The sequence below is a fragment of the Ornithinimicrobium sediminis genome (genome assembly GCF_021272345.1).
In the GTDB taxonomy this organism is placed as follows: Bacteria; Actinomycetota; Actinomycetes; order Actinomycetales; family Dermatophilaceae; genus Ornithinicoccus; species Ornithinicoccus sediminis_B.
The window spans coordinates 572,538-627,536 of record NZ_JAJSDQ010000001.1 but is presented as its reverse complement, the minus strand read 5'-3'; the positions used below and the strand labels follow the sequence as shown (position 1 = coordinate 627,536).

The 54,999-nt window shown below is 72.6% G+C and carries 60 protein-coding genes and 1 riboswitch (2 of these 61 running past the window's edge); of the genes, 42 read left to right on the top strand and 18 right to left on the bottom strand.

Going from position 1 to position 54,999, the window contains the following annotated elements; translation table 11 throughout:
* Together LVO85_RS02885 and LVO85_RS02880 are read left to right on the top strand one after the other, a co-directional pair.
* Positions 1-809, top strand: the end of a protein-coding gene (locus LVO85_RS02885) for an ATP-dependent Clp protease ATP-binding subunit (RefSeq protein ID WP_232745881.1). Its footprint begins 1,702 nt before the window's first position; 809 of the gene's 2,511 nt are visible here — the last part of the coding sequence; its start codon lies off the left edge, out of view; it ends in the stop codon at positions 807-809.
* Between the two features lie 141 nt (positions 810-950).
* Entirely contained in the window at positions 951-2,045 is a 1,095-nt protein-coding gene (locus LVO85_RS02880) for a lipid II:glycine glycyltransferase FemX (RefSeq protein WP_232745880.1), read from the top strand.
* A 4-nt stretch (positions 2,046-2,049) separates the two neighbouring features.
* On the opposite strand, the gene LVO85_RS02875 is transcribed toward LVO85_RS02880, so the two are convergent.
* The 5 genes from LVO85_RS02875 to LVO85_RS02855 form a co-directional block, all read right to left on the bottom strand.
* A complete protein-coding gene (locus tag LVO85_RS02875; RefSeq protein ID WP_332875401.1) occupies positions 2,050-2,934 on the bottom strand; it encodes an HhH-GPD family protein in 885 nt (294 codons plus the stop codon).
* Positions 2,935-2,957: 23 nt separating this feature from the next.
* Positions 2,958-4,034 carry a DNA integrity scanning diadenylate cyclase DisA gene (disA, locus tag LVO85_RS02870; RefSeq protein ID WP_232745879.1) on the bottom strand — a complete coding sequence of 359 codons (1,077 nt, stop codon included), beginning with the start codon at positions 4,032-4,034 and terminating at the stop codon, positions 2,958-2,960.
* 116 nt (positions 4,035-4,150) lie between these two features.
* The gene (gene radA / locus LVO85_RS02865; protein WP_232745878.1) at positions 4,151-5,524 is read right to left on the bottom strand and encodes a DNA repair protein RadA; all 1,374 of its coding nucleotides are present in this window, start codon (positions 5,522-5,524) and stop codon (positions 4,151-4,153) included.
* A 47-nt stretch (positions 5,525-5,571) separates the two neighbouring features.
* Positions 5,572-6,261: a class I SAM-dependent methyltransferase gene (locus LVO85_RS02860; RefSeq protein WP_232745877.1), complete on the bottom strand. Its 690-nt coding sequence runs from the start codon at positions 6,259-6,261 to the stop codon at positions 5,572-5,574.
* Positions 6,258-7,046: a hypothetical protein gene (locus LVO85_RS02855; RefSeq protein WP_232745876.1), complete on the bottom strand. Its 789-nt coding sequence runs from the start codon at positions 7,044-7,046 to the stop codon at positions 6,258-6,260. Before LVO85_RS02855 ends, LVO85_RS02860 begins: the two co-directional genes overlap by 4 nt.
* Before the next feature lie 79 nt (positions 7,047-7,125).
* Between LVO85_RS02855 and LVO85_RS02850 the strand changes: the two genes are divergently transcribed.
* The 7 genes from LVO85_RS02850 to LVO85_RS02820 all read left to right on the top strand — a co-directional run bounded on the left by LVO85_RS02850 (position 7,126) and on the right by LVO85_RS02820 (position 12,491).
* Positions 7,126-7,926 (top strand): sugar phosphate isomerase/epimerase family protein, encoded by an 801-nt coding sequence (locus LVO85_RS02850; RefSeq protein ID WP_232745875.1) that lies wholly within the window; start codon positions 7,126-7,128, stop codon positions 7,924-7,926.
* Positions 7,923-8,576 (top strand): TetR/AcrR family transcriptional regulator, encoded by a 654-nt coding sequence (locus tag LVO85_RS02845; protein ID WP_232745874.1) that lies wholly within the window; start codon positions 7,923-7,925, stop codon positions 8,574-8,576. The genes LVO85_RS02850 and LVO85_RS02845 overlap by 4 nt, the downstream gene beginning before the upstream one ends.
* A gap of 11 nt (positions 8,577-8,587) precedes the next feature.
* Positions 8,588-9,331, top strand: a complete 744-nt coding sequence (locus tag LVO85_RS02840) for an ABC transporter ATP-binding protein (RefSeq protein WP_232746182.1) — start codon at positions 8,588-8,590, stop codon at positions 9,329-9,331.
* On the top strand, positions 9,328-10,062 hold the full coding sequence (locus LVO85_RS02835; RefSeq protein ID WP_232745873.1) for an ABC transporter permease: 735 nt from the start codon (positions 9,328-9,330) through the stop codon (positions 10,060-10,062). Before LVO85_RS02840 ends, LVO85_RS02835 begins: the two co-directional genes overlap by 4 nt.
* Before the next feature lie 49 nt (positions 10,063-10,111).
* Positions 10,112-11,077, top strand: coding sequence for a proline dehydrogenase family protein (locus LVO85_RS02830; RefSeq protein WP_232745872.1), 966 nt, complete (start codon positions 10,112-10,114; stop codon positions 11,075-11,077).
* A 4-nt stretch (positions 11,078-11,081) separates the two neighbouring features.
* Positions 11,082-11,882: a pyrroline-5-carboxylate reductase gene (gene proC, locus LVO85_RS02825; RefSeq protein ID WP_232745871.1), complete on the top strand. Its 801-nt coding sequence runs from the start codon at positions 11,082-11,084 to the stop codon at positions 11,880-11,882.
* 69 nt (positions 11,883-11,951) lie between these two features.
* Positions 11,952-12,491, top strand: coding sequence for a GNAT family N-acetyltransferase (locus LVO85_RS02820; protein WP_232745870.1), 540 nt, complete (start codon positions 11,952-11,954; stop codon positions 12,489-12,491).
* Between the two features lie 3 nt (positions 12,492-12,494).
* Here the strand turns inward: LVO85_RS02820 and LVO85_RS02815 are convergent, their stop codons facing one another.
* Positions 12,495-13,163 (bottom strand): potassium channel family protein, encoded by a 669-nt coding sequence (locus LVO85_RS02815; protein WP_232745869.1) that lies wholly within the window; start codon positions 13,161-13,163, stop codon positions 12,495-12,497.
* Between the two features lie 58 nt (positions 13,164-13,221).
* Here LVO85_RS02815 and LVO85_RS02810 point away from each other — a divergent pair, with 58 nt between their 5' ends.
* From LVO85_RS02810 to LVO85_RS02730, 17 genes are all read left to right on the top strand, one after another.
* Positions 13,222-14,409 (top strand): acetoin utilization protein AcuC, encoded by a 1,188-nt coding sequence (locus LVO85_RS02810; RefSeq protein WP_232745868.1) that lies wholly within the window; start codon positions 13,222-13,224, stop codon positions 14,407-14,409.
* A 190-nt stretch (positions 14,410-14,599) separates the two neighbouring features.
* Entirely contained in the window at positions 14,600-14,800 is a 201-nt protein-coding gene (locus LVO85_RS02805) for a helix-turn-helix domain-containing protein (protein WP_232746181.1), read from the top strand.
* Positions 14,801-14,973: 173 nt separating this feature from the next.
* Complete coding sequence (locus LVO85_RS02800; RefSeq protein WP_003792170.1) at positions 14,974-15,072, top strand: 30S ribosomal protein bS22; 99 nt, start codon at positions 14,974-14,976, stop codon at positions 15,070-15,072.
* Positions 15,073-15,169: 97 nt separating this feature from the next.
* Positions 15,170-15,469 (top strand): glutaredoxin family protein, encoded by a 300-nt coding sequence (locus LVO85_RS02795; protein WP_232745867.1) that lies wholly within the window; start codon positions 15,170-15,172, stop codon positions 15,467-15,469.
* Between the two features lie 120 nt (positions 15,470-15,589).
* Entirely contained in the window at positions 15,590-16,252 is a 663-nt protein-coding gene (locus LVO85_RS02790; protein WP_232745866.1) for a redox-sensing transcriptional repressor Rex, read from the top strand.
* On the top strand, positions 16,249-17,571 hold the full coding sequence (locus LVO85_RS02785) for a glutamyl-tRNA reductase (RefSeq protein ID WP_232745865.1): 1,323 nt from the start codon (positions 16,249-16,251) through the stop codon (positions 17,569-17,571). Before LVO85_RS02790 ends, LVO85_RS02785 begins: the two co-directional genes overlap by 4 nt.
* Positions 17,568-18,575: a hydroxymethylbilane synthase gene (gene hemC / locus LVO85_RS02780; RefSeq protein WP_232745864.1), complete on the top strand. Its 1,008-nt coding sequence runs from the start codon at positions 17,568-17,570 to the stop codon at positions 18,573-18,575. Before LVO85_RS02785 ends, hemC begins: the two co-directional genes overlap by 4 nt.
* Positions 18,572-20,227 (top strand): bifunctional uroporphyrinogen-III C-methyltransferase/uroporphyrinogen-III synthase, encoded by a 1,656-nt coding sequence (locus LVO85_RS02775; protein ID WP_232745863.1) that lies wholly within the window; start codon positions 18,572-18,574, stop codon positions 20,225-20,227. Before hemC ends, LVO85_RS02775 begins: the two co-directional genes overlap by 4 nt.
* A complete protein-coding gene (hemB, locus tag LVO85_RS02770) occupies positions 20,224-21,219 on the top strand; it encodes a porphobilinogen synthase (protein WP_332875400.1) in 996 nt (331 codons plus the stop codon). The genes LVO85_RS02775 and hemB overlap by 4 nt, the downstream gene beginning before the upstream one ends.
* The gene (locus LVO85_RS02765) at positions 21,216-21,743 is read left to right on the top strand and encodes a MarR family winged helix-turn-helix transcriptional regulator (RefSeq protein ID WP_232745862.1); all 528 of its coding nucleotides are present in this window, start codon (positions 21,216-21,218) and stop codon (positions 21,741-21,743) included. The genes hemB and LVO85_RS02765 overlap by 4 nt, the downstream gene beginning before the upstream one ends.
* Positions 21,744-21,762: 19 nt before the next feature.
* Entirely contained in the window at positions 21,763-23,121 is a 1,359-nt protein-coding gene (gene hemL / locus LVO85_RS02760) for a glutamate-1-semialdehyde 2,1-aminomutase (RefSeq protein WP_232745861.1), read from the top strand.
* On the top strand, positions 23,118-23,765 hold the full coding sequence (locus LVO85_RS02755) for a histidine phosphatase family protein (RefSeq protein WP_232745860.1): 648 nt from the start codon (positions 23,118-23,120) through the stop codon (positions 23,763-23,765). Before hemL ends, LVO85_RS02755 begins: the two co-directional genes overlap by 4 nt.
* Positions 23,762-24,343 (top strand): TlpA family protein disulfide reductase, encoded by a 582-nt coding sequence (locus LVO85_RS02750; protein WP_232745859.1) that lies wholly within the window; start codon positions 23,762-23,764, stop codon positions 24,341-24,343. Before LVO85_RS02755 ends, LVO85_RS02750 begins: the two co-directional genes overlap by 4 nt.
* Positions 24,340-25,086 (top strand): cytochrome c biogenesis CcdA family protein, encoded by a 747-nt coding sequence (locus LVO85_RS02745; protein WP_232745858.1) that lies wholly within the window; start codon positions 24,340-24,342, stop codon positions 25,084-25,086. The genes LVO85_RS02750 and LVO85_RS02745 overlap by 4 nt, the downstream gene beginning before the upstream one ends.
* Positions 25,086-26,705: a cytochrome c biogenesis protein ResB gene (gene resB, locus LVO85_RS02740; RefSeq protein WP_232745857.1), complete on the top strand. Its 1,620-nt coding sequence runs from the start codon at positions 25,086-25,088 to the stop codon at positions 26,703-26,705. Before LVO85_RS02745 ends, resB begins: the two co-directional genes overlap by 1 nt.
* Complete coding sequence (gene ccsB, locus LVO85_RS02735) at positions 26,702-27,685, top strand: c-type cytochrome biogenesis protein CcsB (protein ID WP_232745856.1); 984 nt, start codon at positions 26,702-26,704, stop codon at positions 27,683-27,685. Before resB ends, ccsB begins: the two co-directional genes overlap by 4 nt.
* Before the next feature lie 6 nt (positions 27,686-27,691).
* The gene (locus LVO85_RS02730) at positions 27,692-27,961 is read left to right on the top strand and encodes a DUF4229 domain-containing protein (protein WP_232745855.1); all 270 of its coding nucleotides are present in this window, start codon (positions 27,692-27,694) and stop codon (positions 27,959-27,961) included.
* A gap of 18 nt (positions 27,962-27,979) precedes the next feature.
* Here LVO85_RS02730 and LVO85_RS02725 read toward each other — a convergent pair whose 3' ends face one another.
* The 5 genes from LVO85_RS02725 to LVO85_RS02705 form a co-directional block, all read right to left on the bottom strand.
* The gene (locus LVO85_RS02725; protein ID WP_232745854.1) at positions 27,980-28,861 is read right to left on the bottom strand and encodes a 1,4-dihydroxy-2-naphthoate polyprenyltransferase; all 882 of its coding nucleotides are present in this window, start codon (positions 28,859-28,861) and stop codon (positions 27,980-27,982) included.
* 6 nt (positions 28,862-28,867) lie between these two features.
* A complete protein-coding gene (locus LVO85_RS02720; RefSeq protein WP_232745853.1) occupies positions 28,868-29,131 on the bottom strand; it encodes a PLDc N-terminal domain-containing protein in 264 nt (87 codons plus the stop codon).
* Between the two features lie 35 nt (positions 29,132-29,166).
* Entirely contained in the window at positions 29,167-30,336 is a 1,170-nt protein-coding gene (locus tag LVO85_RS02715) for an AMP-binding protein (RefSeq protein WP_232745852.1), read from the bottom strand.
* 20 nt (positions 30,337-30,356) lie between these two features.
* The gene (locus LVO85_RS02710) at positions 30,357-30,956 is read right to left on the bottom strand and encodes a hypothetical protein (RefSeq protein ID WP_232745851.1); all 600 of its coding nucleotides are present in this window, start codon (positions 30,954-30,956) and stop codon (positions 30,357-30,359) included.
* 70 nt (positions 30,957-31,026) lie between these two features.
* On the bottom strand, positions 31,027-31,962 hold the full coding sequence (locus tag LVO85_RS02705) for a 1,4-dihydroxy-2-naphthoyl-CoA synthase (protein WP_408637663.1): 936 nt from the start codon (positions 31,960-31,962) through the stop codon (positions 31,027-31,029).
* A gap of 19 nt (positions 31,963-31,981) precedes the next feature.
* Here LVO85_RS02705 and LVO85_RS02700 point away from each other — a divergent pair, with 19 nt between their 5' ends.
* The 5 genes from LVO85_RS02700 (at position 31,982) to LVO85_RS02680 (ending at position 36,182) form a co-directional block, all read left to right on the top strand.
* Positions 31,982-32,383, top strand: coding sequence for a VOC family protein (locus LVO85_RS02700; protein ID WP_232745849.1), 402 nt, complete (start codon positions 31,982-31,984; stop codon positions 32,381-32,383).
* Positions 32,380-33,384, top strand: coding sequence for an o-succinylbenzoate synthase (locus tag LVO85_RS02695; protein WP_232745848.1), 1,005 nt, complete (start codon positions 32,380-32,382; stop codon positions 33,382-33,384). The genes LVO85_RS02700 and LVO85_RS02695 overlap by 4 nt, the downstream gene beginning before the upstream one ends.
* A 153-nt stretch (positions 33,385-33,537) precedes the next feature.
* A complete protein-coding gene (locus LVO85_RS02690; protein WP_232745847.1) occupies positions 33,538-34,812 on the top strand; it encodes an ammonium transporter in 1,275 nt (424 codons plus the stop codon).
* 222 nt (positions 34,813-35,034) lie between these two features.
* Positions 35,035-35,436, top strand: a complete 402-nt coding sequence (locus LVO85_RS02685) for a cold-shock protein (protein WP_232745846.1) — start codon at positions 35,035-35,037, stop codon at positions 35,434-35,436.
* 2 nt (positions 35,437-35,438) lie between these two features.
* Positions 35,439-36,182: a DUF3027 domain-containing protein gene (locus tag LVO85_RS02680; RefSeq protein ID WP_232745845.1), complete on the top strand. Its 744-nt coding sequence runs from the start codon at positions 35,439-35,441 to the stop codon at positions 36,180-36,182.
* A 7-nt stretch (positions 36,183-36,189) separates the two neighbouring features.
* On the opposite strand, the gene LVO85_RS16930 is transcribed toward LVO85_RS02680, so the two are convergent.
* Complete coding sequence (locus LVO85_RS16930) at positions 36,190-36,447, bottom strand: DUF2530 domain-containing protein (RefSeq protein ID WP_232745844.1); 258 nt, start codon at positions 36,445-36,447, stop codon at positions 36,190-36,192.
* 39 nt (positions 36,448-36,486) lie between these two features.
* On the opposite strand from LVO85_RS16930, the gene LVO85_RS02670 reads away from it, so the two are divergent.
* The 4 genes from LVO85_RS02670 (at position 36,487) to LVO85_RS02655 (ending at position 41,578) form a co-directional block, all read left to right on the top strand.
* Complete coding sequence (locus LVO85_RS02670) at positions 36,487-37,956, top strand: NCS2 family permease (protein ID WP_232745843.1); 1,470 nt, start codon at positions 36,487-36,489, stop codon at positions 37,954-37,956.
* Positions 37,957-37,996: 40 nt separating this feature from the next.
* Positions 37,997-38,449 carry a MarR family winged helix-turn-helix transcriptional regulator gene (locus tag LVO85_RS02665; protein WP_232745842.1) on the top strand — a complete coding sequence of 151 codons (453 nt, stop codon included), beginning with the start codon at positions 37,997-37,999 and terminating at the stop codon, positions 38,447-38,449.
* 5 nt (positions 38,450-38,454) lie between these two features.
* On the top strand, positions 38,455-39,729 hold the full coding sequence (locus tag LVO85_RS02660; protein WP_269812951.1) for an MFS transporter: 1,275 nt from the start codon (positions 38,455-38,457) through the stop codon (positions 39,727-39,729).
* 88 nt (positions 39,730-39,817) lie between these two features.
* Positions 39,818-41,578: a gamma-glutamyltransferase family protein gene (locus LVO85_RS02655; RefSeq protein WP_232745840.1), complete on the top strand. Its 1,761-nt coding sequence runs from the start codon at positions 39,818-39,820 to the stop codon at positions 41,576-41,578.
* Here the strand turns inward: LVO85_RS02655 and LVO85_RS02650 are convergent.
* Positions 41,560-42,144 (bottom strand): hypothetical protein, encoded by a 585-nt coding sequence (locus LVO85_RS02650; protein WP_232745839.1) that lies wholly within the window; start codon positions 42,142-42,144, stop codon positions 41,560-41,562. The two genes, LVO85_RS02655 and LVO85_RS02650, sit on opposite strands and share 19 nt — an antisense overlap.
* A gap of 64 nt (positions 42,145-42,208) precedes the next feature.
* Between LVO85_RS02650 and pdxH the strand changes: the two genes are divergently transcribed.
* Positions 42,209-42,889 carry a pyridoxamine 5'-phosphate oxidase gene (gene pdxH, locus LVO85_RS02645; protein WP_232745838.1) on the top strand — a complete coding sequence of 227 codons (681 nt, stop codon included), beginning with the start codon at positions 42,209-42,211 and terminating at the stop codon, positions 42,887-42,889.
* Between the two features lie 48 nt (positions 42,890-42,937).
* Here pdxH and LVO85_RS02640 read toward each other — a convergent pair whose 3' ends face one another.
* Positions 42,938-43,651, bottom strand: a complete 714-nt coding sequence (locus LVO85_RS02640) for a DUF305 domain-containing protein (RefSeq protein ID WP_232745837.1) — start codon at positions 43,649-43,651, stop codon at positions 42,938-42,940.
* Entirely contained in the window at positions 43,648-44,301 is a 654-nt protein-coding gene (locus LVO85_RS02635; RefSeq protein ID WP_232745836.1) for a DUF3105 domain-containing protein, read from the bottom strand. Before LVO85_RS02635 ends, LVO85_RS02640 begins: the two co-directional genes overlap by 4 nt.
* A gap of 69 nt (positions 44,302-44,370) precedes the next feature.
* On the opposite strand from LVO85_RS02635, the gene LVO85_RS02630 reads away from it, so the two are divergent.
* The 4 genes from LVO85_RS02630 to LVO85_RS02615 all read left to right on the top strand — a co-directional run bounded on the left by LVO85_RS02630 (position 44,371) and on the right by LVO85_RS02615 (position 50,622).
* Positions 44,371-45,057 carry a metal-dependent transcriptional regulator gene (locus LVO85_RS02630; protein WP_232745835.1) on the top strand — a complete coding sequence of 229 codons (687 nt, stop codon included), beginning with the start codon at positions 44,371-44,373 and terminating at the stop codon, positions 45,055-45,057.
* 250 nt (positions 45,058-45,307) lie between these two features.
* A riboswitch (cyclic di-AMP (ydaO/yuaA leader) is annotated at positions 45,308-45,465 on the top strand.
* A 2-nt stretch (positions 45,466-45,467) separates the two neighbouring features.
* Positions 45,468-46,427 (top strand): C40 family peptidase, encoded by a 960-nt coding sequence (locus LVO85_RS16925; RefSeq protein WP_232745834.1) that lies wholly within the window; start codon positions 45,468-45,470, stop codon positions 46,425-46,427.
* A 296-nt stretch (positions 46,428-46,723) separates the two neighbouring features.
* Complete coding sequence (locus LVO85_RS02620) at positions 46,724-47,977, top strand: metallophosphoesterase family protein (RefSeq protein ID WP_232745833.1); 1,254 nt, start codon at positions 46,724-46,726, stop codon at positions 47,975-47,977.
* Complete coding sequence (locus LVO85_RS02615) at positions 47,974-50,622, top strand: AAA family ATPase (RefSeq protein WP_232745832.1); 2,649 nt, start codon at positions 47,974-47,976, stop codon at positions 50,620-50,622. The genes LVO85_RS02620 and LVO85_RS02615 overlap by 4 nt, the downstream gene beginning before the upstream one ends.
* A 6-nt stretch (positions 50,623-50,628) precedes the next feature.
* Here the strand turns inward: LVO85_RS02615 and LVO85_RS02610 are convergent, their stop codons facing one another.
* Positions 50,629-51,135, bottom strand: a complete 507-nt coding sequence (locus LVO85_RS02610; protein ID WP_232745831.1) for a DUF6328 family protein — start codon at positions 51,133-51,135, stop codon at positions 50,629-50,631.
* Between the two features lie 119 nt (positions 51,136-51,254).
* Here LVO85_RS02610 and LVO85_RS02605 point away from each other — a divergent pair, with 119 nt between their 5' ends.
* Complete coding sequence (locus LVO85_RS02605; RefSeq protein WP_232745830.1) at positions 51,255-51,719, top strand: SRPBCC family protein; 465 nt, start codon at positions 51,255-51,257, stop codon at positions 51,717-51,719.
* Between the two features lie 104 nt (positions 51,720-51,823).
* Here LVO85_RS02605 and LVO85_RS02600 read toward each other — a convergent pair whose 3' ends face one another.
* Positions 51,824-52,222 (bottom strand): four-helix bundle copper-binding protein, encoded by a 399-nt coding sequence (locus LVO85_RS02600; RefSeq protein ID WP_232745829.1) that lies wholly within the window; start codon positions 52,220-52,222, stop codon positions 51,824-51,826.
* 676 nt (positions 52,223-52,898) lie between these two features.
* Here LVO85_RS02600 and LVO85_RS02595 point away from each other — a divergent pair.
* A complete protein-coding gene (locus LVO85_RS02595) occupies positions 52,899-53,675 on the top strand; it encodes a hypothetical protein (RefSeq protein ID WP_232745828.1) in 777 nt (258 codons plus the stop codon).
* 89 nt (positions 53,676-53,764) lie between these two features.
* Here the strand turns inward: LVO85_RS02595 and LVO85_RS02590 are convergent, their stop codons facing one another.
* Positions 53,765-54,999: the 3' portion of a glutaredoxin family protein gene (locus LVO85_RS02590; RefSeq protein ID WP_232745827.1), read on the bottom strand. The gene runs 70 nt beyond the window's last position; only the last 1,235 of its 1,305 coding nucleotides appear in the window; its start codon lies off the right edge, out of view — the gene reads right to left on this strand; it ends in the stop codon at positions 53,765-53,767.

Below are 54,999 nucleotides of genomic sequence, written 5' to 3'. Positions count from 1 at the left end.
TCCTCTTCGGCGACGAGGACGCCCTGATCACCCTGGACATGTCGGAGTACTCCGAGAAGCACACGGTGTCGCGGATGTTCGGCTCGCCTCCGGGGTACGTCGGCTACGAGGAAGGTGGACAGCTCACCGAGAAGGTGCGCCGCAAGCCGTTCTCGGTCGTGCTCTTCGACGAGATCGAGAAGGCCCACCCGGACATCTTCAACAGCCTGCTGCAGATCCTGGAGGACGGTCGCCTGACCGACTCCCAGGGCCGTGCCGTGGACTTCAAGAACACCGTCATCATCATGACCACCAACCTCGGCACCCGGGACATCTCCAAGAGCGTCTCGCTCGGCTTCTCGGCCGGCAACGACACCCAGGGCAGCTACGAGCGCATGAAGAACAAGGTGACCGACGAGCTCAAGCAGCACTTCCGTCCCGAGTTCCTCAACCGCGTCGACGACACCATCGTCTTCCCGCAGCTCTCGCAGAGCGAGATCGTCCAGATCGTGGACCTGATGGTCGCCCGGCTCGACGAGCGGCTCAAGGACAAGGACATGGGCATCGAGCTCACGCCCGCGTCGAAGGCGCTCCTGGCCAAGAAGGGCTACGACCCGGTGCTGGGCGCACGACCGCTGCGCCGTGCGATCCAGCGGGAGATCGAGGACGCGCTGTCCGAGAAGATCCTCTTCGGCGAGCTGAAGGCCGGCGAGATCGTGCTGGTCGACACCGCTGGGGAGGGCAAGGAGGAGGCATTCACCTTCCAGGGCAGCCCCAAGGAGTCCCTGCCCGACCTGCTTCCCATCGAGGAGGCGACGACGTCGGAGTGAGACCGACGGTGTGACGTGACGGGGCCGGGTGCGCACAGCGCGCCCGGCCCTTCGCGCACTCGCCCTCCCGCCCCGGGCCGGGACACGCAGTAAGGGGGCGCTCATGTGCACCGGCGCCGTCCCCTCTCGTAGGGTTCCGGTGTGCCCCTCACCCTGGTCGAAGCCCATGACCGCTCGACGTTCAACGCCGCCGTCAGGGACCTTCCGATCAGCAGCCCGCTGCAGAGCTGGGGCTACGGCGAGGCCCGTCGTGTGCTGGGCCAGCAGCCCCTGCGCTTCCTGCTGCGGCGCAACGGCTCCACGGTCGGCGCACTGCAGGTCGTCCGCAAGCCCCTCGTGCCCGGTGTCAGCACCCTCTACGCCCCGCGCGGCCCCGCGCTGGAGAGCCTGGACGACCTGCCCGAGGTGGCTCGCCTGGTGCGCAGGATGGCCAGGACGACGGACATGCACCTCAAGATCGAGCCGTCGGTCCCGCTCGTCGCCGGCACCGAGCCGCACCAGGTCGACCTGGCGGCCGAGCAGTCCGTGATCCCCGAGCGGCTCGGGCCCTTCCGGCGCACCGAGACCGAACAGCCGGAGCACACGATCCTGGCCGACCTCGGCCAGGACAGCGACACCATCTTCGCAGGTCTGCACAAGATGGCCCGCCGCAACGTGCGCACCGCGCAGCGGATGGGGGTCGTGGCAGCCCGGGACGACGACTTCGCGGCGTTCTGGGAGATCTTCGACGCCACCAACCAGCGGGCCAAGCTCGGCTCGTTCCCGCGCGCCTACTACGAGACCTTGCTGCGCGAGGGCAACGGGGACGGCAGCGAGGCCTACCTGTTCCTGTCCCGGCACGAGGGCCGGGCGCTGGCCGGAGGGTTCTTCCTCGGGCTGGGCGACATGACCTGCTACCTCTACGGTGGCTCCATCCGGGACGACCGGCCCCCCTCGGAGGGGGAGACCCGCAAGGACGCCAAGGCACCGGACGCCTTCTACTGGGGGGCCATGCAGGACGCCAAGGAGCACGGCTACACGGCGTTCGACTTCTGGGGCATCCCGCGTCGGCTGGACGAGTCCAAGCACTCCTACGGCGTGTTCAAGATGAAGCTGAAGTTCGGCACCGCGCGCTACTGGTTCCCGGCCTACGACCTGTCCCTGCACCCGTTCAGCCCTGCGCTGCGCAAGGCGCTGCGGGCACGGCGCAGCTACGTCAACTACCGCTCGCGCGGCACCACCGACGACATCCTGTGAGGACCTAGCCGGGCAGACGGTAGGTCCGGCGGGCCAGCGGCTCGACGAGCCCGTCGGCCACCAGCGCGTCCAGGCACCGCTCCCGCTGCAGGTCGTCGGTCCACGCGAGGGCGAGCCGCTCCGCGGCCACCGGCGTCGTGGCCTCACGGAGCACCTGCACGAGCACCCCCCGGCACTGCCGGTCGGTCCCCGCCCAGGCCTGGCCTCGGCGCGGCGGACCGTCGTAGGCGGGGTGCCCGGCGCGGCGCCAGGCGCAGCGACCGGCCACCGGGCAGGCCGCGCAGTCCGGTGAGCGGGCGGTGCACACCAGCGCACCGAGCTCCATCACAGCGACGTTCCAGGTCGCTGCCGCGGCGTCGTCCCCGGGCAGTGCAGCACCGGCCAGCTCCGTCTCTGCCCGGGTGAGGGCCGGTGCCGGCAGCGCACGGCCGGTGAGCGCCCGGACCAGCACCCGCCGGATGTTGGTGTCGACCACCACGGCGCGGCCGCCGTAGGCGAAGGTGCGGACCGCCGCGGCGGTGTACTCGCCGACGCCGGGCAGCTGTCGCAGGCTCTCCAGGTCGTCGGGCACCTGCCCGCCGTGCTCGTCGCGGATGGTGCGTGCGGCGGCGTGCAGCCTCAGCGCCCGGCGCGGGTAGCCCAGCCGCCCCCAGGCGCGCACCGCCTCACCGGCGGGCTCCTCGGCCAGCCGCCCGGGAGTCGGCCAGCGTTCCAGCCAGGCACACCACACCGGCTCCACCCGTGACACCGGGGTCTGCTGCAGCATGACCTCGGAGACGAGCACCCCCCAGGGTGAGCACTCCGGGCGGCGCCAGGGCAGGTCGCGGGCGTGCACCGCATACCAGTCGAGCACCGGCCGGTGCAGGGCGTCGGCGGCGGTACGGGTCACCCCCGGAGCGGAGTCGGGCGCGCTCACACGTAGCGTTCGAGGATGCTCGTCTCGGCCAGACGGGACAGGCCCTCGCGCACCGCACGGGCCCGGGCCTCGCCCACGCCGTCGACGGTCATCAGGTCGTCCACACCGGCCGAGAGCAGGGCCTGCAGCGTGCCGAACTCGTCGATCAGCCGTTCGGTGATGGCACCGGGCAGCCGGGGGACCCGGCTCAGCAGCCGGTGCCCCCGAGGGGAGATGGACGAGTCGAGCGCGTCCCCGACGGTCAGGAAGCCCATGCACCGAGCCACCTGTCCGAGGTCGAGCAGGTCGGTGGCGGTCAGTGCCTCCAGGCAGGTGAGCACCTCCTCGACCGTATGCGGTGTCGAGACCTGGTGGATGTAGTCCCGCACGACGTGGTCACGGTCGTTGCCCAGCCCGCCGGTCAGCTCGCCCAGCTGCAGCGTGATGAGGCGTCCGTCGGTGCCGAGCTCGACGGCGTACTGCGCGATCTCGTCGGAGATCCGACGGACCATCTCCAGACGCTGCAGCACCGCCGCCACGTCCCGGACGGTGACGAGGTCCTCGATCTCCAGGGCCGACAGGGAGCCGGCGACCTCGTCGAGGCGTGAGCGGTAGCGCTCGAGGGTCTGCAGGGCCTGGTTGGCGCGGCCGAGGATCTGGCTGGAGTCCTCCAGCACGTAGCGCACGTCTCCGATGTATAGGGCGACGATGGACATGGACTGGCTGACGGCCACGACCGGGTGACCGGTCTGCTTGGCCACGCGCTCGGCGGTGCGGTGCCGGGTGCCGCTCTCGCGCGTCTCGATGGCGGGGTCGGGCACGAGCTGGGTGGCCGCCCGGACGATGCGGGTCACGTCCCGGTCGAGCACCACGGCACCGTCCATCTTGGCCAGCTCGCGCACCCGGGTGGCGGAGAACTCGATGTCGAGCTCGAACCCGCCCGTGCAGATCCCTTCCACGACTCGGTCGCTGCCCAGGACGATCAGGGCCCCGGTGCGCCCGCGCAGGATGCGCTCGAGCCCGTCGCGCAGCTCGGTCCCGGGGGCGACGACGGCAAGGACAGCACGCAGCACCTCGTCGTCGCTGCGCTCCATGCCGGCCATCTCACCCCGTATGTGTCGTCGTCCACGGTCCCACGGCACGTCGCACGAGCGTCCCTGTCCTTGCGCGGATTGTACCTGCTCACAGGTGTCCCACCCTCAAGGTCAGATCAGGGCGCGCCCAGCGCCGCCGACACGGCCTGGACCACCGAGGTGGCCTCCAGCACCTGCATGCCCGGCGGGGCGCCTCCCTCGCTCAGCGAACCGGCCGGCACGACCGCGCGGCGGAACCCGATCCGAGCCGCCTCGGCCAGCCGCCGGGGTGCGCCGGTGACCGGGCGCAGGTCGCCGGCCAGGCCCACCTCGCCGAAGGCGACGGTGCCCTGGGGGAGGGCGACGTCGAGCCGTGCGCCGGCGACCGCCAGGGCCACCGCGAGGTCGGCCGCCGGCTCCCCGAGGCGCACGCCGCCCACCGTGGACGCGTAGCAGTCGGCACTGTGGACGTCGAGGGAGGCCCGGCGGGTCAGCACGGCGAGCACCATGGCCAGGCGCGAGGAGTCGAGGCCGCTGGTGGTCCGCCGGGGGCTCCCTCCGGTCGAGGGGGTGACCAGGGCCTGCACCTCGGCGACCAGGGGCCGGCGACCCTCGAGGGTCACCGTGACGCAGGTGCCGGGGACCGGCCGGTCGCGGCTGGTGAGGAAGAGTCCGCTGGGGTCGGGCAGCCCGACGATGCCGCTGTCCCCGAGGTCGAAGCAGCCCACCTCGTCGGTGGGACCGAAGCGGTTCTTGACCGCACGCACCAGGCGCAGCCGGGAGTGCCGCTCGCCCTCGAACTGCACGACGACGTCCACCAGGTGCTCCAGCACGCGGGGGCCGGCGATGGCACCGTCCTTGGTCACGTGACCGATGAGCAGGGCGGCGATGTTGCGCGACTTGGCCACCTGGATGAGGGCGGAGGCGACCTCCCGCACCTGGCCCACGTTGCCGGGGGCACCCTCGACGTCGGCGCTGGCCATCGTCTGCACGGAGTCGATGACCAGCAGCGTCGGGCCCACCCGGTCGACCTGCCCGAGCACGGTGGCCAGGTCGGTCTCGGCGGCGAGGTAGAGCGTAGGGGCCACGGCGCCGATCCGCTCCGCCCGCAGGCGCACCTGCGCCGCGGACTCCTCCCCGGAGACGTAGAGCACGGTGCGGTCCTCCCGCGCCGCCCGGGCCGCCACGTCGAGGGCCAGGGTGGACTTGCCGATGCCGGGCTCACCGGCCATCAGGACGACGGCGCCCGGCACCAGCCCACCGCCCAGCACCCGGTCGAACTCGCCGACCCCGGTCGTGCTGGCCCGGGCGGGCTCCGCGTCGACGTCACCGATCGGCACGGCCGGGCGGGCAGGCGTGGCCGCCGCGGTGCGGACCGGGGTGGCCCCGACCTCGGCCACGGTGCCCCACGCCTGGCACTCGCCGCAGCGGCCGACCCACTTGACCGTGCTCCACCCGCACTCGGTGCAGCGGAAGGTCGGGCGGGTGGTGCGGGTCGACTTCGTGGGCATGCCCGAGACTCTAGGCGGGGCCGCCGACAACGGTCCCCGGCGCAGCGTCAGAACGTGCGGTGCCAGAGGTTGACGGCGTAGTCGACCCCCGTGCCGGGGTGCTCGCCCAGGATGCAGTCGGCCATCGTCTCGGTGAACTCGATGCGGACCACGGCCTCGAAGTCGGTCCGCGAGGCGAAGCGCCAGCGCATGTCGACCCGCGACACGGCATACCCCTGCCGTCGCCAGAACCGTTCCACCGCCGCGGGGTCGTAGTGCGGCCAGGCCCTGCGGAACCACGCGCCGAAGGTCGACCTGGTGGCGTCGTTGTCGACGACGAAGGCGGTGCCACCGGGTGCGAGCACGCGCTCGACCTCGGCGAGCCCGGGCTCGCAGCCGGCGCCGAAGAAGTAGGCCCACCGGGCGTGGACGATGTCGACGCTCGCGTCCTCCAGCGGGACGGCCTGGGCCGTCCCCTGCAGGACCCGGGCGCGGGGGAGGTCGGCGACCCGGTCCCGCGCGCGGGCGACCAGGGGCGGGTGCGGCTCGACGCCCACCACCTCGGTCGCCTCCTGCGCGAAGAAGGGCAGGTGGTAGCCGGACCCGCAGCCGAGGTCGAGCACCCGCCTGCCGCTCCACCCGGCGACCTGCCGCATCGCCGCCCAGACCGCGCCGCCGGGGTCGACACCGGAGTTCTCCAGCTCGTAGACGTCGGCGTGCTCCCAGATGTTGGGGCTGGGGACGACCTCACCGCTCATGCCTGCGCCCCGCCGGCGCGGGTCGCCGGGTGCACCCACAGCGGGAGGTGGCGGCGGCCGCGCCGCGCCGCGAGGGCCTCCTCGCAGTGCTCCACGAGCACCTGGTAGGCCGGCTCACCGATGAGCTCGACGAGCTCGTCGCGTAGCGACAGGTAGACCGGCTGCGCCGCGCTGTGGGCCACCGGTGCTGCCGTGCAGTACCAGTCGAGGTCGTGGCCGCCGGGCCCCCAGCCGCGGCGGTCGTACTCGGCGATGGTGACCTCCAGGTAGGACGTCTCGTCGGGGGCCTCGACGGTGCGGTAGGTGCGCCGCACCGGCAGCTGCCAGCAGACGTCGGGCTTGAGCGTGTGGGGTGGCAGGCCCTCGGCGACCGCGTGCTGGTGCAGGGCACAGCCGGCCCCGGCGGGGAAGCCCGGCCGGTTGAGGAAGATGCACGCCCCGTCGACGACCCGGGTCGTGACGTCGTCGCCGTCCCGGTCGCGCCAGGCGCCCTCCTGGCCCAGGTCGTGCAGCTGCCACTCGTCCGGCCCCAGCCGCCCGGCGGCCTCGCTCACCCGCGCCAGGTCGTCGTCGTCGGTGAGGTGGGCGCCGAGCGTGCAGCAGCCGTCGTCCGGGCGGTCGGCGTAGATGCCGGGGCAGCCCTGGCCGAAGATGCAGTGCCAGGACGAGGTCAGCCAGGTGAGGTCGCAGCGAAGCCGCTGTGCGGGCTCGGCGGGGTCGGTGAACTCCACCCACCAGCGCGGTGTGTCGAAGGCCACCTCCCGGTGACCGGGCACTGTCGTCATCGGACCAGGGTAGGCGGGGTTAGCCTGAGACCTATGCGGCTGGGTGTCAACGACCGACAGCGTCCGGAGGGCACGACCCGTGTCTGAGTCCCCGGGCGCGATCCCGGTCCACCTGTCGACCTCCTCGGTCTACCCCGAGAACGCCGCCTACGCCTTCGACCTGGCCGAGCGGCTCGGCTACGACGGCGTCGAGATCATGGTCTGGACCGACCCGGTCACCCAGGAGGCCGGGGCGCTGCGCGCGCTCGCCCAGCTGCACGGCCTGTCGATCGGCGCCATCCACGCCCCGACCCTGCTGCTGTCGCAACGGCTCTGGGGCTGGGACCCGTGGGGCAAGATCGACCGGTCCATCGAGCTGGCCCAGGCGGTGGACGCCGACTGCGTGGTGGTGCACCCGCCCTTCCGCTGGCAGCGGGGGTACGCCGAGGGCTTCGTCGACGGGGTGGCCGAGCGGGAGGTCCGCACCGGCATGCCCATCGCCGTCGAGAACATGTTCCCCTGGCGGGCCGGTGGGTCGGAGCTGCAGGCATACCTGCCCGACCACGACCCGACGGACGAGGCCTACGCGCACGTCACGCTGGACATCTCGCACGCCGCGACCTCCGGGTCGGACCCGGTGGCCATGGCACGCTTCCTGGGCCCCCGCCTCACCCACCTGCACCTGGGCGACAGCTTCGGCAGCTTCAAGGACGAGCACCTGGTGCCGGGCCGGGGCGACCAGCCGTGCGCCGAGGTGCTGCGCCACCTGGCCTCCTCCGGCTTCACCGGCATCGTGAGCGTGGAGGTCAGCACCCGCAAGGTGTCACCGGCCCAGCGGGAGACCGACCTGGCCGAGTCGCTCGCGTTCGCCCGGCAGCACCTGGCGATGCCGGTCGGATGAGCCCGCGGGCCCCGTCCCCCCGCACCCCTGGCCGCGGGCGACGCCCTGCCGGGGCGGACACCCGGGCGGACATCGTGGCCGCGGCCCGCGACGCCTTCGCGGAGCAGGGCTACGACCGTGCGTCGCTGCGCGGCATCGCCCGTGAGGCCCGGGTGGACCCCGCTCTCGTGCACCACTACTTCGAGGGGAAGGCCGCCCTCTTCGCCGAGGTCGTCCAGATCGGCGTCGACCCCAGGGCCGTGGTGGACCGGATCGTCGTCGGTGACCCCGAGCTGGTCGGGGAGCGCGCCGTGCGCGCCTTCCTCGCCGTCTGGGACGACCCCTCGCGCCGACCTCAGTTCGTGGCCCTGGTGCGATCGGCCGTGGCCCATGACGCCGCCGCACGGATGATCCGCGAGTTCCTCGCCGGGGAGGTGTTCGGGCGCATCGTGGTGGCGGTCCGGCGCGCGCAGCACGGGGGCCCCGACCGCCCTTCGCCCGACGAGGCCACGCGGGCCGGGCTGGCGGCGGCGCAGATGCTGGGCGTCGGGGTCATGCGGTATGTCGTGGAGCTGCCGGCCCTCGTGGACGCCTCGCCGGAGGACCTGGTGACCCTGCTGGGGGCGACCCTGCAGTGCTACCTGGTGCCGGAGGGTCCGACCGGCGTATAATTCACTACGTGATGAATACTTCGGAGCCGGCCGTGCGGACCCGCGGGCTGCGGGTGCGGCGCGGTCCCCGCGAGGTCCTGCACGGCGTCGACCTCGACGTCCCGGCAGGGCAGGTGGTCGGTCTGCTGGGCCCGAGCGGGGGCGGCAAGAGCACGCTGATGCGTGCGGTGGTCGGTGTGCAGGTCGTGCAGGCGGGGGAGGTGACCGTGCTCGGGCAGCCGGCCGGCGCACCCGGGCTGCGGAGCCGGGTGGGCTACGTGACCCAGGCGCCCAGCGTCTACGGCGACCTCACCGTGCGGGCCAACCTGCGCTACTTCGCCACCGTCATGGGGGCCGGCCGGCCGGCCGTCGACGAGGTGGTCGAGCAGACCGGCCTGCGGGGCCAGGTCGGACAGCGTGCGAGCACGCTCTCCGGGGGCCAGCTCTCCCGCCTCTCCCTGGCGGCAGCACTGCTCGGCGAGCCCGAGCTGCTGGTGCTGGACGAGCCGACGGTGGGTCTCGACCCGGTGCTGCGCCGCGACCTCTGGGACCTGTTCGGCCGGCTGTCCGGGGCCGGGGTCACCCTGCTCGTCAGCAGCCACGTCATGGACGAGGCCACCCGGTGCGACCGGCTGGTGCTGCTGCGCCACGGCGAGGTGCTGGCCGACGACACGCTGGCAGGCCTGCTGGAGCGCACCGGGGCGCCGGACGTGGAGCACGCCTTCCTCGAGCTGGTCGAGCACGCACCGCCTCCTGTCGGGTGGTCGGGCCCGTGACCCCGCGGCTGACGCTCGCCACGGCGCTGCGCGTGGTGCAGCAGCTGCGGGCAGACCACCGCACGGTGGCCCTGCTGCTCCTCCTGCCGTGCGTGCTCATCGGGCTCCTGGCCTGGGTCTTCGACGGCGGGCCGGTGTTCGACCGCATCGGGCCGGCGCTGCTGGGTGTCTTCCCGTTCACGGTCATGTTCGTGGTCACCAGCATCACGACCTTGCGAGAGCGCACCTCGGGCACCCTGGAGCGCCTGCTCGCTACGCCTCTGGGCAAGGGCGACTTCCTCGGGGGCTACGCCGTGGCGTTCGGCATGGTCGCCGTGGCTCAGGCCGGCATCGCGACGGCGTTCGCGATCGGCGTCTGCGGCCTGCAGGTCGCGGGCTCGCCGTGGGCCCTCGTCGGGGTCGCCGCCGCCAGCGCGCTGGTGGGGAACGCCCTGGGGCTGTTCGCCTCCGCCTTCGCGCGCACGGAGTTCCAGGCCGTGCAGTTCATGCCGGCCTTCGTGCTGCCGCAGTTCCTGCTCTGCGGGCTCATCGTGCCGCGCGACCAGATGCCGGCCGTGCTGGAGGCGGTCTCCCACGTCCTTCCCCTGTCGTATGCCGTGGACGCGATGAACGCCGTCAGCCGGTCGGCCGACGGTGGTGCGGAGGCGCTGGCCGACGTCGCCCTGCTCGCGGCGTTCGCCCTCGGCGCCCTCACGCTCGGGGCCCTCACGCTGCGGCGACGGACCCCCTGAGGGGGAGGCGGGGTGGGCAGTCAGGGGAGCAGGTCGTAGCCTGAGCCCCATGGATCTCGGTGTGGTCGACCCGGCAACGTGGATGCGGCAGGGGCTGCTCGGTGCGAGCCGGAGCACTGCGCTCCGCTCCCTGGTGGAGAAGGCTCCGGTGAGCCGCGACGTCGTGGCCCGGTTCGTCGCCGGCGCCTCGACGCAGGAGGCGGTGGAGGTCTCCGCAGAGCTGCGCGACACCGGCCGGCTGGTGACCATCGACTACCTCGGCGAGGACACCCTCGACCTGCAGATGGCGACGCAGACCCGTGACGCCTACCTCGAGCTGCTGAGCGCCCTCGCCGATCGGGGGCTGACCGGCCGCGGTGAGGTCGAGGTCAGCCTCAAGCTCAGCGCCCTCGGCCAGGCCCTCGGCGCGGACGGTGAGCAGGTCGCCCTCGACAACGCCCGGCAGATCTGCCAGGCGGCCGCCAACGCCGGCACGACGGTGACCCTCGACATGGAGGACCACGCGACGACCGACTCGACGCTGTCGGTGCTGCGCGAGCTGCGCCAGGACTGGCCGTGGGTGGGCGCGGTGCTGCAGAGCTACCTCTACCGCACCGAGCAGGACTGCCGGGACCTCGCCTACGAGGGCAGCCGGGTGCGCCTGTGCAAGGGCGCCTACCGGGAGCCGGAGTCGGTGGCCTACCAGGACAAGACCGAGGTCGACAAGGCCTACGTGCGGTGCCTCAAGATCCTGATGGCCGGCGACGGCTACCCCATGGTGGCCAGCCACGACCCCAGGATCGTCGAGATCGCCGGTGTCCTGGCGGACCGCCACGGCCGCACCCCCGACTCCTACGAGTTCCAGATGCTGCTCGGCATCCGACCCGACGAGCAGCGTCGCCTCGCTGCTGCCGGCGCCCGGATGCGGGTCTACCTGCCCTACGGCGACGAGTGGTACGGCTACCTGGTCCGCCGGATGGCCGAGCGTCCGGCCAACCTCGCCTTCTTCCTGCGCGCCGTCGCGACCACCGGGTGACGCGGTGACGATCGCGATCCTGGGCGCCGGGGTCATGGGCAGCACGCTGCTCGCGGCCTTCGTGCGCGCCGGCCACGACCGGGCCGACATCGTCATCAGCGACAAGATGCCGGCCCGCACCCAGGAGGTCGCCGAGCTGCACGGGGTCCGTGCCGCGACGGCGGTGGAGGCGGTCGTGGGTGCCGACATCGTCGTGCTCGCGGTCAAGCCGCAGGACATGGGCGCCCTGGTCACCGAGTTCCGCGACCACGTCGAGGAGCACGCGCTCGTGCTGTCGATCGCCGCGGGCATCAGCACCGACTTCCTGGAGCGGCACCTGCCCGAGGGCATCTCCGTCGTGCGGGTCATGCCCAACACCCCGGCCCTGGTGGACGAGGCCATGTCGGCGCTGGCGCGGGGGCGGCACTGCAGCGACGAGCACCTCGCCGCGGCGGAGGGCCTGCTCGCGACCGTCGGTCGGGTCATCACCCTCGACGAGGTGCACATGGACGCCGTGACCGCCATCAGCGGCAGCGGCCCTGCCTACATCTTCTACGTCGTGGAGGCGATGATCGAGGCAGGCGTGCTGCTGGGCCTTCCCCGTGCCACCGCCACCGAGCTCGTCGTCCAGACCCTCTACGGCGCAGCCACCATGATCCGTGAGACCGGACAGCACCCGACCGTCCTGCGCGAGCAGGTCTCGAGCCCCGGTGGCACCAGCGTCGCCGCCCTGCGTGCGCTCGAGGACCATAAGGTCAGGGCCGCTTTCCTCACGGCCATGGAGGCCGCCGCCCGCCGCTCCGCAGAGCTCTCCGCCTCCGACTGAGCGGTGAGGCACCGGACGTTCACCGAGCGGAGCGCCGGAGCGCGCTAGGTCTGTGGAAGAGTAGGGCGCATGAGTGAGATCACCGTGCGCCGACTGACGGAAGAGGACTGGGCCGAGTACCGCGAAGTGCGGCTGCGGGCGCTGCGTGAGTCCCCCGAGGCATTCGTGGCCTCGGCCGAGGAGGAGGCCGACTACTCCGAGGACCGCTGGCGCGCTCGGATGCGGCGCTCCCAACGCCTGCTCGCCGGGCGTGACGGCGAGGCGCTGGGGGTGGCCAGCGTCGGCACCGAGGGCACCTCGGGCGACACCGTCGGCGAGCTGTTCGGGCTGTGGGTGACCCCGGAGGCGCGTGGCACCGGCGTCGCCCGCCGCCTGCTCGAGGCCGGCGCCCGCGCGGCCCGTGAGGACGGGCTCAAGCACCTGGTCTACTGGGTGGGCACCGACAACGGCCGTGCCGTGGCCTTCGCCAGCAGCTTCGGCTTCCGGCCCACGGACAACCGCCGCCCGATGGAGATCAAGGGCGTCGACATCGACGACGACGACGCGGAGGAGATGGCGATGGTGCTCCCGCTCGGCTCCTCCTCGGGGGACATCCCGACCAGCCTGTGAGCCTCAGGGCCTGCTGGCCAGCTGCTCGATCAGCTTGCTCGGGCCCGAGACGATCATGATGTGGTGCGGGCCGACCTTGGTCTCGGGGAGCGCGTGCGTGAAGTCCTCCCCGGGGGCCTTCAGACCCACCACGGTCACGCCGTAGCGCTTGCGGATGTCGGTCTCCAGCAGGCTGAAGCCGATCATCTCCTGGGGCGGGCGCATCTTGACGATCGCGTAGCCGTCCTCGAACTCGATGTAGCCCTCCATCTTGTCGTTGACCAGGTGTGCGACCCGGCCGCCGGCCTCGGCTTCGGGGAAGACGACGTGGTGCACCCCGATCCGCTCCAGCAGCCGGGCGTGCTCGGCGCTCACCGCCTTGGCCCAGATTGAGGCGACCCCGGCGTCGACCAGGTTGCCGGCGGTGAGCAGCGACCCCTCGACGGAGCTGCCGATGCCGACGACGGCGACCCGGAAGTCCTGCGGCTTCACCTTGCGCAGCTCGTCCGGGTTCGTGGAGTCGAACGACAGCACACGCAGCAGGCGCCGCGAGAAGCGCTCGGCGACCTCGTTGTTGGTCTCGACCGCATGCACCCGGTAGCCCAGCCGGTCCATCTCCAGCGCCGCTGCCGCCCCGAACCGCCCCAGGCCGATCACCAGCACGTCCTCGTCGAACAACCGGTGCTTGGTCATGCGCTCACTCCCTGTCGTCGGTCCCGCCGCCGACCAGGGGGTCGGCTAGCGTGAGTCCATGATCGGCCTCAATGTCGTCTGGGACCAGCGTTTCACGGCCTACGACTTCGGGGTGGGCCACCCGATGCATCCCATCCGGCTGGACCTGACCCACGCCCTGAGCCAGGAGCTGGGCCTCCTCGGTGGCAGCGAGGTCCGCGTGGTGCCCGGTGAGCACGCCGACGACGCCCTGCTGGCGACGGTGCACGACCGCCGGCTCATCAAGACCGTGAAGCGGCTCTCGGAGCGTCCCGACCTGGCCCGGGGCGACCGCGGGATCGGCACCGAGGACACCCCGGCCTTCCCGGGGATGCACCTGGCCACCTCCCTGGCGGTCGGCAGCACGGTGGCGGCGTGTCGCGGGGTCTGGCAGGGGGAGTGCCGCCACGCCGTCAACATCTCCGGCGGCCTGCACCACGCGATGGCCGACCGTGCCTCGGGCTTCTGCGTCTACAACGACATCGCCGTGGGCATCCGGTGGCTGCTCGACCACGGCGCCCAGCGGGTGGCCTACGTCGACCTCGACGTCCACCACGGGGACGGGGTGGAGCGGATCTTCTGGGACGACCCGAGGGTGATGACCGTCTCGGTCCACGAGAGCGGGAAGGACCTCTTCCCCGGCACGGGCTTCCCCGGCGACACGGGAGGCCGGAAGGCTCCGGACACCGCCGTCAACGTGGCGCTGCCCGCCGGCACCGGCGACGAGGGGTGGCTGCGGGCCGTCCAGGCGGTCGTGCCGGCCGTCGTCGAGGCGTTCGCCCCGGACATCCTCGTCACCCAGCACGGGTGCGACTGCCACTTCTCCGACCCGCTGGCCCACCTCGCCGTCTCGATCGACGGCATGAAGACGGCCTACGGCTGGGTGCACGACCTGGCACACCGGGTGACCGGCGGTCGCTGGGTCGCCCTGGGGGGCGGCGGCTACGAGCTCGTGCAGGTCGTGCCCCGGGCGTGGTCCCACCTCATCGCCATCGCCGCCCACGCGCCGGTGTCGCTGACCGAGCCGACCCCCGCCGACTGGCAGGCCATGGTGCTGCACCGGCTCGGCACCGTCGCTCCTCCACGGATGGGGGACCTGGGTGGCCGGCCGATCGAGTACGGCAACTTCCGGGAGGGCTACCACCCGGAGGACCCGGTCGACATGGCGATCATGGCCACCCGGCGGGCGATCTTCCCCGGCTGGGGCCTGGACCCCTACTTCGACTGACCGGCGTCGGTGCCCCGCTGCACCTGCCAGTCGACCCCGTCACATCCTGGCTCGTACGGCGTGTCGGCTGGACAGTCGCACTCTGTCACTTTCGCAACACCACCATCTGGCCGTAGTGTTTGCCGGAGACACCCGGACTCCGTCGCCCTGCGTCGTGAGGTCTGCACGATTCGACGAGACAGGACAGTTCATGGGCGAGGACCCTCAGGTGGCCGAGATGAGCTTCATGACCGTGGCGGAGGTCGCCACCCTCATGCGTGTCTCGAAGATGACCGTCTACCGGCTGGTCCACAGCGGCGAGCTGCCCGCGGTCCGCGTCGGCCGGTCGTTCCGGGTGCCCGAGCAGGCCGTCAACGACTACCTGCGTGACTCCTACCACGGCACCGCCTGACCTTCGGGCCGCCTGCTCCGCCGTGGGCCTGGTTTGAGGGTCGTCCTCACTGGCAGGTAGGCTGGGCCGACTTGTCCGCGTCGTGGCCACGGCCCGACCGGGACCGAGCACCACGCGAGACCCCGAGCATCGCCCTCGACGATGCACCCCGAGACGAAGGACACGGTTCACACATGGGTTCTGTGATCAAGAAGCGCCGCAAGCGGATGGCCAAGAAGAAGCACCGCAAGCTGCTGCGCAAGACGCGTCACCAGCGTCGCAACAAGAAGTGACGTCGCGACACCCGTCGCGACCCTGCCCGCACGGCGCCCGACCCGCAGCACTGGGTCCGGCGCCGTTCGTGTGCCCGAGAGCTCCGGGAGAGCGGTCATGACCCACGACGCGGCCCCCGCCTTCGCGGACCTGCCCCAGCGCGACGGCTCCGGCCGGCCGGTGCGGGTCACCGTGCTGGGCCGGCAGGGCTGCCACCTGTGCGAACGTGCACGGGTGGCCGTCAGCAGGGTGTGCGAACGCACCGGCACGGGATGGGTGGAGGCCGACGTCGACGACCACCCCGAGCTGGTGCCCGTCTTCGGGGAGTGGGTCCCGGTCATCTTCGTGGACGGGCGGCGACACGACTACTGGGCCGTCGACGAGCAGCGCCTCACCGAGGCACTGACCCGGGGCTGAGGTCCTGCAACGGCTTTGTGCTTTCGTTCACAAAGTTTTACCCTGAGGGGGTCAACGGCCGGCTCTGCCGGCGTTCTGGTATATGCACCCTGACGACCGGAAGGAGTCGGTGCTGTCGTGATGGCCGAACCCGCCCGGCGCGGGGTCCCGGAGGCCACGGTGGGGAGGCTGCCGGCCTACCTCAGGGCACTGACAGCGTGTGCGGCTCAGGGCACGACCTCCATCTCCTCGGAGGAGCTGGCGGCCGCGGCGGGGGTGCGCTCAGCGCAGCTGCGCAAGGACCTGTCCTACCTCGGGTCCTACGGCGTCCGGGGAGTCGGCTACGACGTCGAGCGGCTCTCCTCGCAGATCGCCGGGGAGCTCGGGCTCACCCAGGAGTGGCCGGTCGTCATCGTGGGCCTGGGCAACCTGGGCCGGGCGCTGGCGGCCTACGGCGGGTTCAGCGAGCGAGGCTTCCGGGTCGTGGCCCTGGTCGACGAGGACCCGGCCGTGGTCGGCCGGACCGTCCAGGGGCTGACCGTGCAGACCCTCACGCAGCTCGACGAGGCGGGCACCCCGGTCGCCATCGGGGTGATCACCACCCCGGCCGACCAGGCGCAGGACGTCGCCGACCGGCTGGTGGCCCTCGGCGTGCGCTCCGTGCTCAACTTCGCCCCTGCCGTCCTGTCGGTGCCGCCCGACGTGGCCGTGCGCAAGGTCGACCTGGCCACCGAGCTGCAGATCCTGGCCTTCCACGAGCAGCGACGGGCTGCCGCGCCTGGACCCCAGGAGGTGACCGGATGAGCGTGCTGGTCGTGGGCCTGTCCCACCACACCGCCCCGATCGAGGTCCTCGAGCGGATGGCGCTCGGCCCGCTGGGAGCGATCGACCTCGCCGCTCGCGTGGGCCGCGCGGAGGGCATCAGCGAGTGCCTGGTGCTGGCCACCTGCAACCGGGTGGAGGTGGTCGTCGAGGCCGAGAGCTTCCACGGCCCTCTGACCGCCATCGGCGAGGAGCTCAGCCGCTCGACCGCCCTCGGGCTGGAGGAGCTCACCGAGCACCTCTACGTGCACTACGAGGACCGCGCCGTCAGCCACGTGTTCTCGCTCGCCTGCGGCCTGGACTCGATGGCGGTCGGGGAGAGCCAGGTGCTCGGTCAGCTCCGCGACGCGCTCTCCGTGGCGCAGCACGCCGGGCACGTCGGCCCCCAGCTCAACCCGCTCTTCCAGCATGCACTGCGGGTGGGCAAGCGGGCCCACTCCGAGACCGCGATCGACGCGGTCGCGGCCTCCCTCGTCGGTCTGGGCCTGGAACGGGCTCGCACCGTCCTGCCCGACCTGTCCGCGGCCCGGGCCGTCGTCCTCGGTGCCGGGTCCATGTCCGGCCTGGCGGCGGCGACGCTCTCCCGCGCCGGTGTGGGAGAGCTGGTGGTGGTCAACCGCACCGCCGAGCGTGCGGCCCGGCTCGCGGACGCGCACGGGGGCCGTGCGGCTGCCTGGGGCGACCTCGCCCACGTGCTGTCACAGGCCGACCTCGTGGTCTCGTGCACCGGCGCGGTCGGCCACGTGCTGGACGTGCCCGCGGTCGCCTGTGCCCGTGCCGCGGTGGACACCCCTCTGGTCGTCATCGACCTGGCCCTCCCGCGCGACGTGGCACCTCAGGTCGGCGGGCTCCCGGGGGTCCACGTCTGGGGCCTCAGCGAGATCCAGGCAGGCCGGCGCGACACGGTCGCCGACGCCGTCGAGGGGTCGGCGGTCGCGCAGGTGCGTGACCTCGTCACCGCGGAGGTCGCCGCCTACCTCACCGACCGGCGTGCGCAGCGCGTGGCGCCGACGGTGGCGGCCCTGCGAGCCCGGGCGCACGAGGTCGTCGACCTGGAGTACGCCCGGCTGCTGCAGCGTCTCCCCGAGCTCGACGAGGCGTCCCGCTCGGAGGTGCGCCGCACCGTCCAGCGCGTCGTGGACAAGCTGCTGCACACGCCCACCGTGCGGGTCAAGGAGCTCCAGTCGGGCGAGACCAGCGGCGACTACGCCCATGCCCTGCGCGAGCTGTTCGACCTCGACCCGCACGAGGTCGCCGCGGTGACCTCGCCTCCCCGCATCCGCAGGCGGGTGCGGCCATGACCTCCTCGCTGCGGCACACCCCGCCGCTCACCCCCGCCGAGCAGCAGTGCGTGCCCGGGGCCGAGCACCGTCCGGCGCACCGGGTGCTGCGCCTCGGCACCCGCAGCAGCGCGCTGGCCTCCACCCAGTCCACCTGGGTGGCCGAGCGGCTGCGTCAGGCCGGCCACGACGTGGAGCTGGTCGAGGTGCGCACCGAGGGTGACGTCAACCTCGCCCCCCTGACCCAGATCGGCGGCACAGGCGTCTTCGCCTCGGCGCTGCGCACCGCGCTGCGCTCCGGCGAGGTCGACCTGGCCGTCCACTCCCTCAAGGACCTGCCCGTCGCCCCCGAGCCGGGGCTGTCCGTGGTGGGTCTGCCGCAGCGGGAGGACCCTCGCGACGCGGTGGTCACCCGGGGCGGCCGCGGGCTGGCCGAGCTGCCCGCCGGTGCCCTGGTCGGCACCGGGTCACCCCGTCGCGCCGCGCAGGTGCAGCTGCTCGCCCCCCAGGTGCGCGTCGTCGACATCAGGGGCAACGTCGGCACCCGCATCGCGAAGGTGCACTCCGGCGAGGTCGACGCCGTGGTCCTGGCTGCGGCGGGGCTGCGGCGGCTGGGTCGCATCGACGAGGCGGCCGAGCTGCTCGACCTGGAGCAGATGCTGCCGGCGCCGGGGCAGGGCGCCCTGGCGGTGGAGTGCCGCACGGACGACGCCGAGGTGCTGGCTGCCTGCGCCGGTCTCGACGACCCCGACACCCGCGCCTGCGTGACCGCCGAGCGCAGCCTGCTGCAGTGGCTGGAGGCCGGCTGCACGGCTCCCATCGGCGCGCACGCCCACCCGGGCCCGACCGGCCTGGTGCTCACTGCTTTCGTGGCACAGCGCGGCAGGTCGCTGCGCCACGCGAGGACCGGGTCCGACCCGGTCGCGCTCGGCCGGGCCCTGGCCGAGGACCTGCTGGACCGCATCGCCGCCGACGAGCCCTCCGGGACCTCGCCGTCGGCCCCCACTACGGAGCGTGATTCGTGAGCACCCACATCGCCGCCCCCACCCCTGGCGCCGCCGGCGCTGTCCCCTCGGCGAGGGTGGCCTTCGTCGGGGCAGGACCCGGTGACCCGGGTCTGCTGACCGTCCGGGCCCGTGACTACCTGGCGACGGCCGACGTGGTGCTGCTCGACTCGCTGCACTGCGCCGAGCAGGTCGCCCGGTTCACCAAGGAGGGTGCCGAGCTGGTCGACGGTCACCACACGTCCAGCGGCAAGCACCTCACCCCCTCCTCCCGCGCCAAGCTCGTCGTGCGCACGGCACGTCGCTTCGAGGACCGCTCGGTCCTCGTGGTGCGGCTGATGAACGGCGACCCCAGCGCCTTCAGCGGCCTGGCGACAGAGGCGCTCGCGTGCAGCAAGGCAGGTGTCCCCTTCGAGATCGTCCCGGGTGTCAGCACGGCCTGGTCGGTGCCGGCCTACGCCGGGGTCCCGCTCACCGGCCGGGGCGTGCGCGAGCTGCACACGATCAACGCCGGCGACGGCCGCACGGACTGGTCGCTCTCGGTGGCCGACGACATCACCGTCGTGGTGCTCGGAGCGGCCACGGACCTGCATCGGGCCTTGAGCGGGCTCGCCTCCGCCGGGCGCGACCCGCAGACGCCGGTGGCGCTGACCGAGCACGGCACGACGGTCACCCAGCACACGACGGTGCTGACCCTGGCCCAGGCCCTGGACGCCCTGCGCGAGGAGCCGCTGGCCCACGTCACCGTCGCGGTGGTCGGTGAGCAGGTCGCGCTGCGCGAGGAGCTGTCCTGGTACGAGACCAAGCCGCTCTTCGGCTGGAACATCCTGGTGCCGCGCACCAAGGACCAGGCCGGCCCGATGTGCGAGCGGATCGCCTCCTACGGCGCGTCCTCCTCCGTCGTCCCGACCATCAGCGTCGAGCCTCCCCGCACCCCACAGCAGATGGACAAGGCCATCAAGGGGCTGGTGACCGGTCGCTACGAGTGGATCGGCTTCACCTCGGTCAACGCCGTCCGTGCGGTGCGGGAGAAGTTCGTCGAGGTCGGGCTCGACGCCCGGGCGTTCGCCGGGCTGAAGATCGCCGCCGTCGGCGGGGTCACTGCGCAGGCGCTGCGCGAGTGGGGCCTGGAGCCGGACCTGCTGCCCGACCAGGAGCAGTCGGCGCGCGGCCTGCTCGAGGTCTGGCCGCCCTTCGACGAGGTGCTCGACCCCATCAACCGGGTCTTCCTGCCGCGCGCCGACATCGCCACCGAGACGCTCGTCGCGGGCTTGCAGGAGATGGGCTGGGAGGTCGACGACGTCACCGCCTACCGCACGGTGCGGGCCACCCCGCCGCCGGCGCCGGTCCGTGAGGCGATCAAGGGAGGGGAGTTCGACGCCGTCTGCTTCACCTCCTCCTCCACGGTGCGCAACCTCGTGGGCATCGCGGGCAAGCCGCACCCTTGCACGGTCGTGGCCTGCATCGGACCGGCCACGGCCCGGACCGCCGAGGAGCACGGGCTGAGGGTCGACGTCGTCGCGCCGGAGGCGTCCTCGGACGCGCTGGTCGACGCGCTGGCCGCGCACGCCCAGGAGCTGGCCGACGCGGCCACCGAGGCCGGTGAGGAGGTCCTGCGCCCGAGCCAGCGACGGCCTGCGGGGCGTCGTGGCGCCGCCAAGGCCCGGGCGTGAGCATCCCGCTGCCACACCACCGCCCGCGTCGGCTGCGGACCACCCCCGCGATGCGGCGGCTGGTCCGGGAGACCAGGCTCTCGGCCGCCGACCTCGTGCTGCCCGTCTTCGTCCGCGAAGGCATCGAGGAGCCGGTGCCGGTCACCTCGATGCCCGGCGTCGTGCAGCACACGCGTGACTCGCTGCTCCGGGCCGCCACCGACGCGGTGTCCGCCGGCGTGGGCGGGATCATGGTCTTCGGGGTGCCCCGACACCGGGACGCCACCGGCTCGGGCGGCACGGACCCTGCCGGCATCCTCAACGTGGCCCTGACCGACCTGCGTGCCGAGCTCGGTGACAGCACCGTCCTCATGGCCGACCTGTGCCTGGACGAGTTCACCGACCACGGTCACTGCGGCGTGCTGGACGAGCACGGTGCGGTCGACAACGACGCCACCCTCGGGCGGTATGCCGACATGGCGGTGGCCCAGGCCCGTGCCGGTGCCCACGTGGTGGGACCCAGCGGGATGATGGACGGCCAGGTGCGGGTGGTGCGTGAGGCCCTCGACGCCGCGGGCCACCAGGACGTCGCGGTCCTCGCCTACACCGCGAAGTACGCCTCGGCCTACTACGGCCCCTTCCGCGAGGCCGTCGGGTCGACCCTGCGCGGCGACCGTGCGACCTACCAGCAGGACCCGGGCAACCGCACCGAGTCGCTGCGCGAGCTGCGGCTGGACCTGGAGGAGGGCGCCGACATGGTCATGGTCAAGCCCGCGCTGCCCTACCTGGACGTGCTCAGCGATGTGGCGGCCGTGAGCGACGTCCCGGTCGCCGCCTACCAGGTCTCGGGGGAGTACGCGCAGATCGAGGCCGCGGCCCGCCTGGGCTGGCTGGACCGGGACCGCACCGTGCTGGAGGCCCTCACCGCCGTCCACCGGGCGGGCGCCCAGGTCGTGCTCACCTACTACGCGCAGGTAGCCGCACGGCTGCTCGCCGGCCGGGACCCCTCATGAGTGACGACGGCGCCGGTCCGGCCGTCGTCCCGGCCTCCCCGCGCGGCGACGACGTGCCCTGGCTCGACGAGCTGGAGCAGGCCACCTGGCGGGCCTTCCTGCGCGGGAGCTACCTGCTGACGGAGGCCCTGGAGGCGGCACTGGCGCAGCACGGGATGCGGATGGGGGAGTACGAGATCCTCTCGATGGTCTCCGAGGCCCCGGGCAGACGGCTGCGCATGTCGGCGCTGGCCGACCGCGTCGTGCAGTCCCGCAGCCGGCTGACGCACACCGCCACCCGGCTGGAGCGGCTGGGGCTGGTCGAGCGTCGCAGGATCCGCGAGGACGGCCGCGGGGTCGACCTGCATCTGACCGCCGCAGGCCAGGCGCTGCTGGACACCATGGCCCCCATCCACGTGGCCAGCGTGCGCGCCGGCCTGGTGGACCTGATGTCCCCCGGGGAGCTCGAGGTGGTCGGCGAGGTGATGCGACGCGTCATCGTGGCCAACCGCACGAGCCCCTCCCAGGGCGCCGACGCGTTCTGAGGCTGTGAGACTGGAGAGCATGAGCACCGACCCCACCCGCACCCCGCCCTACCCCGACGAGGCGCCCCGCTCCGAGGCCCTGCTCGAGCAGGCCCGCCGGGTGATCCCCGGGGGCGTCAACTCCCCGGTGCGGGCGTTCAGGTCGGTCGGCGGAGCCCCACGCTTCATGCGTCGGGGCCGGGGACCCTGGCTGGAGGACGCCGACGGTCGTCGCTACGTCGACCTCATCTGCTCCTGGGGCCCGATGATCCTCGGGCACGCCCACCCCGACGTCCTCGCAGCCGTGCGGGAGGCCGCGGCCGACGGGTTCAGCTTCGGCACGCCCACCGAGCGCGAGGTGCTGCTGGCCGAGGAGATCGTGCACCGCGTCGAGCCCGTGGCCTCCGTGCGCCTGGTCAACTCCGGCACCGAGGCCACGATGAGCGCGCTGCGGGTGGCCCGGGGGTTCACCGGCAGGTCGGCGGTGGTGAAGTTCGCCGGCTGCTACCACGGGCACGTCGACGCGCTGCTCGCCTCCGCGGGCTCGGGGGTGGCGACCTTCGCCCTGCCGGACTCCCCGGGAGTGCCCGCCTCGAGCGCGGGCGAGACCATCGTGCTGCCCTACAACGACGTCGCCGCTCTGGAGGCGGCGTTCGCCGAGCGCGGTGACGAGATCGCGGCCGTCATCACCGAGGCAGCCGCCGGCAACATGGGTGTCGTCCCGCCGGAGCCGGGGTTCACCGAGGCGCTGCTGCGCGTCACCCGGGCGCACGGCGCACTGCTGATCTCCGACGAGGTCATGACCGGCTTCCGGTGCAGCCCGTCGGGCTGGTTCGGGGTGGAGGGCCCGTACGCGACAGGGGCTCCCGACCTGTTCACCTTCGGCAAGGTCATGGGCGGGGGCTTCCCGACCGCCGCGTTCGGCGGACGGGCCGACGTGATGGCGATGCTGGCCCCCGACGGCCCCGTCTACCAGGCCGGCACGCTCTCCGGGAACCCGGTGGCCTCCGCGGCGGGCCTGGCGACGCTGCGCGGGTGCACACCCGAGGTCTACGAGCGGCTCGACGTCGTCGCGCACGCGCTGGCCGACGCGGTTGCGGAGGCGTTCACCCGGCACTCAATGCCGCACCGCATCCAGTGGGCGGGCTCGATGTTCAGCGTCTTCTTCCGGGAGGGCCGGGTGCGCGACTTCGGCGAGGCGAAGGAGCAGGACGCCGCCGCATACGGCCGCTTCTTCCACGCGATGCTGCGCCGGGGCGTGCATCTGCCGCCCAGCTGCTACGAGTCGTGGTTCGTCAGCGCCGCACACGACGACACGGCCGTCGACCACGTGGTGGGTGCGATCCACGCCTCCGCCGCAGAGATCGCTCAGGTTGACATGGGAAGATCGCCTGCATGAGCGGCGCACCGACCACCGTGATCCACGTCGTCCGCCATGGTGAGGTCCACAACCCCGAGGGGGTCCTCTACGGCCGCCTGCCGGGCTACCACCTCTCCGACCTCGGGGTCCGGATGGCAGAGATGACGGCCGACCATCTCGCCGGGCGCGACGTCGTGCACGTCGTGTCCTCGCCCCTGGAGCGGGCACAGCAGACCGCCCGACCCATCGGGGAGCGGCTCGGCCTGCCGGTCGCCACCGACGTGCGGCTCATCGAGTCCGAGAACAAGTTCGAGGGCATGGTCGTCGGTGGTCCCGGCGGAGCCATCACCCGGCCGGCCAACTGGCTGCTGCTCATCAACCCGCTGCTGCCGAGCTGGGGAGAGGGCTACAGGACGATCGCCGCTCGGATGCTCGCCGCGGTCGGTGCGGCGCGGGCCGTGGCCCGGGGCCACGAGGCGGTGCTGGTCTCGCACCAGCTGCCTGTGGTGACGCTGCGTCGCCGGCTCGAGGGCCGCGTCCTCTTCCACGACCCCCGCAAGCGCGAGTGCACGCTGGCCTCGGTCACCTCGATCCGCTACGTCGGGGACGAGCCGGTGGAGCTGACCTACAGCGAACCCGCCTCCCCGCTGCTGCCGATGGCCCGCCCGGGCGCAGGGGCATGAGGCGCGCAGCGCTCCTGGCGGCGGCCGGTGCACTCGTCCTCTCCGGCTGCAGCGGGACCGGGGACACGATCGCCGAGCAGGCCAGGCAGGGAGACAACAAGGGCTACATCGCCGGCGACGGCAGTGTCGAGCTCATCGACACAGCCGAGCGCGACATCGTCATGGACATCTCGGGCACCACCTTGGAGGGCGACCCATGGAGCACCGACGACGTCCGCGGCCAGGTGGTCGTGGTGAACGTATGGGGCTCGTGGTGCGGGCCGTGCAAGGCGGAGGCCCCGGACCTGGAGCAGGTGTACAGCGAGCTCACCGAGGCAGGTGAGCCGGTCGACTTCATCGGGGTCAACCACCGCGACAGCGTCCCCACCGCGCTGGCGTTCCAGGAGGCCAAGGGCGTCAGCTACCCCTCGCTGGAGGACGACGGCGGCCAGACCCTGCTGCAGCTGCAGGGGCTCGCCAACGCCCGCCCCAGCACCCTGGTGCTGGACCCCGAGGGTCATGTGGCCGCCCGGGTGCTGGGCCAGGTCGACGCCACCACCCTGCGCGGGCTGGTCGAGGACGTGCTGGCCGAATCGTGAGCGAACTCGTCCTCAGCGGACCACTGCTCGGGGCGCTCGCGGTCGCCGCGCTCGCCGGGCTGGTCTCCTTCGCCTCGCCCTGTGTGCTGCCCCTCGTGCCGGGCTTCCTCGGCTACGTCAGCGGGATGAGCGCCACCACCGGCACGGACCGCGACCCCGTGCGGGCACGCCTGGTGCTCGGTGCGGCCCTCTTCGTCGCGGGCTTCAGCGCGGTCTTCATCGCCATGAGCGTGGTGCTCTCCTCCTTCGGGCTGCTGCTGCAGGAGCACCAGGGCCTGCTGCTGCGGGTGGGCGGGGTCATCGTGCTGGTCCTGGGCGTGCTCATGCTGCGACCCGAGGCCACCGCCTGGCAGGTGCGCTGGCGCCCCTCGGCGGGGATCGTCGGCGCCCCCCTGCTCGGCGTCGCGTTCGGCCTGGGCTTCAGCGCCTGCACCGGGCCGGCGCTGGCCGCGATCCAGACCCTGGGTGCCTCTCTCGCGCCGACCGACGGGGTCGTGCTGCGGGCCGTGCTGCTGGCGGTGGCCTACTGCGTCGGCCTGGGGCTGCCCTTTCTGCTGGTCGCGGCGGGAGCCGGCTGGGTGACCAGCGGCTCCAAGGCGCTGCGACGCCACCACGCCGCCATCCAGCGGGGCTCGGCCGTGCTGCTCCTCGTCCTGGGCCTGCTCATGGTCCTGGGCATCTGGGAGGACGTCACCGTGTGGATCCAGAGCCGGCTCACCTCCTCCTTCGAGACGGTGATCTGATGGCGGTCGAGGAGCAGACCCCCCCGCAGGCCGGCGAGCGCCCGGGCGTCGTGCAGCCGCGGCTGGGGCCCGTCGGCTGGCTGCGCTGGGGCTGGCGTCAGCTCACCAGCATGCGCACCGCGCTGGCGCTTCTGCTGCTGCTGGCCGTGGCGGCCGTGCCCGGCTCGATCTGGCCGCAGCGCGGGGTCGACCCTGTGCGGGTCAACCAGTACCTGCGCGACAACCCCGAGCTCGGACCGTGGCTGGACCGCCTCGGGATGTTCGACGTCTACGCCTCACCCTGGTTCGCGGCGATCTACCTGCTGCTCATGGTCTCGCTCGTGGGCTGCATCATCCCGCGCACCCGACAGCACTGGCAGGGGATGCGCACACCGCCCCCGGAGACCCCGAGACGCCTGCACCGTCTGCCCACCCACCACCGGACGACGACCGAGGCGACCCCCGAGGAGGCCGTCGCCGTGGCGCGGGCCGTGCTGCGCCGGCACCGGTTCCGTCTTCGCCCGGCCGAGCCGGGAGCCCGGGACGTCGCGGCCGAGGGCGGCTACCTGCGGGAGACCGGCAACCTCGTCTTCCACATCAGCCTGCTCGGGGTCATCGTCTCGGTCGCCGTCGGCCACCTGTGGGGGTGGCGGGCCGAGGTGATCCTGCCCGAGGGGCAGCAGTTCACCTCCAGCGTGGCCGCCTACGACACCGTGCAGCCCGGGCCCCTGGTCGACATGAACGCCATCGAGCCGTTCACGCTGCGTCTCGACGAGCTGGACGTGCGCTTCGAGTCCGACACCGACAACGCGCAGTTCGGGTCACCCCGCCTGTTCGAGGCGAGGGTCAGCACTGCGCCGGCACCGGGGGAGCCGGAGGTCGGCGACCGGCTCGCGGTCAACGACCCGCTGTCGCTGCGCCGCACCTCCGTCTTCCTGCTCGGCAACGGCTACGCCCCGATCGTCACCGTGCGGGACGCCGCGGGGGAGGTGCTCTTCTCCGACGCGGTGCCCTTCCTGCCGCAGGACGACAACTACACCTCCACCGGGGCCGTCAAGGTCGCGGGGGCGGACCCGGAGATCGGCTTCTACGGTGCCTTCCTGCCGACCGTGCGCTTCGACCCCGAGCTGGGGCCCACCTCCGACTTCCCCGACCTGGCCAACCCTGCCCTGGCACTCGGGGTCTACGAAGGGGACCTCTTCCCCGAGGGCGTGCCGCAGTCGGTCTACGCCCTGGACGTGAGCGGCATGGACCCGGTCTACGACGACGCCGGTGAGCAGGTGCAGATCCTGCTCTCACCCGGGCAGACCGAGGCCCTCCCCGGGGGGCGCGGCACGGTGACGCTGGAGGGTGTGCTGCGCTGGGGAGGCCTGGTCATGCGCTACGACCCGGGCCGCCTGCCGGTGCTGGTCTTCTCGGTCACGGCGATGGCCGGGCTGGTCGCCATGCTCGCCGTCCGTCGCCGGCGCCTCTACGTCCGGGTCGGCGACAGCGCCGACGAGAGCGGACGGCATACTGAGATCACCGTCGCGGGGCTCGTCAAGGGCACCGATCCCGGACTGCAGGACCTGGTCGACCGGGTCAGCGAGGAGATTCGCGACCGGCTCCAGGGTGCGACATCGACGAAGGACGAGAGATGACCGACGAGACCCTTGCCGCAGCCTCCGACATCGGCGTGTGGGCCACCATCGCGGTGCTCGCCGTGGCGATGGTCGCCTTCGCGCTGCACCTGGCCGTGAACGCCTCCCGCTCGGGTGCCTCGACCCACCGGGCCGACCGGGAGGGCACGACCGTCGGTGCCCAGGCCGAGGGCGGCGGGGCGGCGGTCGCCACGGTCAGCCCCCCGGACACCGGCGGGGCGCCCTCGAGCCGCCGCTGGGGGGTCACCGGGCTGCAGCTGACACTGCTCGCGGCGTTCCTGGTCAGTGTGGCCGCCGTGCTGCGCGGTGTCTCGGTCAACCGGGCACCGCTGGGCAACATGTACGAGTTCGCCGTCGTCACCTGCGCGTTCGTCCTGGTCATCTACGGCGTCTGGGCGCTGCGGCGCGACCTGCTCTGGCTCGGGCTCTTCGTGGTCACCCCGGTGCTGCTGACCCTCGGGGTGGCGATGGTCGCGTGGTACACCGAGGCGTCCCAGCTGCTGCCGGCGCTCAACAGCATCTGGCTGGTCATCCACGTCACCGTCGCCACGGCCACCGTCGGGCTGTTCATCATCGGCTTCGCCACCGCGGTGCTCTACCTCCTGCGCGACCGTGCGGAGGAGCGGGCCGCCGACGGGGCGGTGACCGGCTGGCTGGCCGCCCTGCCCAGGGCGGCCGTCCTGGAGCGGCTGACCTACGGCCTGCACATCGTGGCCTTCCCGCTGTGGACGTTCACCCTGGTGGCCGGTGCCATCTGGGCCGAGCAGGCCTGGGGACGCTACTGGGGGTGGGACCCCAAGGAGGTCTGGACGTTCGTCATCTGGGCCGTGTACGCCGCATACCTGCACGCCCGTGCCACCACCGGCTGGACGACCCGCCGGTCCACCTGGCTGGCCATCGCCGGCTTCGCCTGCGTGGTCATCAACTACACGGTCGTCAACCTGTTCTTCGTGGGCTTCCACAGCTACTCGGGGGTCTGACCGGTCGTGCTGCGCTACACCGTCCTGCGCCTGCTCGTCTTCGTCGTCTTCCTGCTCGGGTTCCTCTGGGTCGGGGTGCCGGAGCTGTGGGCGCTGGTCTTCGCCGCGCTGTTCTCGATGGTCACCTCCTACTTCCTGCTGCAGCGCCAGCGGCTGGAGATGGCCCAGCAGCTCGACCGCACCGTGTCCCGCCGGATCGAGAAGCGCCAGGCCCGCATGCGGGCCCAGCGCACCGACGAGGAGGACGAGGACGACGAGATCGAGGGCGAGCGCTGACCCGACGCCCAGGCGTGCTCAGGTGGACAGGACCAGGCCGAGGGTGAGCAGCGCGGCATACGCCAGCTGGGCCAGCCCGGTGCCGCCCAGGACGGGCACGAGGTCGGCGCCCGTGGCCCGAGAGCGGACCGTGCGCACGGCGGGCCAGGCGGTGGGCGCCGCCAGCAGCGCCAGCAGGGCCCACCCGCTCCCGCTGCCGAGGGCGGCCACGGGCACCATCGCGTAGGCCAGGACCACCAGGGCGAGGTAGGAGGTGCGGGTGCGGGTGTCACCCAGCTGTACTGCCAGGGTGCGCTTGCCGACCTCGCGGTCACCCGGGATGTCCCGCAGGTTGTTGGCCATGAGGATGGCGCACGCGAACGCGCCGACCCCGACGGCTCCCGCGACGCCGGCCAGGGACAGCGCACCGGCCTGGGTCCACTGGGTGCCCAGCACCGCGACGAGACCGAAGAAGACGAAGACGGCCAGCTCGCCCAGCCCGCGGTAGCCGTAGGGCCGCGCGCCCCCGGTGTAGCGCCAGGCGGCCAGGATGGCCAGGGCACCGACCAGCAGCAGCAGCCAGGCGTTGCTCAGCGCCACCAGTGCCAGCCCGGTGACCGCGGCGGTGCCGAAGCTCAGGAAGGCGGCTGCCTTGACCAGCGCCGGGTCGGCCGCACCACTGCCGACCAGGCGCATCGGCCCGACCCGGGTGGCGTCCGTGCCGCGGACGCCGTCGGAGTAGTCGTTGGCGTAGTTGACGCCGACCTGCAGGGCGACAGCCACGATCAGCGCGAGCAGGGCCAGCCCGAGGTCGGACTCCCCCAGCGCGTGCGCAGCGCCGGTGCCGACCGCGACGGGGGCCAGGGCGGCAGGCAGCGTCCGTGGGCGCGCACCGGCCACCCACTCGGCGACGGTGGCCATCGGCGCTCAGATCCCCCGCAGGAAGTCGGGGTCGTCGTCCGGGCCCAGCGGGCCGCGAGGACGTGGTCCGCCACGACCCAGGGCGCCGGAGCCCCGCTCACGTCCGGCGACGAGCCAGGCGATGCCCCCGAGCGGGGTGAAGAGCAGCACCAGCGCCAGCCACAGCAGCTTGGGCAGGTTGCGCACACGGTCGTCCTCGGTCTTGGCCACGTCCACCAGACAGAAGACGGTGAAGGCGATGAGGAGGACGGGGATGAGGATGCGCAGCACGATGTTCCTAGTTCAGCAGAGGGTGAGGTCCGACCTCATAGTGTGCCATCGACACCTGGGAGGAGCCTCCGTGCAGCACGCCGGTCGACCTTGCCTCCGGGCAGCAACGGCAGCGCGGTGACCAGCCTCACCTCCCGCGGCAGTGCGTGCGCCGGTATGCCGTCACGCAGGTGCTCGCGCACCCAGCGCGTGGGCTCCCGGCGCAACCCCTCCGGGGCCGCCGGGGTGGGCACGACGAGGGCGGCCACCCGCTGGCCCCACTCCGGGTCCGGCGTGCCCACCACCAGGGAGCTCCTCACCTCCGGCAGCCGGTCGAGGGCGGCCTCGACCGTGGCCGGCAGCACCTTGTGGGCGCCGGTGTTGATGACGTCGTCGACTCTGCCGAGGACGGACCAGGTGCCGTCGGCGGAGCGCCGGCCGAGGTCGGAGGTCCTGAACCAGCGCCGCCCGTCGCGCACGTGGAAGGCACTGCGGGTGCCGGGCCGGTCACCGAGGTAGCCACGGGCGAGCACCGGCCCCGCCAGCAGGATGCGGCCCTGCTCGTCGAGGTCGACGGACACCTCGCCCAGCGGCGCCCCGTCGTAGACGCAGCCGCCGCTGGTCTCGGTCATGCCGTAGGTGGTGCGGACCCGGATGCCGTGCGTCCTGACCTGGGCGTGCAGGACGGGCGACAGCGCGGCACCGCCGACCAGGACGGTGTCGTAGGAGCGCAGCGCCTGCGCACCGGCGGGGTCGGCGAGGAGGCGGTGCAGCTGGGTCGGGACGAGCGAGGTGTAGTGCGGCCGGCCGGGCCGAAGGCGGGCGGTGCCCTCGACGAAGGCGCCCACCGTGAAGCCGGCACGCCGCGGCATCACCACCGGGGGCAGACCGGCGACGACCGAGCGCACCCAGACCTGCCAGCCGGCCACCTGGGCGGGGGAGAGGGTCTGCAGCCACTGCCCCGGGCCACCGAGGCGGTCCAGCGTCGCGCGTGCCGACGCCAGCAGCGCCTCCCGGTCGAGCACCACGTGCCGCGGGGTGCCGGTCGACCCGGAGGTGGTCAGCACGACCGCTGCCCCCGCGACGAGCTCGTCCGGCTCCGGTGGGTGCGTCGTGCGGTCGGCCGGCACCGGGTGCACGGCAGGCCCGCCGTCGAGCACGTCGGCGACGGCGCGCCACCACCGGTCGGGGGTGAGCGCGCCGCCGAGGAGCAGCAGCGGGGGCACCGTCGCCGGAGGCGTGGGGCTCAGCCCTGGAAGCTGTTGTCCAGGTCGACGTACCACTGGTCGTCGAAGCGCTGGAGCACGATCTCGTCGTCGCCGAAGCCGGCCGCGAACATGTCGCTGAAGTTGTCGCGGTTCACGGTGGCGGTGTCGCCCTCGACCTGGGCGCCGTCGATCTCGATCATCTCGATGATCGCGGCCTCGTCCTCGCTCATCAGCCCCTGGAGCGTGGGCACCAGGTCCTCCTCGCAGATCTGCAGCTGGTCGGGGGAGTCGGCCATCGGACCCTCCCCGTCGAGGTCGACGATCAGCTGGCACAGCTCCTCGTCGGCGTTGACCAGGGCGACCATGAACTCCTTGGCGACCGCTGCGGCGGCCGCGCCGTCCTCGCCGCCGGCGGCGTCCGCCGGGGGTTCCTCGGTCTCGGCCGCGGCGTCGCTCTCCTCGGTCTCCTCTGCGGTGTCGGGCTCGGCGGTGGTCTCCTCCGCCTCGTCCTGGACGGCCACCGTGGTCCGGTCGGCGTCGTCAGGGGTGGGCTCCTGCACCTCGGGCTCGTCGCCGCCGCAGGCAGCCAGCAGCAGTGCGGGTGCCAGCACGGCCCCCACCAGGGCACGTCGCATCATGGTCAGGTCCTCCCCGAGAGCGGTCGTCGAGCCCCTACTATCCCACGACCACCCTTGCGGCACCCGTTGGTCAGAAGTACCAGGGGAAGGGCGACCAGTCCGGCTCGCGCTTCTCCAGGAAGGAGTCGCGCCCCTCGACGGCCTCGTCGGTCATGTAGGCCAGGCGCGTGGTCTCCCCGGCGAACACCTGCTGACCCATGAGCCCGTCGTCGACGAGGTTGAAGGCGAACTTCAGCATCCGCTGCGCGGTCGGTGACTTGCCCATGACCTCACGGGCGACGGTGAGCGCCTCGGCCTCGAGCTCGGCATGGTCGACGACGAGGTTGACCGCGCCCATGCGCTGCATCTCCTCGGCGCCGTAGGTGCGACCCAGGAAGAAGATCTCCCGGGCGTTCTTCTGCCCCACCATGCGCGCCAGGTAGGCCGAGCCGTAGCCGGCGTCGAAGCTGCCCACGTCGGCGTCGGTCTGCTTGAAGCGGGCGTGCTCACGGCTGGCCAGCGTGAGGTCGCACACGACGTGCAGCGAGTGGCCGCCGCCGGCCGCCCAGCCGTTCACGACCGCGACGACGACCTTGGGCATCGTGCGGATGAGCCGCTGCACCTCGAGGATGTGCAGCCGCCCGCCGGCCGCCGTCACCCGCGCCGCGTCCACGGTGTCGGCGGTCTCACCCTCGGCGTACTGGTAGCCCGACCGGCCGCGGATGCGCTGGTCGCCGCCGGAGCAGAACGCCCATCCGCCGTCCTTGGGGCTCGGCCCGTTGCCGGTGAGCAGCACGACCCCGACGTCCGGCGTCATCCGGGCGTGGTCGAGCACGCGGTAGAGCTCGTCGACCGTGTGGGGACGGAAGGCGTTGCGCACCTCGGGGCGGTCGAAGGCGATGCGCACCGCACCCACCGAGCGGGCCCGGTGGTAGGTGACGTCGGTGAGGTCGAAGCCCGGCACCGCCTCCCACTGCGCGGGGTCGAAGGTCTGCGAGACGGGGGCAGGGCTGGCGGAGTCACTCACGAGGTCCGAGGATAGGCCCATGGCTCTCAGGTGGTACACCGTCGTCGTGGACTCCCGCGACGTGCACGCCCAGGCCCGGTGGTGGGCCGAGGCGATGGGCTGGCACGTCGTCCACGAGTCCGACGACGAGGTCGTCATCGTGCCGTCCTGGGTGACGCCCGAGGTGCTGGAGGGCATCCCCTGGGAGCAGCGCGGCCCCGGCATGGTCTTCGTCCCGGTGCCGGAGGGCAAGCAGGACAAGAACCGGCTGCACGTCGACCTCGCCCCCCACACGAGCCAGGACCGCGAGGCCGAGATCCGCAGGCTGCTCGCGCTGGGTGCCCGCCGGGTCGACGTCGGCCAGGGCGAGGACGTCTCCTGGACGGTGCTGGCCGACCCCGAGGGCAACGAGTTCTGCGTGCTCTCCAGCCGCGACACGTGAGCCTGCCGGGCGGCGCCGCCGAGGTCCTGGACGCCGCGGTCGTGGTCAGCGTGCCGCTGCGGGTGCGCTTCCGCGGGGTGGAGCACCGCGAGGCGGTCCTGCTGCGCGGACCGTGCGGGTGGGGCGAGTTCGCGCCGTTCCGGGAGTATGCCGACGACGAGGCCGCACGCTGGCTCGCGGCGGCGGTGGAAGCCGGGTGGTCGGCGTGGCCCGCGCCGGTGCGCGAGGTCGTGCCGGTCAACGCCACGGTGCCGGCGGTCCCGCCGGAGCGCGTGCCGCGCATCCTCGACCGGTTCCCGGGGTGCCGCACCGCCAAGGTCAAGGTCGCCGAGCGGGGCCAGACGCTGGCCGACGACCTGGCGCGGGTCGCGGCGGTGCGCGACCACCTCGGGCCCGACGGCCTGATCCGGGTGGACGCCAACGGGGCCTGGGACCTGGCGCAGGCGACGGACGCGCTCGCTGCGCTCGCGGCATACGGACTGGAGTATGCCGAGCAGCCGGTCGCCGAGGTGGGTGACCTGGCGAGGCTGCGGGTCGCCCTCGCGCGGGCGGGCACCGACGTGCCGGTCGCGGCCGACGAGTCGATCCGGCGCGCGGAGGACCCGGTCAGGGTGGCACGGGAGCACGCCGCCGACCTGGTCGTGGTCAAGGTCGCACCGCTGGGTGGGGTGTCCCGGGCGCTGGACGTCGTGTCCGAGTGCGGGCTGCCGGCCGTGGTGTCCAGCGCCCTCGACACGTCGGTGGGCATCGCGGCCGGGGTCGCCCTGGCGGCCGCGCTGCCGGAGCTGCGGCACGCGTGCGGTCTCGGCACGGCCGCCCTGCTGGCCGGTGACCTCGTGGCCGACCCGTTGCTGCCGGTCGAGGGCGCGCTCACCGTCGACCGGGCCGGGCAGGCGCGTCAGGGTGTGCTCGAGGAGCTCGTGGAGGAGCACCGGGCCGACGCGGCCACGACGGCGTGGTGGCACCGACGCCTGGAGCGCGTGGCCGCACTGCTGGCCTGACCGGGACCGTGGGCGGCGAGAGTTTACGTCGCGGAAACACCTCGTGTGCCGGACGAAACATGTCGGCGGCGGAGCGGTAACACCACCTCCGGAGACTGCTGTGCAGCGGTGCGACAACCCTGGTCGCGCCCCCACACACCACTGGAGACATTCATGGAGCTGACTGCAGGCGACGTCTGGGTGATGGTGTCGGCGGCTCTCGTGCTGCTGATGACCCCCGGACTTGCGTTCTTCTACGGCGGCCTCACCCGGGCCAAGGCCTCGCTCAACATGATGATGATGAGCTTCGTGTCGATCGGCATGGTCGGCGTCATCTGGGTCCTCTGGGGCTTCTCGATGAGCGGCGGAGACTCGGTCATCGGGGGCCTCTTCGGCAACCCCCTCACGTCCTTCGGCATGTCCGACATCGTCGGCACCAGCGACCTGATCGCCGCCGGCTTCGGGGCGACGTTCGCGATCATCACCGTCGCCCTCATCAGCGGCGCGGTGGCCGACCGCACCAAGTTCAGCGCCTGGACCATCTTCGTCCCGGTCTGGGTCACCCTGGTCTACTGCCCGCTGGCCTTCATGGTCTGGGGCGGTGGCCTGCTCAGCGCCGACGGCTGGATCGGCAGCACCTTCGGTGAGGCCGTCGACTTCGCCGGCGGCACCGTCGTCCACATCAACGCCGGCCTCGCCGCCCTCGTGCTCGTCTACATCATCGGCCAGCGCTCCGACTTCGGGAAGATCGGCTTCCACAAGCCGCACAACATCCCGCTGGTCATGCTCGGTGCCGCGCTGCTGTGGTTCGGCTGGTTCGGCTTCAACGGTGGCGCCGCGGGCTCCGCCGAGGAGGCCGGCCTGATCTGGGTCAACACGATGGTCGCCCCGGCGGCCGCGATGCTCGCCTGGCTGCTGGTCGAGCAGATCCGTGACGGTCGTCCCACCTCGGTCGGCGCCGCCTCCGGTGTCGTCGCAGGCCTGGTCGCCATCACCCCGGCCTGTGCCAACCTGAGCCCGGTCGGCTCGATCGCCCTCGGCCTCGTCGCCGGTGCGGTCTCGGCCCTGGCGATCGGCCTGAAGTACAAGTTCGGCTACGACGACGCGCTCGACGTGGTCGGCGTCCACCTGGTCGCCGGGCTCATCGGCACCGTCGGCATCGGCTTCCTGATGCTGCCGACCGACGGCGAGGGTGGCGGCCTGTTCTACGGCGGTGGCCTGGACCAGCTGACCGCCCAGGTCGTGGCGGCCGTGTTCACCATGGTCTTCACCGGTGTCCTGACCGCCGTGATCGGCCTGGCCATCGCCCGGACCATCGGCTTCCGCATCTCGGCCGAGGACGAGGAGGCCGGCGTCGACCGCATCACGCACGGTGAGACCGCCTACGAGTTCGGCCCCCTCTACTCCGGCACCGCTGCTGCCGACGAGCAGGAGAAGGCCAACGTCTGACCCCTGCGCACCACCGACGCGGGTGCCCCGGCCACATCCCGGCCGGGGCACCCGCTGCGGTGTGCCGACCCTCGGCGCCCTCGGGTCTGCCGACGGTGCGCGCAGACGGACCCCCTGACCTGGGCGGACACGACGGCGGGCGGCGAGGCGTTAGCCTGTCACCACACGTCTCGCGGCCCTGCCCGTGAGCGACACCCACACGAGACGACACGAGGTGCTTCAGTGCCCACGGGCAAGGTCAGGTTCTACAACGAGGACAAGGGGTTCGGCTTCCTGTCCAGCGACGAGGGTCAGGACGTCTACGTCCACGCCAGCGCGCTGCCCGAGGGCGTCGGCGCCCTCTCCCGTGGTGCCCGGGTGGAGTTCGACATCGCCCAGGGCCGCCGTGGTGACCAGGCGCTGCACGTGCGGCTGCTCGAGCCCGCGCCGTCGGTGAGCAAGTCACTGGCGATGCGCGACCGTAAGCCGGCCGACGAGATGGCGGTCGTGGTCGAGGACCTCATCACCCTGCTCGACACCGCGGGCAACGCGCTGCGCAAGGGGCACTACCCCGACCGCAAGGTGGCCGTCACGCTGGCCAAGTCGCTGCGCGCCGTGGCCGACCAGTTCGAGGCCGGGGCCTGAGCGTGCCCTCCTCCAAGCCTGACACCACCCTGCTGGGGGCGGTCGAGGTCGCCCGGGCCGCAGCCCTCGAGGTCGCCGAGCCCGGCACGGTCGGGGACCACGTCGGCGCCGAGGCCGAGGGCGAGCGGGTCGTCACCCACTTCTTCGCCTGCACGGCGGCGGCCTACCCCGGCTGGCGCTGGGCCGTGACGCTGGCCCGCCCGCCGCGGGGCCGCAAGGCGACCGTCAGCGAGACCCACCTGGTGCCCGGTGAGGGCGCGCTGCGCTCACCGGAGTGGCTGCCGTACGTCGAGCGTCTGGCGCCGGGCGACATCGGGCCCGGGGACCGCACCCCCTACGTCACCGACGACCCGCTCCTGGAGCAGGGCTTCGAGGCGACCGGCGACGAGGACGTCGACGAGGTCGGCTTCTTCGAGCTCGGCCTGGGCCGGCGTCGGGTGCTCTCGGCCGAGGGCCGCGAGCGTGCCGCCCAGCGGTGGTACGACGGCGACCACGGCCCGGGTGCCGAGGTGGCACGCAGGGCGACGGCGCCGTGCTCGACGTGCGGCTACTTCGTGCCGATGGCCGGCGCCCTGCGCTCGGTCTTCGGGGTGTGCGCCAACGAGTGGTCACCCAGCGACGGCGCGGTCGTCAGCCTGGACCACGGCTGCGGCGCGCACAGCGAGGTCGACGTCGAGGAGCGGGCCGCCGGCACGGTCGACCCGCCGGTCCTGGACGACCTGGCCCTGGACGTCGTCGAACACTGAGAGCCGCTCAGGCCTCGGCAGCGTTGCCGCGGCCGCGCCGCAGGTAGGTGTAGCCCAGCGACCCGACGGCCAGCCCGGCCACCGGGACCCACACCCACCACGACCGTTCGCCGGTGCGCAGCTCCGGCACGACCAGGACCACCACGAGGGCCACGGCCCACAGGACCAGACCCCAGCGGACCACGGCCAGGCTCGACAGCCCGACCTGCGGGGGGATGATCTCCGCGGGGACCTGCTCCTCCTCGGAGCCGCTCGACCCAGTCACACCGCCACTGTAGACAACGACCCACCAGAGGTATGCCGCATGTCGACCACGACCTCCCGCCCGACCGCCACCGGGGTGGACCGCTACTTCCGCATCTCCGAGCGCGGCTCGACCCTCGGCCGCGAGGTGCGCGGCGGGCTGGCCACGTTCTTCACGATGGCCTACATCGTGGTGCTCAACCCGCTGATCATCGGCACCGTCCCCGACGGCACCGGGGAGCTCCTGGCCGGGGGAGACCTCGCCGTCATCGCCGCCGTGACGGCTTTGGTGGCCGGGGTGATGAGCATCATGATGGGCGTCGTCGCCAACTACCCGCTCGCGCTGGCCACGGGCCTGGGTCTCAACGCGTTCGTGGCCTACGGCATCGCCAGCATCGAGGGCATGACGTGGGCCGACGCGATGGGCCTGGTCGTCATCGAGGGCCTGATCATCCTGGCGCTGGTGCTCACCGGCTTCCGCGAGGCCGTCTTCCGGGCGATCCCCACCCAGCTCAAGACGGCCATCAGCGTCGGCATCGGCCTGTTCATCACCATCATCGGGCTGGTCGACGCGGGCGTGGTCCGCAAGCCCGAGGGCGGTCCGGTGCCGGTGGAGCTGGGCGTGGGTGGCTTCCTCGCCGGGTGGCCGACGCTGGTCTTCGTGGTCGGCCTGTTCACGATCATCTCGCTGATGGTGCTGCGCAAGCAGGGCGCCATCCTCTACGGCATCATCGGCGCGACCGTGCTGGCGTTCGTGCTCGAGGCCACGATGCAGATCGGGCCGCAGACCGACGAGAGCGGTGCCGTGGTCAACCCGACGGGGTGGGGGCTGAGCTCACCTGCGCTGCCCGACGCCCTGGTGCGGACCCCCGACTTCAGCCTCGTCGGGGAGTTCAACCTGCTCGGCTCCTTCCAGGCCATCGGCGTCGTGTCGGTCTTCCTGCTGGTCTTCACCCTCATGCTCGCCGACTTCTTCGACACGATGGGCACCATGGTCGCGGTCGGGGCCGAGGCAGGCCTGCTCGACGAGGACGGCAACCCGCCCAACACCCGGCGCATCCTGGTGGTCGACTCGCTGGCCGCCGCGGCGGGCGGAGCGGCAGGCGTGAGCAGCAACACGGCATACATCGAGTCCGCCTCCGGGGTGGGGGAGGGTGCTCGCACCGGGCTGGCCTCGGTGGTCACCGGTGCGCTCTTCCTGGTGGCGACCTTCCTGTCCCCGCTGGTCGCCGTGGTGCCCTACGAGGCCGCCACCCCGGCGCTGGTGGTCGTCGGCTTCCTGATGATGCAGCAGGTGATCGGCATCGACTGGGCCGACCTGGAGATCGCCTTCCCGGCCTTCCTCACCATCGTGCTCATGCCGTTCACCTACTCGATCACCGCCGGCATCGGCGCAGGCTTCGTCAGCTACGTGCTGCTCAAGGTCGTGCGGGGCAAGGCCGGGGTGGTGCATCCCCTGCTCTGGGTCGTGGCGGGCCTCTTCGTCGTCTACTTCGCGATCGACCCGCTGCGGGACCTGCTCGGCGCCTGAGGAGGGGAATAGTTAGCCTGGCTAACCAGTTGTCCGGTGCGTGACAGGTCCCCGACCCCCCGCGACGACCCCGCCCGAGCCCTCCGTGGCCGCGCTGGCGCACGACCTGCGGATGGCCTGTATGAGGGTCAGCCGCCGGGTGCGCTTCGAGACCACGACGCAGCTCGCGCCGCACCAGTTCAGCGTGCTGGTGCGGCTGTCGGAGCAGCCCCGCACCGCCGGTGACCTGGCCGGTCAGGAGCGCGTCACCGCCCCGAGCATGAGCCGGACGGTCGGTGCCCTCGTCGAGCGCGGCTTCGTGCAGCGGGCGGCCGACGCCCGCGACGGACGGGTCGTCGTGCTGTCGCTCACGACGCTGGGGGAGCAGGTCATCGCCCAGGAGCGCGCCCAGCGGGACGCCTGGATGGCCGTGCGCCTGGAGGGCCTGTCCGAGGACGACCGGGCCGTGCTGCGCCGTGCGACGGCACTGCTGGAGGAGGTGGTCGCCCGGTGAGCGCGATGTTCGCCGCGCTCTCCGTGCGCAACTACCGCATCTACGCCACCGGGGCCATCGTCTCCAACACCGGCACCTGGATGGGCCGGGTGGCCCAGGACTGGGTGGTGCTCACCGAGCTCACCAACCGCTCGGCCTCGGCCCTGGGGATCGTGACCGGCCTGCAGTTCCTGCCGATGCTGCTGCTGGCGCCCATCGGGGGCGCCATCGGCGACCGCTTCCCCAAGCGGCGCGTGATGCTGGTGACCCAGTCCGTCATGGCGCTGACCGCGATCGCCATGGGTGTCCTGGTCATCAGCGGCGTCATGCAGCTGTGGCACATGTATGTCCTGGCCTTCGTCCAGGGCACCGCCGCGGCCATCGACGCCCCCTCGCGCCAGTCCTTCGTCTCCGAGATGGTGCCCCCGGACCGGATCACCAACGCCGTGGGCCTCAACAGCGCCTCCTTCCACGGCGGACGCCTCATCGGCCCGGCGGCGGCCGGCTTCCTCATCGCGGCCTTCGGCACCGGCCCGACCCTGCTGATCAACGCCGCGACCTTCGTGGCCGTGATCATCGCCCTCGTCACGCTCAACCCCACCGAGCTCACGCCCGCGCCCCGCAGCCGGGGCCGGGGGCGGATCCGGGAGGGCGTCGTCTACGTGCGGGGCCGCCCGGACATCATGCTGATCCTGGCGCTGGTCTTCGTGCACGGCACCTTCGGCATGAACTTCCAGCTCACCAACGCCCTCATGGTCACCGAGGTGTTCGAGGGGGGAGTGGAGGACCTGGGCCTGATCAGCTCGGTCATGGCGATCGGCTCGCTGGGCGGTGCCCTGGTCGCGGCCCGTCAGGAGCGCCCTCGGTGGCGGCGCCTCATCGGGGCGCTGATGGGCTTCACCGCGTGCACGCTCGCGCTCGGCCTGGCGCCGTCGTGGACCCTCTACGCCGTGATCATGGTGCCGACCGGGCTGTTCGCCCTCACCGTCATGGTGACCGCCAACGCCATGGTCCAGACCTCGGTCGACCCCGCGGTGCGCAGCAGGGTGATGTCGCTCTACATGGCGGTCTTCATGGGCGGCACCCCGCTGGGTGCGCCGATGATCGGGTGGGTCGGCGACACGTTCGGTGCTCGGTGGACCATCCTCATCGCCACCGTGATGTGCGGGTCGGCGGCCGTGGCTGCGACCATCTACCTCATGCGCACCGATGACATCCGCCTGCGGCGTGGGCACCGTCTCACCCGGCCGGTCCACCTCGTCCGGGGCCCGGTCCAGGCCATGCCCGAGCAGGCGCGGTGATGGACGCCCGCACCCGACGCATGGTCGTCCTCGCCGCGCTCGCGCTCATGATCCTCGTGGCCGCGGTCGCCGCCCTGGCAGGTGCCGTATGACGTTCACGACGCGACCGACCCTCAGCGGCACCTACGGCATGGTCTCGAGCACGCACTGGATCGCCTCCCAGAGCGCCATGCGACTCCTCGAGCTGGGCGGCAACGCCTACGACGCGGCGGTGGCCGCAGGCTTCGTGCTCCACGTCGTGGAGCCGCACCTGAACGGCCCCGGGGGTGACCTGCCCGCCATCGTCGGACGCTCGGGCGGCACGCCCCAGGTCCTGTGCGGCCAGGGCCCGGCGCCTGCGGGTGCCACCGCCGAGCACTTCCGAGCGGCGGGGCTCACCATGGTGCCCGGCTCCGGCCCGCTGGCGACCGCTGTGCCGGGGGCGTTCGACGCGTGGATGCTGCTGCTGCGTGACCACGGCACGATGACCCCGGCGCAGGTGCTGGCCCCGGCCGAGCACTACGCCCGGCACGGTCACCCGCTGCTGGCTGCGGTCAGCGCGACGGTCGAGCGCGTGGCCGACCTCTTCAGCGACCACTGGCCGACCTCCGCCGAGGTCTGGCTGCACGGCGGCCGGGCCCCGGCATCCGGTGAGCTGCACCGCAACACGGCCTGGGCCGACACGCTCGCCGCACTGGTGCGCGCCGGCGACGACGCCGGAGGCAGCCGCGAGGCACGGATCGAGGCGGTGCGCGCCGCCTGGTCGCAGGGCTTCGTCGCCGAGGCGGTCGACCGGTTCGCCCGTCGTCCGCACCGGCACAGCGGAGGACAGGTGCTGCCCGGGGTGGTCACCGGGGCGGACCTGGCGGCATACCGTGCCTCCTGGGAGGAGCCGGTGACCCTCGACTGGCGGGGGCACACCATCGCCAAGACCGGGCCGTGGGGGCAGGGGCCCACCCTGCTGCAGGTGCTGCAGATGGCGGGGGACGCCGATCCCGGCTCCGCCGAGGGTGTGCACCGCATCGTGGAGGCGTGGAAGCTGGCCATGGCCGACCGTGAGGCGTGGTTCGGCGACAGCGCAGACGTGCCCCTCGAGGCCCTCCTGGACCCGGCCTACGCAGCGCAGCGGGCCGGCCTCATCGGTGCCCAGGCCGACCTGTCGGTGCGCCCCGGCGCGCCCGCAGGGCAGGAGCCCCGGCTGGCGGTGCTGGCGCGCACGGAGGTCGAGCACCCGGTCGACGCCACCGTCGGTGAGCCCACCGTGCGACGCGACGGCGTGACCCGCGGGGACACATGTCATGTGGACGTCGTCGACCGGTGGGGCAACATGATCTCGGCGACGCCGAGCGGGGGGTGGCTGCAGTCCTCACCCGTCGTGCCCGAGCTGGGCTTCCCCCTGGGCAGCAGGCTGCAGATGATGTGGCTGGAGGAGGGCCTGCCGTCCTCGCTCGTGCCGGGACGACGACCGCGCACCACCCTGAGCCCGACCCTCGTGCTGCGTGACGGCGAGCCGGTGCTCGCCTGCGGCTCACCGGGCGGGGACCAGCAGGACCAGTGGCAGTCGCTCTTCCTGCTCCGCCACCTGGCCGGCGGCGCAGGCCTCCAGGAGGCCATCGACGCACCGATGTTCCACACCACCAGCTTCCCCGGCTCGTTCTACCCCCGAGCCACCGAGCCCGGCGTGCTCGTCGCGGAGGAGCGCGTCGGAGCGCAGGTGCTGCAGGCGCTCGCCGAGCGCGGGCACCGGCTCCAGGTACAGGGGCCGTGGACCCTCGGCCGGATGTGTGCCGTGGGCCGGGACCCGCACACCGGTGTGCTGACCGCCGGGGCCAACCCGCGCGGCATGCAGGGCTACGCCGTCGGGCGCTGACCCTCCGGAGCCTGGGGTCCACCCGGGTCCTCGGAGGTGCCGCCCGACCCGGGTGCCGGCGACAGCCGACCCTGCGTGCCTGCGTCGCCGGCGTCGGCGGTGCCGGTCTCGTCGTCGTGGTGGCGCACCTGGGAGCTCGCCGGCGTGCGACCCGCCCTGCGCCGGCTGGTCGAGCCCGTCGCGGGCCTCGGCCGGTGCGGCCGCGGCAGCCGGGTGCCCTCGCCGGGGCGCACCCTGGTGGACAGGTCGGCATGCTTGAGCAGCACCTCGTACGGCGCGGTGGTCGGCGGGTGGACCGCGATCGGCTCGTCGCCGGAGAAGACGACCCAGTGCGCGGTGTTGCGGTGGAACACCTGCAGCACGCTTCCGTCGACCACGGTGCCGGCGTGCTGCAGCGCCTTCTTGCGCTGGTTGCCCTTGGCGACCTTGTCCTGCACGAAACGCTCAGCCGGCTCGCGCTGCGCACGGACCTGCTCCCAGACCTGGGGGCCGTACTTCCGCACCGCGGGGTAGACCAGCGGGCCGTACTTGATGGCCATGCCGACCGCCTTGTTCTTGCCTGCCACTGCCCCGTCCTCCTCCTGTGCACCTGTCCACCCCACCTTAGGTCGCCGGTGCGACACTGTCCGCATGGCACTCGACGGGCGCATCGACTACACGGGCGAAGGGCTGGCCGAGGCCGACCTGGCGCCCACGCCGCTGCAGCAGATCGCCGCCTGGGTCGAGGCCGCGGTCGTCCGCCACGCCCAGCACGGTGACGTCCCGGAGCCGATGGCACTCTCGGTCGCCACGGTGGACGCGACCGGGCAGCCCGACGTGAGGACGGTGCTCATGCGCATGCTCGAGCCGCGCGGGCTGGGCTTCCTCACCAACCTGCAGTCGGCCAAGGGCGACCAGATCCGCACGGACGCCAGGGTGGCGGCCTCCCTGGTGTGGCCGTCGATGTTCCGCGCGGTCCGCCTCCAGGGCGTGGCCGTCCCGGTCGAACGGGAGGCGGTGGCCGCCTACTTCCGCTCCCGGCCATGGTCCTCACGGATCAGCGCCTGGGCGTCCGCGCAGTCGCGTCCCGCCTCCTCCAGGGAGGACCTGGAGCGGCAGCACGAGGAGTATGCCGCCCGCTTCCCCGACCACGGTGGCCTCGACGACGTCCCGGTGCCGGACTTCTGGGGTGGCTACTGGGTCGAGCCGCACCGGGTGGAGTTCTGGGCCGGCCGGCCCAGCCGTCTGCACGACCGGCTCGTGCTCACCCGGACCCGCGAGGGTGACCTGAGCGACGCCTCGGCCTGGACGCTCACCCGCCTGCAGCCCTGAGCTGCAGCTCCCTCGGGCCGTGGACCGGCGCCCCGCGTGGGCCCGCGGTCAGTAGCCCAGGGCAGCCAGGTCCTCGCGAGGCTCGGCTCCACGCTCGGCCAGCATCGAGGCCATCAGCATGACCTCGGACCGCTGCCCGTTGACCATCGCCTGCGCCAGGCGCCGCACCTCGCCGTCGTTGGCGGCGTCGAGCGCAGCCTGGGCCATCTGCACCCCGGCGAGGTGGTGCGTCGTCATCAGCTGCAGGTAGAGGATCTCCGCCTCCTCGCCCTCGGCCTGGACGAGGCTGTCCAGCTCGGCCTGCGTGGCCATGCCCGGCATCGGGCGGTAGTCGGGGTCACCGGGCCGTGCCGTCGCGGCCGCGGCCTCGTCGGAGGTGGTCGCGCCGTCGTGGTCGGCGCCGTGTCCCTCACCGTCCGCGGAGTCCATCCAGGCCATGCGCTCGCCGTCCCGGGCCTGCGAGAGGTCCCAGGCACGCAGCCAGGCCTCCATCTGGCCCAGCTGGTTGCTCTGTGCCGTGGCGATGTCGTAGGCGAGCACGTCGACGTCGGTGGAGTCCGACGCCTGTATCACCTGCAGGGACATCTGCACCGCCTGGGCGTGGTGCTCGCTCATGTCGCGGGCGAAGCCGGCCTCGACGCTGTCGTCGCCGGGGGACTGGGGGCGCAGCAGCACGTAGAGCAGGACGGCCAGCGCCACCAGGAGAGCGGCGGCCACCGCCACCAGGGCGGAGCGTGACATGGAGGTGGACGTCTCGCTCATCGGCCGGTGACGAGGTCGGTCGTGGTGCCGCCGGTGCACGCCGCACCGGGCTCGGGCGTCTGCGGGCCCTGGCGGTACTCCCGGATGAACCGGGGCAGCCGCTCGTCGTCGGCGGTGTCGACCTCGAGCTGCACCCCCCACGCGGTCGCCACGACGGGGGAGGCCTGGCCCTCGTTGGGGGAGAGGAGCAGGAAGTCCTGGTCGGCGAGGTCACGCAAGGAGTCGACCTGGTCCTCGGGCAGGTCCGGGCTGTAGGTGAGCCACACGGCACCGTGCTCGAGCGAGTGGACCGCGTGGTGGGTGGGGATCGGCTCGTCGTAGATCCCGCAGTTCCACCAGGCCGGGTGGTGGTCCCCCCCGGCAGGCGGGTTCATGTCGTAGTCCACCGCCTCGGTGACATGGTCCTGGCTCAGGTCGTCGTAGGTCTGGACCGCCTCCAGCGTGGGCCGGCTGGCGATCGCGAAACCGACAGCCCCGGCGACCAGGGCCAGCACGAGCACCAGGGCACCCCAGATCATGAGGGAACGTCGACGGTCCGCCGCGCGCGCCTGCTTCTGCAGTGCTGCGACCTTCTCGGTGCGGCTGGACGAGGACGGCTGTCGGGCCATGGTGCGGGCCTCCGGGTCGGGCGGGACGGGACGTGTGGTCATCGTAAGGTGCTCTGCTGGGGTCGACCGTAGAATCGCCCCACCGGCCGCGACAGAAGGGCACCCCTACCGATGAGCGACCTGATCGACACCACCGAGATGTACCTCAAGGCCATCTTCGAGCTCGTCGAGGACGGTGTGGTGCCGATGCGGGCCCGGATCGCCGAGCGGCTGGGTCACTCGGGGCCCACGGTCTCCCAGACCGTGGCGAGGATGGAGCGGGACGGGCTGGTCGAGCTCGAGGAGGACCGGCGCCTGCACCTCACCGAGCTCGGCGAGGTGACGGCCATGCGGGTCATGCGCAAGCACCGGCTGGCCGAGCGGCTGCTGGTGGACGTCATCGGTCTGGACCCGGCCTACGTGCACGACGAGGCGTGTCGCTGGGAGCACGTGATGAGCGAGCGGGTCGAGCAGCGCATCCTCGAGCTGATCGGTGACCACGAGCGCTCGCCTTACGGCAACCCCATTCCGGGGCTCGACGAGCTCGGTGACCACGGGCCGACGGCGCCCGCCGGCGGGGAGGCGCTCACCAGCCTCGTCGGTCCCACCCCGCGCCAGGTGCGTCTGGTGCGCATCGGCGAACCGGCCCAGGTCGAGCCGGAGGTGCTGGACCTGCTGCTGCAGAGCGGGCTGACCCCCGGCGCCTTCCTGGTGGTCCACGAGGAGGACGAGCGCGTCCTCGCCCGCGCCGAGCACCAGCAGGGGGTCTCCCTGCCGCACGACGTCGCGCTGCACCTGTTCGCGACCTCGCAGGACTGAGGCCAGAAGGGTCCTGCGACACGCCCGATACCTGCTCGTGATGTGAGGTCAGTCACCTCAGGGCTGTGCCAAGGGCTGGCAAAGTTGTGTTTGCGCAGGTCAAGACAGGGGGTCTATTCCCACGTCAGGGTGGTCCGGATGCAGCCTTTACCAAAACGTGACATTGGCCCGGAACCGTGTGTAGTCTCCTTCTTGTTCCACTGCCCCTGGTGGAGCCCCCAGCCGCGACGCCGAGTCCTGTCAACGCGGTCGGGGACCAGCACATCATCCGCGCGACAGGAGCGGGGGACCCACGTCTGGGATCGTCCTGATCCCTCGGGGCTAAGGCAGCCACCGTCACCGGGGCTGTCCGGGCATACTCCAGCCCGAGCCCGACAGCTCACCCCGTAGGCCATATGGAGAGGTTCACTGTGTCGCAACGCATCAACGGTCGCCACCGCGCGCCCAGCCGCATCGGCAGCACCAGCACCCTGCTGACCCGCTCGGCCAAGGCCACCGCCGTGGCCGCCACCTCCGGTGGTCTTCTGGCCACCGCCGTCGTCCCGGCCAACGCCGGCCCGCGCGGTGTCGTCGAGGACGTCGCCGCCGTCGTGGCCGACAAGTCCAACGCCACCGGCTCCGGCGTCGACCTGCTCTCGGTCGAGCTGCCCGACGTGGCCGTCCCCGAGGACCGCCCGGTCGTCGCAGCCCCGGCCCCCGACGATGTCGAGGACCTGTCCTTCGGCACCAACGGGTTCCGTGGCGTCACGCCGGAGCCCGAGCCGGAGCCGGAGCCCGAGCCGGAGCCGGAGCCCGAGCCGGAGCCCGAGCCCGAGCCCGAGCCGGCCGCGGAGCCCGCCGCCTCCTCGAGTGGCTCCTCCGGCTCGACGAGCGGCAGCTCGTCCTCGAGCAGCGGCTCGTCCTCGAGTGGCAGCAGCTCCTCGTCGAGCAGCAGCTCGTCCTCGAGCAGCAGCTCCTCGACCTCACAGCGTGAGTCGTCGAGCGCGAGCCGCTCGACCGAGACCCGCGAGGCTGCCCCCTCGGCACCGGCGGCTACCGGCGGTGTGCTCGGTGTCGCTGCTCAGTACATGGGCATCATGTACAGCTACGGCGGCACGTCCCCGTCCACCGGCTTCGACTGCTCCGGCTTCACGTCCTTCGTGTTCCGCCAGGTCGGCATCAGCCTGCCGCGCACCGCCGAGGCGCAGCGCCAGGCGACCACCCCGGTCAGCAACCCCCAGCCCGGCGACCTCGTCTTCTGGGGCGCCCCGGCATGGCACGTCGGCATCTACGCCGGCAACGGGATGGTCTACGACTCGGGCCGGCCGGGCATCCCCACCCAGCTGCGTCCGATCTTCAGCGGTGTGACCGGTTACGGCCGCGTCGGCTGACCCACCACCAGGGCACTGCGCGTCAAGGGTGACGCGACACGCATCCTGACGTGACATCGCGTCGAAGGCCCCCACCCGGGATCGGGTGGGGGCCTTCTGCGTCCGGGGCTTGCGCAGGGCGCGCTGCCGGACGTGCCGGTCCGCGGTGCAGAACGGTGAGCCTCCGGCAGCGGGGGCCGAGTCCGGTGACGGACACCCGTCGGATCTGCACGGGATTGTCGGTGGGGCCTCCTACGGTGGGGACAACGGTCGTCGAGACTCGCCATTAGTGCCGAGGGCCCGTGAGGAGGAGCGACATGGTCAGGTTCATGCACAGCGCCGACTGGCAGGTCGGGATGACCCGACGGTGGCTGCAGGGCGACGCCCAGGCACGGTTCACCGCGGCCCGCATCGACGCCGTGCGTCGCATGGGCCGCCTGGCCGCGGAGCAGGGCTGCGAGTTCCTGCTGGTGGCCGGTGACGTCTTCGAGAGCAACCAGCTGCACCGGCAGACCGTGCTCCGAGCGCTGGAGGTGCTGCGGGAGGTCCCCGTCCCCGTCTACCTGCTGCCCGGCAACCACGACCCGCTCGACGCCGTGACGGTCTACCGTCAGCGCACCTTCCTCGACGCATGCCCCGCTCACGTGCACGTGCTCGACCGTGCTGGTCCTTATGCCGTGCGACCGGGGCTGGAGCTCGTCGCCGCACCCTGGCACGGCAAGCATCCCGACCGTGACCTGGTCGCCGACGCCCTCGAGACGGTCGGCCCCGCCGACGGGACTCTCCGGGTCGTGGTCGGGCACGGCATCGTCGACGTGCTCGACCCCAGCCGTGACCGCTCCGCGGCCATCGCCACCGGACCTCTCGAGCGGGCGCTGGCCGAGGGGAGGATCCACTACGTCGCCCTGGGTGACCGCCACTCGCGCACGCAGGTGGGCGAGTCCGGCGCCATCTGGTACTCGGGGGCGTGCGAGGTCACCGACCCGCGGGAGGACACCCCCGGCGACGTGCTCGTCGTCGAGGTCGAGCACGGCCGTGCCCCGGAGGTGTCGGCGCATCACGTCGGCACGTGGGCGTTCCGTGTGCTGCGCCGCGACCTCTCGGGCAGGAGCGACGTCCGCAGTCTCGATGCCGAGCTGCGTGCGCTGCCCGACAAGGACCGCACGGTCGTCACCCTGGCCTTGCGCGGCACCCTGACCGTCGAGGAGTTCGCCGACCTGACCGACGTGACGGAGCATCATGCGGCGCTTCTCGCCGGGCTCCGCGACTGGGACCGCCACACGGACCTGGTCGTGCTGGCCGGCGAGGACGACCTCGACGACCACGGACTGGGCGGGTTCGTCGCCGCGGCCGCCCGGGACATCCGCACCCTGGCGACCGCCGGAGCCGCCCCGAGGGAGGGCAGCGCGCAGGTGGAGGCGCAGCAGGAGTGGCAGGCCGAGCGCCCACCGGGCTCCTCGAGCCAGGCCTGGGAGCACTGGCGCTACGACCCGATGAGGGACGACGACGCCGAGAGCGCCCGCGACGCGTTGGCACTGCTCTACCGGCTGACCAGGGAGGACGTGCGATGAGGATCCACCGCCTGACCCTGCGGCACGTGAAGGGGATCAGCGAACGCACGGTGGTCCTGCCCGACGACGGTGTGGTCGTCATCGAGGGGCCCAACGAGGTCGGCAAGTCCACACTGCTGGAAGCCCTGGACCGGCTGCTCGACAGCCGCTGCAAGGCCACGTCCCGCTCCCAGGCGGTGCGCGACCTCCAGCCGGTGGGGGTCGACGCCGGCCCCTTCGTCGAGGCAGAGCTCACGGTGGGTCCGTACCGGGTGGTCTTCGCCAAGCAGTGGCTGCGCCAGACCGCGACGACCCTGCGCGTGCTGTCGCCGGTGTCCGAGCAGCTGGCAGGTGAGCAGGCGCAGGCGCGCATGGCGCAGATCCTGGAGGAGTGCCTCGACCGGCCGCTGTTCGACGCACTGCGGTTCGCCCAGGGCACCGAGGTCACCCAGATCCCCCTGGCCGACAGCTCCGTGCTGGCCGAGGCCCTCGACGGCGCGGCAGGTGCGGACCTCCACACCGAGCGGGGGGCCGACCTGCTGTCGACGGTGGAGAAGGAGTTCCTCACCTACTTCACCCCCACCGGGCGACCCACGGGTGACCTGCGCGCTGCCGTCGTCGAGGTCACGGCCGCCCAGGATGCAGCGGTCCACGCCCACCAGCTGCTCCAGGAGGCCCACCGGCTGATCGCCGACCGTGAGTCGGCTCGCGCCATGGTGCAGGAGCTCGACGCCCGCACGGGGGAGGTCGAGGCTGCGGTGGGCCGGGCGCGGGGGCGGGTCGAGGCGGCTGCCGAAGCCGCGGAGCAGGATGAGCGTGCTGTCGCCGCGGAGCGCGCGGCCAGGCAGGTGGCCGAGCGGGCGGTGGCCGACCTGGATGCTCGGGCTCGCCTGGCTGACGACGTCGCGCGGAGGCGCACGGCCGCCGACGAGCTCGAGGCTGAGCTCGGTGCAGCCCGCGAGCCGGTCGGCGCCCACTCGCGCCACTTCGCCGACACCGAGGCCGAGCGTGCCCGTGCCGAGCAGGCTCTGGACTCGGCACAGGCGGTGGCCGAGCGCGCCCTGGGTGACCACGACCATCTCGCCGACCGTGCCGAGCTGGCCGACCTCCGCGACCGGTCGGAGAGCGCGCGGACGCTCGAGACCCAGCTGGCTGCGGCCGAGAGGGCGCTGGCCGGCCAGACGGTGACCGCGGCAGTCCTGCGCACCGTCGTCGCCGCGGCGCAGGAGTCGGAGGTGGCCGCTGCGGCGGTGCAGGCCAGCGCGAGCACGATGACGGTGGAGGCGTTGGCAGACGGTCAGGTCATCGAGGTCGACGGCATGGCGCAGACCCTCGGCACGGGCGATGCGCCGCTGGACCGTGTCGTCAGCCGCGACACGGACGTGGTCGTCCCCGGCGCGGTGCACGTGCGCATCCGCCCGCAGGCCGGCGTCGTCGCCCGGGCGGACCGCTGGGAGCGGGCGCAGGAGGCGCTGTGTGCTGCCCTCGAAGGCGCCGGTGTGCCCGACGTCGCGACAGCCCACGAGGCGGCACAGCGCCACGAGAGTGCCGTCACGCAGGTCCAGCGGCTCCGCACCGCCCTCGCCGCGACCCTGGAGGGCAGCTCCGTGGCGTCGTTGACCGAGCGGCTCGGAGCACGGGCGGATGCCGTCGCCGCCTACCTGGAGGAGCGGGGCGACGACGAGGGACTGCCGGCGGATGTCGAGCAGGCACGGGCCGTGCAACGGGCAGCCCGGCGCGAGGTCCGGGCCGCGCAGGATGCGGTCCGCGGCGCCACGCGTGCCAGGGAGCAGGCGGGTGAGGCCCTGGACCGGGCCAGGCGCCACCTGGAGGTCACCGAGTCCCGGCTGTCGGGATGCCGGAGCGAGCTCGCCGACCGTGTCACGCAGCTCGAGCAGACGCGTGCCCAGGTCTGTGACCGAGTGCTGGCGGACGAGGCAACACAGGCACGCACACTCCACGAGGAGTCCCTGCGAGACCTCGCGGACGCTAGGCAGACCCTGGCCGAGACCGACCCGACGGCAGCACGGCGCGACCTCGAGGTCGCCCACGAGGCACTGCAGGCACACCGCCGTCGCAGCCACGAGGCGCGCGACCGGCTCAACCAGCTCAAGGGGCGGGTCGAGATGGTCACCGGCGAGGGGCGGGCCGAGGCCCACGAGCTCGCCGTGCAGGCCTTCGAGGACGCCCGGGCCCGGCTGCTGTCCCTCGACCGACGCGCCAGGGCCGCCCGTCAGCTGCACCGCACCCTGCAGCGCCACCGGGAGCAGGCGCACGAGACCTACGTGCGCCCGTTCGCGGCAGCGCTCGAACGGCTCGGCCGGCAGGTCTACGGAGAGACCTTCGAGGTCACCGTGAGCCGCGACCTCGTGATCACCCATCGTGGGCTGCACGGCACCACGGTCCCCTTCGAGAGCCTGTCCGGAGGAGCCAAGGAGCAGCTGGGCATCCTGGCCAGGCTGGCCGTCGCAGCCCTGGTCGACTCCGAGCACGGTGTGCCGGTGGTGATCGACGACGCGCTCGGCTACACCGACCCCCAGCGGCTGCGGCGCGTCGGCGAGGTCCTCGGCGCCCCGGGGGCGTCCTCCCAGGTCATCCTGCTGACGTGCACCCCTGCCCGGTACGACGACATCCCGGGCGCGACGACCATCTCCCTGACGGCCTGAGGGCCCTCACTCCGCATCGTCCGTCACGCCATACCGGTGGCCCCGCAGCCAGGTCGGCAGCGCCCACCAGACACTGGCGAAGACGACGACCGCGACAGCGCCCGCGACCCAGCCGGCGAGGTCGCTCACGACCACGCTGAAGATCAGGCAGAGCACGGTCGTGAGGGTCAGGCCGAGCGTGACCAGGCCCACCCGGGCCATCTGGTGCGACATCTCGACCACCTGGTCCTTGCGGTGGCGACGGAACAGCAGCCGGTGCAGGCTCACCGGCGCCACCAGCAGCACGGTGGTCAGGAACGCCAGGGAGATCGCCACCAGGAAGATGGCGCGGTGGTAGTCCGTGAGGTCCGTGAAGCGCGCCTGGAACGGCAGCGTCAGCAGGAAGCCGGCCAGGATCTGGGTGCCGGTCTGCACCACCCGCAGCTCCTGCAGCAGCTCGTTGAAGTTGCGGTCCATGCGCTCGTCGCGGGTCTCGTCCCGGCCCTCGTCGAGCATGTCCTCCTGGCGGTCCACCACCCGATTGTGCTCTCGTCCCAGACTGGCTGCCACCTCTCGCGCGGGCCTGCGCTCGCCGTTAGCGTGGCGGGGGACGCGTCCTCGGAGAGGACGACGACCGACCACAGGAGGTTTGCATGAACGACCAGAGCAGCATGACCGTGGAGCGCACCATCGACGCCTCGACCGCGGAGATCTTCGAGGTCCTGTCCAACCCGGAGCGTCACGTCGAGCTGGACGGCTCGGGCTTCGTCCGCTCCGTCGAGCACGCCGACCGCATCACCGCCACCGGACAGGTGTTCACCATGAACATGGAGGGCGACCACATGGGCGGCGAGTACAAGACGGACAACCATGTCGTCGGGTACAGCGAGGGCGCTCTCCTGGCATGGAAGACCGCACCCGCAGGCACCGAGCCGCCCGGCTGGCAGTGGGTCTGGGAGCTGAGCTCCACCGGCCCCGAGTCCACCGAGGTCCGGCTCACCTACGACTGGGGCAACGTCAGCGACCCGGAGCTGCTCTCGAAGCTCTCGTTCCCCCTGGTGAAGAAGGAGGACCTGGAGGAGACCCTGAACCGGCTCGCGGCGGCCGTCGCCTCCTGAGCACCACGGACGGACACTGACCGCCGGCTGCACCTGTAGCCGGCGGTCAGTGTGCTGTCGGGCCCAGTCGTGTCAGCGCACGCGTGGGTGGGCGTCCTGAGCGGTCACAGGGTGGCGAGCAGCTCCTCGCAGGCCTGCTCGCAGCGACGGCACGCGTCCGCGCAGACCCGGCAGTGCTCGTGCATGTCGGCGTGCTTCTCGCACTCCTGGGCACAGGCGCGGCACGCGGCTGCACAGGCCTGTAGGACCGCGCGCTGCACCTCCGCCGACGGCTCGGTGAGCCTGCTCAGCACCGCGCCGGTGACGGCGCAGACGTCTGCGCAGTCCAGGTTGGTGCGGATGCAGCGGCGCAGCTCGGCCACCATGTCCTCGGCCAGACAGGCGTCCGCACACGACGTGCAGGTCGCCGCGCACTCGGCGCAGGCCTGGATGCAGGCACGCAGTGCCTCCGAGGTGTCGCCGCCGACGGGGTGGGTCTGCAGCATCCGGGTGATCGTGCTCATGCTTCTCACTCCTTCGTGGGGTCTGCAGTGACCACCTCAGGCAACCGTCCTCGTGCCGGCACGGCAACCGCAACGGCGTCGGTGCAGGTCGGCGCCCTAGAGGCCGGCCAGCGCAGCGCCGATGACGTAGGCGGTCTGCTGCAGCTGGGGGACGGCGGGCCCGGGCTGAGGGGTGAGGGGTGAGGGTCACCCTGCCAGAGCCCTCCCGGGCGATGGTGCGGGTCGCGTCCTCCACGCGATAGGGCACCCCCGTGGCGGTGCCGAGTCCGAGCAGGCTCCGACGCGGGGCGGCTCAACCAGGCGCGGTCCAACGCCAGCGTGCAGCCCGGCACCATCGTGAGCGACTACCAGACCACCTACGGGACGATCACCGATGCCCAGATGAGCGCCGCGGGGGTCTCGACCAAGCAGGACTACGTGATCGGCCACGTCCTGGGCTCGGTGTGGAGTGGTGCCGTCACCCCGGTGAGCTACTCGCAGATGGCCTCGGCCCGCACCCTCAAGGCCCTGCTGCCCAAGGCTCCGATGGGTGCCGACCAGGTCATCACCGACGTGGCGACCTACCTCGACCTCATGCAGCCGGTCAGCGGGCTGTCCGACCAGGTGCAGAACGGCGCGCCTGGACCCTGGCGCAGCTCACGGCAACACCACGGCACCGGGCCAGGGCAACGGTGGCATGCAGACCTTCGACCCGGTGACGGGGGCGGTCAGCACCGACGTCAACGTCGGCTGGGCGGTCACCACGCCACTCGCCTCGATCAGCAACGACCTGCAGAACACCTCACGAGCCATCAGCATCGCGATGTCGACGTCGTCGTCCTCGGGCGACAGCCTCAGCGTCGACCTCGCGGGGCACGCCGGCTTCGAGGTGGGTGAGGTGCTGACCTTCGGCGTGGAGGCCGGTGCGACCTATGACATGTCCAAGGCCTCGGGCACGAGCACCGACTGCTCGGTCGAGATCACCTACCCCGGCTACTCGCTGGTGTCGATGGCACCCGCGGCGTGGCAGCAGGGGACCAGCCAGGGCTTCTTCTCCGCCGACCCCATCGCACAGGCCTGCGCCGACGAGGGGCAGGACGTCACCGGCTTCACCTTCCTCAACACCCCGCCCTACGCGATGGGCTCCGTCGAGGACGGCGGCGGCTTCGGCCTGCTGACCAACCTGCTGGTGTCCAACTACCCGACCGTCACGATCACCTACGAGCACGCCGCCTTCTCGACGTGCACGCAGAGCTGGTCGGAGACGGTCACCGGCAACCTCACGCTCCTCGGCTTCATCAAGCTGGGCAGCTTCACCCAGGGCGCCTACGGCAGCAAGGTCGAGGCCGGGTCGGACGACATCTCGTTCACCGTCACCTTCACGCCGTCACCGGCGGTCACCAGCCTGCAGCCGAACCTGCAGGCCGCGGTCTTGCAGGTGGTCCCAGTCCAAGGGTGTCACCTACCCGGGTGACCCGGCGGTGCAGGCGGGCCGGGTGGTGAGGACGAGGTCGGAGAGGTAGGTGCGGGTGTTGAGGGCCGGGGCCACGCAGGCCCCGTCCCTCAGCGTGCGCCGGCCTTCGGCCGGGTCGCGGTGCCGGGAGCGCGTGGTGTCGGTGCGGAGGTGCCGCCGCCGGAGACGGCCAGCGTCACGGCGTGCACGAGCGCCGCCACCGCGAAGGCTGCAGCGAAGACGGTGAGGGCGACCAGGGGGCTGCTCATCGCCTCGGGGCTGACGAGCACGGTGATGGCGAGGGCGAGCATCATGGTGCCGGCGACGAGCTTGAGCAGACGTCCGTGCCGCTCCTGCATCTTCGTGGCCCGCAGCGTGACGACGGCCACCGCGAAGATGACGAGCTCGTCGAGCAGGAAGGGCGCCATGTAGAGCGCGAACAGGCCGGCGGCCTGTGCGGTGCTCACACCGTTGGCCTCCAGCAGGCCGGTCCACAGCACGGGGAAGCCGGCGGTGCACGGGGTCTCCAGCAGGGAGACGCCGACCGCCAGGGCGACCGTGGCGGCCAGTGCGGGCACCAGCGCCGACTGCCCGGCCGCAGAGCGCATCCGGTGGTAGATGCCAGGCTTGGCGGAGTCGGGGATGCTGAAGGAGATGCCCTGCTTCAAGGCGAAGTAGTCCTTGATGCTGACCAGCCCGAACACGCCGGCGACGAGGGCCACGACGACCTGCACGGCACCGAGGTGGGAGAGCACCCCCATCGCGGTGTAGATGCCGGCCATGAAGAGCGCGTACATCGCTGCGGTCACGGTGAGGAAGGTCAGCCCGACCAGCATGACGCGGCGACGGCTGCCGGTGCGCACGACGATCGCGAGCAGCACGGTGATGACCCACAGCGAGCAGGGGTTGACGCCGTCGACGAAGCCGATGACGAGGGTGGACAGCACGAGCGAGTCGGCGCCGACGGTGACCTCGCCGACGAGGGGCACGCTGACCGTGGAGACCTGCCCGCTGCTCGGTGTGGCCGCACGCTGGGCGGCACCGGCCAGCCTGGCCTCGACCTCCGCCTCGACCTGAGCCTGCATCGCGTCGGACCAGCCGACCCAGTGCCGGTCGCCGACGAGCGTCACCGGGACCCCGGTGGCCTCGAAGCCTCGCTCGGCAGCGGTGCGCACCAGGAGGTCGCGGTTGGCCTCGTCGTACCAGACCTCGTAGTCGGTGACCACCAGCCCGGGGTGGTCCTGGACGGCCTGCTCCAGCCACGCCTTCTCCACCGCGCAGTGCGGGCAGCCGTCACCCCAGAAGAGCACCAGCTCGACCTCGCCGTCGGGGGCCGGGGTCACCG

What these genes read in the sequence shown, in the direction of transcription:
- disA (WP_232745879.1), bottom strand. Translation starts at nt 4,034, where the DNA reads ATGGAGCGCAGCGACGACGAGGTGCTGCGTGCTGTCCTTGCCGTCGTC.
- radA (WP_232745878.1), bottom strand. Translation starts at nt 5,524, where the DNA reads ATGCCCACGAAGTCGACCCGCACCACCCGCCCGACCTTCCGCTGCACC.
- LVO85_RS02860 (WP_232745877.1), bottom strand. Translation starts at nt 6,261, where the DNA reads ATGAGCGGTGAGGTCGTCCCCAGCCCCAACATCTGGGAGCACGCCGAC.
- LVO85_RS02855 (WP_232745876.1), bottom strand. Translation starts at nt 7,046, where the DNA reads ATGACGACAGTGCCCGGTCACCGGGAGGTGGCCTTCGACACACCGCGC.
- LVO85_RS02845 (WP_232745874.1), top strand. Translation starts at nt 7,923, where the DNA reads ATGAGCCCGCGGGCCCCGTCCCCCCGCACCCCTGGCCGCGGGCGACGC.
- LVO85_RS02840 (WP_232746182.1), top strand. Translation starts at nt 8,588, where the DNA reads ATGAATACTTCGGAGCCGGCCGTGCGGACCCGCGGGCTGCGGGTGCGG.
- LVO85_RS02830 (WP_232745872.1), top strand. Translation starts at nt 10,112, where the DNA reads ATGGATCTCGGTGTGGTCGACCCGGCAACGTGGATGCGGCAGGGGCTG.
- LVO85_RS02820 (WP_232745870.1), top strand. Translation starts at nt 11,952, where the DNA reads ATGAGTGAGATCACCGTGCGCCGACTGACGGAAGAGGACTGGGCCGAG.
- LVO85_RS02815 (WP_232745869.1), bottom strand. Translation starts at nt 13,163, where the DNA reads ATGACCAAGCACCGGTTGTTCGACGAGGACGTGCTGGTGATCGGCCTG.
- LVO85_RS02810 (WP_232745868.1), top strand. Translation starts at nt 13,222, where the DNA reads ATGATCGGCCTCAATGTCGTCTGGGACCAGCGTTTCACGGCCTACGAC.
- LVO85_RS02805 (WP_232746181.1), top strand. Translation starts at nt 14,600, where the DNA reads ATGGGCGAGGACCCTCAGGTGGCCGAGATGAGCTTCATGACCGTGGCG.
- LVO85_RS02800 (WP_003792170.1), top strand. Translation starts at nt 14,974, where the DNA reads ATGGGTTCTGTGATCAAGAAGCGCCGCAAGCGGATGGCCAAGAAGAAG.
- LVO85_RS02795 (WP_232745867.1), top strand. Translation starts at nt 15,170, where the DNA reads ATGACCCACGACGCGGCCCCCGCCTTCGCGGACCTGCCCCAGCGCGAC.
- LVO85_RS02790 (WP_232745866.1), top strand. Translation starts at nt 15,590, where the DNA reads ATGGCCGAACCCGCCCGGCGCGGGGTCCCGGAGGCCACGGTGGGGAGG.
- LVO85_RS02785 (WP_232745865.1), top strand. Translation starts at nt 16,249, where the DNA reads ATGAGCGTGCTGGTCGTGGGCCTGTCCCACCACACCGCCCCGATCGAG.
- hemC (WP_232745864.1), top strand. Translation starts at nt 17,568, where the DNA reads ATGACCTCCTCGCTGCGGCACACCCCGCCGCTCACCCCCGCCGAGCAG.
- LVO85_RS02765 (WP_232745862.1), top strand. Translation starts at nt 21,216, where the DNA reads ATGAGTGACGACGGCGCCGGTCCGGCCGTCGTCCCGGCCTCCCCGCGC.
- hemL (WP_232745861.1), top strand. Translation starts at nt 21,763, where the DNA reads ATGAGCACCGACCCCACCCGCACCCCGCCCTACCCCGACGAGGCGCCC.
- LVO85_RS02755 (WP_232745860.1), top strand. Translation starts at nt 23,118, where the DNA reads ATGAGCGGCGCACCGACCACCGTGATCCACGTCGTCCGCCATGGTGAG.
- LVO85_RS02750 (WP_232745859.1), top strand. Translation starts at nt 23,762, where the DNA reads ATGAGGCGCGCAGCGCTCCTGGCGGCGGCCGGTGCACTCGTCCTCTCC.
- resB (WP_232745857.1), top strand. Translation starts at nt 25,086, where the DNA reads ATGGCGGTCGAGGAGCAGACCCCCCCGCAGGCCGGCGAGCGCCCGGGC.
- ccsB (WP_232745856.1), top strand. Translation starts at nt 26,702, where the DNA reads ATGACCGACGAGACCCTTGCCGCAGCCTCCGACATCGGCGTGTGGGCC.
- LVO85_RS02725 (WP_232745854.1), bottom strand. Translation starts at nt 28,861, where the DNA reads ATGGCCACCGTCGCCGAGTGGGTGGCCGGTGCGCGCCCACGGACGCTG.
- LVO85_RS02710 (WP_232745851.1), bottom strand. Translation starts at nt 30,956, where the DNA reads ATGATGCGACGTGCCCTGGTGGGGGCCGTGCTGGCACCCGCACTGCTG.
- LVO85_RS02700 (WP_232745849.1), top strand. Translation starts at nt 31,982, where the DNA reads ATGGCTCTCAGGTGGTACACCGTCGTCGTGGACTCCCGCGACGTGCAC.
- LVO85_RS02690 (WP_232745847.1), top strand. Translation starts at nt 33,538, where the DNA reads ATGGAGCTGACTGCAGGCGACGTCTGGGTGATGGTGTCGGCGGCTCTC.
- LVO85_RS02670 (WP_232745843.1), top strand. Translation starts at nt 36,487, where the DNA reads ATGTCGACCACGACCTCCCGCCCGACCGCCACCGGGGTGGACCGCTAC.
- LVO85_RS02660 (WP_269812951.1), top strand. Translation starts at nt 38,455, where the DNA reads ATGTTCGCCGCGCTCTCCGTGCGCAACTACCGCATCTACGCCACCGGG.
- LVO85_RS02655 (WP_232745840.1), top strand. Translation starts at nt 39,818, where the DNA reads ATGACGTTCACGACGCGACCGACCCTCAGCGGCACCTACGGCATGGTC.
- pdxH (WP_232745838.1), top strand. Translation starts at nt 42,209, where the DNA reads ATGGCACTCGACGGGCGCATCGACTACACGGGCGAAGGGCTGGCCGAG.
- LVO85_RS02640 (WP_232745837.1), bottom strand. Translation starts at nt 43,651, where the DNA reads ATGAGCGAGACGTCCACCTCCATGTCACGCTCCGCCCTGGTGGCGGTG.
- LVO85_RS02635 (WP_232745836.1), bottom strand. Translation starts at nt 44,301, where the DNA reads ATGACCACACGTCCCGTCCCGCCCGACCCGGAGGCCCGCACCATGGCC.
- LVO85_RS02630 (WP_232745835.1), top strand. Translation starts at nt 44,371, where the DNA reads ATGAGCGACCTGATCGACACCACCGAGATGTACCTCAAGGCCATCTTC.
- LVO85_RS02620 (WP_232745833.1), top strand. Translation starts at nt 46,724, where the DNA reads ATGGTCAGGTTCATGCACAGCGCCGACTGGCAGGTCGGGATGACCCGA.
- LVO85_RS02615 (WP_232745832.1), top strand. Translation starts at nt 47,974, where the DNA reads ATGAGGATCCACCGCCTGACCCTGCGGCACGTGAAGGGGATCAGCGAA.
- LVO85_RS02605 (WP_232745830.1), top strand. Translation starts at nt 51,255, where the DNA reads ATGAACGACCAGAGCAGCATGACCGTGGAGCGCACCATCGACGCCTCG.
- LVO85_RS02600 (WP_232745829.1), bottom strand. Translation starts at nt 52,222, where the DNA reads ATGAGCACGATCACCCGGATGCTGCAGACCCACCCCGTCGGCGGCGAC.
- LVO85_RS02595 (WP_232745828.1), top strand. Translation starts at nt 52,899, where the DNA reads ATGCAGACCTTCGACCCGGTGACGGGGGCGGTCAGCACCGACGTCAAC.